The organism is Tabrizicola sp., assembly GCF_041919135.1.
Lineage (GTDB): Bacteria > Pseudomonadota > Alphaproteobacteria > Rhodobacterales > Rhodobacteraceae > Tabrizicola.
This window is the reverse complement of the sequence record NZ_JAYRUJ010000021.1, coordinates 1-52,928: the sequence shown is the minus strand read 5'-3', so window position 1 is coordinate 52,928 and position 52,928 is coordinate 1. Positions and strand designations below refer to the sequence as shown.

Here is a 52,928-nt window from a genome sequence, read left to right as displayed (position 1 = left end):
GGTCGCCATCGCCTTTGTCACGCCGAACCCCGCCTGCGCCGCGACCAGGCCGAAGCCCAAGCCATAGGCGAAGATGCTGGCCGCCAGCGGCACACCCTCGCGCGCGCCGCGCCGGAAGCCGTTCCAGGTGAAGAGCGCCCTGCCCATGCCGCCCCTTCCTCCATCGTCCGGCAGCGAAGGGTTAGAACCCGCCCCCCTGCCCGTCAACCTGCCGCCTCTTGCCGCGGGCCACCCATTCGGCTTAGTCCGGGCCTGCGAACGACAGGACCCCGCGTGCACAAGACCGCCGACATGATCCGGACGATCACGCAGGAGCTGCGGCTGAACGCGGCGGCCTTCATCGTGACCATCTATGGCGATGTCGTCGTGCCGCGCGGCGGCGTGTTGTGGACCGGCACGCTGATCGACCTTTGCGCCGGGGTCGGGATCAGCGAATCCCTCGTCCGCACCGCCGTCTCGCGTCTGGTCGCGGCCGCGCAACTGACCGGAGAGCGGATCGGGCGGCGCAGCTTCTACCGGCTGGAGACAGGCGCCGTCGCGACCTTCATGGAGGCGGCGGACCTGCTTTACGGCCCCGACCGGCCCTCGAAGGGTTGGCAGATCATCCATGATCCCGACCTGCGGATCGAGGATGCGCGGCGCTTGCGCATGGGGCATATGGGCGGGCCGGTGTTCATCCGCCCCGACCGGGGCCAGCCCCTGCCGCCCGGGGCGCTGGTCTTCCATGCCGAGACGGTGACCACCGCCGCGCCGCTGGCCGGGTTCTGGGACCTGAGCGCGCTTCGCGACGGGTATGACCGTTTCATGGCCCTGTTCGATACTCTGCAGCCTGCCCGCCTCTCCGACCATCAGGCGCTGGTGGCGCGTCTCCTCCTCGTCCATGCCTATCGCATGGTCCTCTTGCGCGACCCCCGCCTTCCGGCCGAGCACCTGCCGGCGGGCTGGAACGGCGCCGAGGCGCGCGCCCTGTTTCGCAAGCTTTATGGGGGCCTGACCCCCGGCGCGCACCGCCACATCGCCCTGTGCTGCGAGGGCGCCGATGGCCTGCTGCCGGCCGAAACCGAGGCCACCGCCCGCCGGCTGGCGCGTCTTCTCACTCCGGTCTGATCCTGCAAGCCATTGCGCGCGCGTCGTAATATCGCGGCGCACGAAAGCATTACAAGGATTCTAAAAAAATCGCTTTTCCTGTGATGCTTCCGGATGTATACGTTGACCGATCGGTCGGCGAATGAGGAATCGCCGGTCTCAGCAGAAAACAGGAGGAAGGATGCGCGACGCCTTCATTTGCGATGCGGTCAGGACGCCGGTGGGGCGTTATGGCGGTGCTCTGGCACAGGTGCGTGCCGACGATCTGGCCGCCGAGCCGCTGAAGGCGCTGATGGCGCGCAATCCCGATGTGGACTGGTCGGCGGTCGATGACCTGATCTACGGCTGTGCCAACCAGGCGGGCGAGGACAACCGCAACGTGGGCCGGATGGCCGTGCTGCTGGCCGGGATGCCGGTCGCGGTGCCGGCGACCACGGTGAACCGGCTTTGCGGCTCGGGCATGGATGCGGTGGGCATGGCGGCGCGGGCGATCAAGGCGGGCGACTGCGATTTCGTCATCGCGGGCGGGGTGGAGAGCATGAGCCGCGCCCCCTTCGTGATGCCGAAGGCCGACGCCGCCTTCTCGCGGTCGAATGCCGTCTATGACACGACGATCGGCTGGCGCTTCGTGAACCCAAAAATGAAGGCTGAGTTCGGCATCGATTCCATGCCGCAGACCGCCGACAACGTGGCCGCCGACTTCGGCATCAGCCGGGCGGATCAGGATGCCTTCGCGGCGCGGTCGCAGGCCCGCTGGGCGGCGGCGCAGGCGGCGGGGATCTTCCGCGACGAGATCGCGGCGGTGGTGATCCCGCAAAAGAAGGGCGAACCGCTGGTCGTCGATACCGACGAGCATCCGCGTCCGGGGACCACGGTGGAGCAGCTGGCCAAGCTGCGCGGCGTGAACGGGCCCGACCTGTCGGTAACCGCCGGCAATGCCTCGGGCGTGAACGACGGGGCGGCGGCGCTGGCGGTGCTGTCGGCCGAGGCGGCAAAGGCGCAGGGGCTGGTGCCCAGGGCGCGGATCGTCGCGATGGCGGCGGCGGGGGTAGAGCCGCGGATCATGGGAATCGGCCCGGCCCCGGCGGCGAAGAAGGTGCTGGCGCGCGCCGGTCTGACCATCGGCCAGATGGACGTGATCGAGCTGAACGAGGCCTTTGCCTCGCAGGCGCTGGCCACGCTGCGCGACCTGGGCCTGCCGGACGACGCGGCGCATGTGAATGCGAACGGCGGGGCCATCGCGATGGGTCATCCGCTGGGCATGTCGGGCGCGCGGCTGATCACCACCGCCATGTATCAGCTGCACCGCACCGGGGGCCGCTATGCCCTTTGCACCATGTGCATCGGCGTCGGCCAGGGCATCGCCATCATCATCGAGAAAGTCTGAGGGAGGAACCAGCCATGTATGCACAGATGGTCAAGGCCGAAGGCGCCAAGTCCCGCACGGAGATGACGGAACAGGAACGCGCCTTCCAGGACCGGATCGACCGGGGCGAGAAGATCGAGCCGAAGGAATGGATGCCGGAAGGCTATCGCAAGACGCTGATCCGCCAGATCGGCCAGCACGCCCATTCGGAAATCGTCGGCCAGCTGCCCGAGGGCAACTGGATCACCCGCGCCCCCACGCTGGAGCGCAAGGCGATCCTCTTGGCCAAGGTGCAGGACGAGGCGGGGCATGGGCTCTACCTCTACTCCGCCGCCGAGACGCTGGGGGTCAGCCGCGACGAACTGCTGGAACTGCTGCACAACGGCAAGATGAAGTATTCGTCGATCTTCAACTATCCGACGCTGAACTGGGCCGATATCGGCACCGTGGGCTGGCTGGTCGACGGCGCGGCGATCATGAACCAGGTGCAGCTGCAGAAGACCTCCTACGGTCCCTACAGCCGCGCGATGATCCGCATCTGCAAGGAAGAGTCGTTCCACCAGCGCCAGGGCTACGACATCCTGCTGAAGATGTGCCTGCAGGGCACGGCCGAGCAGAAGGAGATGGCGCAGGATGCGCTGAACCGCTTCTGGTATCCGGCGCTGATGATGTTCGGGCCGTCGGACAAGGACTCGGTCCATTCCGCGCAGTCGATGCAGTGGAAGATCAAGATCAACACCAATGACGAGCTGCGCCAGAAGTTCGTCGACCAGACCGTGCCGCAGGCGAAATACCTGGGCCTGACCATCCCCGACCCGAACCTGAAATGGAACGAGGAGAAGGGCGGCCACGATTTCAGCGAGCCGGATTGGGACGAGTTCTTCGACGTGATCGCCGGGAACGGCCCCTGCAACGCCGAACGGATGGAAGCCCGCGTCACCGCCTGGGAAGACGGCGCCTGGTTCCGCGACGGGCTGATGGCGCATGCGAAGAAGCAGGACGCCCGCCGCGCCGCCGCCCGCGTGGCGGCCGAGTAAGTCTTTCGGGCGGGCGCCAAGGCCCGTCCCCACCCCTTAGCCCGATCCGGGAGGAGAAACCGATGTCCAGCGAATGGCCCCTGTGGGAAGTCTTCATCCGTGGCCAGCACGGCCTGAACCACCGCCATGTCGGCAGCCTGCACGCGCCCGACGCCGAAATGGCGATCTGCAATGCGCGCGACGTCTACACCCGCCGCAATGAAGGCGTGTCGATCTGGGTGGTGAAGTCGAACGAGATCACCGCCTCGGCCCCGTCCGACAAGGGCCCGCTGTTCGAGCCGTCGAACTCCAAGGTCTATCGCCACCCGACCTTCTTCGACATCCCGACCGAAGTGGGGCACATGTGATGGCGACGGTCGATCAAGCCGCGCTGTTCGACTGGCTTTGCCGGTTGGGCGACAATTGCCTGGTGCTCGGGCACCGGGTGTCGGAGTGGTGCGGGCACTCGCCCGTGCTGGAGGAGGACATCGCGCTGGCCAACACCGCGCTGGACCTGATCGGGCAGACGCAGCTTTGGCTGGGACTGGCCGGCGAGGTCGAGGGCAAGGGCCGCGACGCGGACCGGCTCGCCTATCACCGCGATGCGGCGCAGTTCCGCAACGTGCTGCTGGTGGAGCGCCCGAACGGCGACTTCGGCCATACGCTGATGCGCCAGTTCCTGTTCGATGCCTGGCACATGGAAATGCTGCGCGCCTTGCAGAACTCCAGCGACCCGCGCGTGGCCGAGATCGCGGCCAAGGCGGCGAAGGAGGTGGCTTACCACCTGGAACGCTCGGCCGATCTGGTGATCCGTCTGGGCGACGGGACCGAGGAAAGCCGCGCCCGGATGCAGAAGGCGCTGAACACGCTCTGGCCCTATACGGGCGAGCTGTTCATGGCCGATGCCGTCGATCAGGCCGTGGTCGCGGCGGGGATCGCCCCCGATCCGGCCAGCCTGAAAGCCGCCTGGGACCGCAGCGTGGCCGAGGTGATGGCCGAGGCGACGCTGGCCCTGCCGGACGGCGCCTTCCAGCACAAGGGCGGCAAGACCGGCCGGCATACCGAGGCGCTGGGCTTCATCCTGGCCGACATGCAGTTCCTGCAACGCGCCTATCCGGGCGGCGTCTGGTAAGACCATGGGCAGCGCGGCGCTTCCCGATCTGCAGACGGTCCGGCACTGGCTTTCCCAGGTGCCGGACCCGGAAATCCCGGTGATCAGCCTGACCGACCTGGGCATCATCCGGGATGTGGCATGGCAGGGCGACACGCTGGTCGTCACGGTCACGCCGACCTATTCGGGCTGCCCCGCGACCAGCGTGATCAACCTCGACATCGAGGCGGCGCTGCGTGGCCACGGGATCGAGAAGCTGCGGCTGGAGCGCAAGCTGTCGCCGCCCTGGACGACCGACTGGATCAGCGCCGAGGGCCGCGAGAAGCTACGCGCCTATGGCATCGCCCCGCCGATGGACGGCACCGCCGCCGACGGGCGCCTTGCCGGCCGGGTCGCCCGGCTGGCGGGCACCTCAAACCTGGTGATCGCCTGCCCCCGCTGTGGCTCGACCGCGACGGCGAAGGTCAGCCAGTTCGGCTCGACCCCCTGCAAGGCAAGTTACCGCTGCACCGACTGCCTGGAACCCTTCGACTATTTCAAATGCATCTGAGGATGCGCCCGATGCTCAGACACTCCGGGAGGAACCCATGTCTCGCTTTCATCCGCTGAAGGTCACCGAGGTCCGCCGCGAAACCCGCGATGCGGTGGTGGTGACGCTGGCCCCGCGCGACGAGGACCGCGCGCTGTTCGATTTCACCCAGGGCCAGTACCTGACCTTCCGCCGCGCCTTCGACGGCGAGGAACTGCGCCGGTCCTATTCGATCTGCGCCGGCCGGCACGAGGGCGTGCTGCAGGTCGGGATCAAGCGCGTCGACGGCGGCACGTTCAGCACCTGGGCGAACGAGAACCTCGCGCCCGGCGACGAGATCGAGGCGATGCCGCCGATGGGCAAGTTCTTCACGCCCGTCGATGCCAGCGCCGAACGGCACTACCTCGGCTTCGCGGGCGGGTCCGGGATCACGCCGGTGCTGTCGATCATCAAGACCGTGCTGGCCGACGAGCCGAATTCCCGCTTCACGCTGGTCTATGCCAACCGGGCGGTGGGCACGATCATGTTCCGCGAAGACCTTGAAGACCTGAAGAACAGCTATCTCGGCCGTTTCTCGGTGATCCATGTGCTTGAGACCGAGGCGCAGGAGATCGACCTGTTCACCGGCCGGGTGGACGCCGACAAGATGAAGGCGCTGTTCTCTGGCTGGATCGACCCGAAGTCCGTCGACACCGCCTTCATCTGCGGGCCGGAGCCGATGATGCTGGCGATCGCCGCCTCCTTGCGCGACCACGGGCTGACCGACGCGCAGATCAAGTTCGAGCTTTTCGCCTCGGGCCAGCCGGGCCGCGCCAAGGCCAGGCCGGTCAGCAAGGCGGAACTCGGCACCGGCAACTCGACCGCCGCGACGGTGACCTTGGACGGCACCACCCGCAGCTTCCAGATGCCGCGCCAGGGCCAAAGCATCCTGGACGCCGCCATCGAGGCCGCGCTGGACGCGCCCTATTCCTGCAAGGCGGGCGTCTGCTCGACCTGCCGCTGCAAGGTGATCGAGGGCGAGGTCGAGATGCTGACCAACCACGCGCTCGAGGATTACGAGGTGCGGGCCGGTTACGTCCTGTCCTGCCAGAGCTTCCCGATGACCGACAAGGTCGTCGTCACCTATGACGAGTGAGGACCGGATGACCCAGACGATGAACATCGAGGACTACCTCGCGCAGGGCGGCGTCCTGACCTCTCCCGGCAACGTGCCGGCGCGCTATCGGGGCGAGTTGATGCGGCTGATGTCGTCCTTCGTGGACAGCGAGCTGGCGGCTTCCGCCGGGTTCGCGGCGTCGATCAACTTTGCGCCGGGGATCAAGGAACGGATCGCCGCCAGCCGGATCACGCTGGAGAAGGCCGACCATGCCGAGCGCGTGCTGGCCGTCATGGCCGATTTCGGCACCGACACCGCGCGCTATCAGCGCCAGCACGACTGGGCGGCGCGGCTGCCGCGAGAGGCCGACTTCGGCTCGACCCGGACCGGGGGCGACATGCGGCTGTCGGTGTTCCACTATCCGATCACCGGCTGGACCGATGCGGTGGTGATGAACGTGCTGATGGGCCTCGCCACCGGCGTCCAGATGACCGAGCTGACCCGCGTCTCCTATGCGCCGCTGGCCGAGGTCTTCCGCGAGATCGCCCCGCGCGAGGCGCGTCATGCCGCGCTGGGGATCGAGGGGCTGGACCGCCTGGTCGCGACCGAGGAGGGCAAGGCCGAGGCCAAGGCCGCCGTCGCCTATTGGCGCCCGCGCGTGGCCGTGACCTTCGGCATCGCCAACTCGGCCCGCTACGAGACCCAGGCCCGCTTCGGCCTGCGCCATGCCACCAACGAGACCCTGCACGCCCGCTGGGACGCGCTGGTCGCGGAAACTCTGGGCCCGATCGGCCTGAACTGACCTGACGGGGCGGGCGCAAGGCCCGTCCCGCGTATTGACCAAGGAATATGCCCATGACCATTTCGGCACGCCCCCCGCGCCGGTTGGAAAGCTTTGTCTCCGGCCGCTGGACCCCCGGCGCCAAGGACGGCCAGGCCCTCTGCGACGCCGCGACCGGAGAAGTCGTGGCGACCATCGACTCCACCGGCATCGACTTTGCCGGGGCACTGGCCTACGGGCGCGAGGTGGCGGGGTCGAAGCTGCGCGCCATGTCCTTCCATGACCGGGCCGGGATGCTGAAGGCGCTTGGCCTGAAGCTGATGGAGCTGAAGGAAGAGTTCTACGCCGAAAGCCTGCACACCGGCGCGACCCGCGCCGATGGCTGGATCGACATCGAGGGCGGGATCGGCACCATGCTGACCTTCGCCTCGAAGGCGCGGCGCGAATTGCCGAACACCCGCGTGCTGACCGATGGCGAGGTCGAGGTGCTGTCGAAGGACGGCAGCTTCGTCGCCCAGCACATCCTGACGCCGATCCAGGGCGTCGCCGTCCACATCAACGCCTTCAACTTCCCGGTCTGGGGGATGCTGGAGAAGATCGCCCCGACGCTGATCGCAGGCGTGCCCTGCATCGTGAAGCCCGCGTCGCAGACCGCCTACCTCACCGAACTGGTCGTGCGGAGGATCATCGAGACGGGGCTGCTGCCCGAGGGCGCATTGCAGCTGATCTCCGGCTCGGTCGGCGACCTGCTGGACCATGTGACCGGGCAGGACGCGGTGACCTTCACCGGCTCGGCCTGGACGGGGCGGAAGCTGAAGTCGCACAGGGCGGTGGTCGAGAATTCGGTGCGGTTCACGATGGAGGCGGACAGCCTGAACGCCTCCATCCTTGGTCCTGACGCCGGGCCGGGATCGGCGGAGTTCGATCTGTTCGTCAAGGAAGTCGCGCGCGAGATGACGGCAAAGGCCGGGCAGAAATGCACCGCGATCCGCCGGGTCTTCGTGCCGCGCGCCCATGTCCAGGCGGTGATCGCCGCGCTGGGGGAACGGCTGGAGAAGACGCCGCTGGGCTTGCCGGGCGACGAGGGCACGCGGATGGGCCCCTTGGCCAGTCACGACCAGCGCGACGAGGTGCGGGCGCGGATCCGTGACCTGCAGGCGGATGCCGAGATCGTGGCGGGTAACCCCGATCAGGTCCGCGTGGCCTCGGGTGATGCGGCGGCGGGGGCTTTCCTGAACCCGGTGCTGCTGTATTGCGACAAGCCCCTTGCGGCGGGCGCAGTGCATGATGTCGAGGCTTTCGGGCCGGTCTCCACCGTCATGCCCTATGACGACATCGAGGAAGCCGTGGCGCTGGCGGCGAAGGGCAAGGGCTCCTTGGTGTCCTCGGTCTTCACCGACGACCCGAAGGTGGCCGAGGCGGCGGTGCTGGGCCTGGCGCCGCATCACGGGCGGGTGCTGATCGGCAATCGGGCGACGGCGAAATCATCCACCGGGCACGGCTCTCCGCTGGCGCCGCTGGTGCATGGCGGCCCGGGCCGAGCCGGTGGCGGCGAGGAGATGGGCGGGATGCGCGGCGTGAAGCACTATATGCAGCGCAGCGCCGTGCAGGGCAGCCCGCGGCTTTTGTCGGCGGTCACCGGCCGCTGGATCGAAGGGGCAGAGGTGCAGCATGGGCAGCATCCGTTCCGCAAGTCGCTGGCCGAGTTGAGGATCGGCGACCAACTGGTCACGGCCGCCCGGCAGGTGACGCTGGAGGACGTGGAGCATTTCGCCCATTTCACCGGCGACACCTTCTATGCCCATATGGACGCTGCTGCGGCCAAGGCGAACCCGTTCTTCGACGACCGCGTGGCGCATGGCTATCTGATCGCGTCCTTTGCGGCGGGCCTCTTCGTCGATCCCGCACCGGGCCCGGTGCTGGCGAACTATGGCGTCGACAACCTGCGCTTCCTGACGCCGGTCTATTTCGGCGACACGTTGCAGGTTCGGCTGACCTGCAAGGAGATCAACCCCCGCGCCAATGCCGAACATGGCGAGGTGCGCTGGGATTGCCAGGTGACGAAACAGACCGGGGCGGTGGTGGCGCAATATGACGTGCTGACCATGGTGGCCAAGGTCTGGCCGCCGGTCGCGACGCAGGCGGCCGAGTGACAGCCTGGAGGTGGCGGTTCATCCGCCATCGCCGGGGTCCGTTGCCAGCTTGTCGGGCGCAGGCCAGACGCTCGCGCGGCCCCGGGGGGCATCAGACGCACCGCCAGCCAGCGTGCCCCCCGGCTGTGACGCAGGTCTGCCAACCGGGTCAGGGCAGCGGAAAGACCACACCGCATGACCGCATGAAACCTGCCCGTCATGTGGAGCATGGGATGAGCTTCGGCGCCGGGCATGCGACCTTCGCATGTTCCGACAGGCCGGCTCTCCCTACCTGACGGACTTGATCCCCTCCAGGATCAGCGTCGTCGCCACGTCGGCATAATCCTCGCGGCTGATGCGGCCGCCGTCCTTGAACCACATGTAGACCCAGTTCATCATGCCGAAAAGCGACATGGTCACCGGCATGAGGAGCGGCCGCTCCCTGGTGTTCAGGCCCGGATTCACCTGGTCAAGCACGGTCGAGAACCGGCGCACTATGCCGCGCTCCAGCGCCATGATCTCGGCCTTCTGCTCATCCGACAGCGCCGCCGTCGCGTTCAGCTGCACCTTGTGCTGGTTGTCCGCGCCCCGGTAGTTCTCCAGCACCGTGCCCACCAGCTTGCGCAGGCGCTGCTCGGGCGGGAGCGTGGGATCGTCGGCCTCCTCGATGGCCGCGTCCAGGCCCTCCAGATGGGTAATGATGATCGCGAAGATCAGCGCATCCTTGCTGGGATAGTAATGGTAGAGGAGCGCCTTCGACACCTGGGCGACGCTTGCGATCTGGGACATGGAGGCCTTCTCCATGCCCTGTTCCGCAAAGACCTGGGCCGCCTTGTCCAGAATGCCGCGCTGCTTTTCCTCGAAATCCGCTGCCCGTGTCCGAGCCATGATGTTCTTCCTGGTGCTGCCGATGAAAGGGGCATCGCTGCCCCTTCTAAAGCAAGCCTGTGTTTGTGTCACTGACCGGGCGGTCAGCCTTTCGGGCGATTGTCCACCACCCGCCTCGCCTTGCCCTCGGAACGGGCAATCGCATTCGGATCGGTCACGTTGATGCGCGTCGAGACGCCGACGATGGCCTTGATGTGATGCGCCAGTTCCTTTGCCGATTTCGCGCGGGCGTCTGCATCCACCATGTCGGCGCTGCATTCGACATGGACGGTCATGTTGTCCATCCGGCCTTCGCGGGCAAGCTCGATCTGGAAATGCGGGGCGAGGCCGCGGCACTTCAGGATCTGCTCCTCGATCTGGGTCGGGAAGACGTTGACGCCGCGCAGGATGATCATGTCGTCGCTGCGGCCGGTGATCTTCTCGATCCGCCGCATCGACCGCGCGGTGCCCGGCATAAGGCGGGTCAGGTCGCGGGTGCGATAGCGCACCATCGGCAGGCCTTCCTTGGTCAGCGTGGTGAAGACCAGCTCGCCCATCTCGCCGTCCGGCAGAACGTCGCCCGTCACCGGGTCGATGATCTCGGGGTAGAAATGGTCTTCCCAGATGTGCAGCCCGTCCTTGGTTTCCACACATTCCTGCGCGACGCCGGGGCCCATGACCTCCGACAACCCGTAGATGTCGACGGCATGCTTGTCGAAGGCCTCCTCGATCTCCTGCCGCATGGCGTTGGTCCAGGGTTCGGCCCCGAAGATCCCGACCTTCAGCGAGGACTGGCGCGGGTCCAGGCCCTGGCGGCGGAACTCGTCCAGGATCGACAGCATGTAGGAGGGTGTGACCATGATGATCTGCGGCTGGAAGTCCGAGATCAGCGAGACCTGGCGCTCGGTCTGCCCGCCCGAGATCGGGACGACCGTGCAGCCCAGCCGTTCCGCCCCGTAATGCGCGCCGAGACCGCCGGTGAACAGGCCGTAACCATAGGCGTTGTGCAGCATGTCGCCCGGACGCCCCCCCGCCGCGCGGATCGAGCGGGCGATCAGGTTGGCCCAGACGTCGATGTCGTTCGCGGTATAGCCCACGACCGTCGGCTTGCCCGTGGTGCCGGACGAGCCATGCACCCGCACCAGCTTGTTCCTCGGCACGGCGAACATCCCGAACGGGTAGGTTTCGCGCAGGTCCTGCTTGTGGGTGAAGGGGAACTTGGCGATGTCCTTCAGGGTCTTGAGTTCTTCGGGATGGACGTCATGCTCGATGAAGCGGTTGCGGTAGAAGGGCGAGTTTTCATAGGCGTGTTTCAGCGACCGCTTCATGCGGTGGAACTGCAGCGCCTCGATTTCATCGCGCGAAGCGATCTCGATCGGGTCCAGATCCTGCTTGCGGGGGGTAAGGTCTTCCATGGTTCCTCCCTTGGAATTGCGTAGCCCGGTCAGCCGTCGACCGGAAGATGGGTGCCCTTGACGGTGCGCGACAGGCCACGGAATTCGGCGACATGCACCCCGTCCTGATTGGTGACGCGGACGTCGTAGACGCCCGACCGGCCCTGGCGCGACACCTCGCGGCAGACGGCGGTCAGCCGGTCGCCCACGCGGCCGGGCGCGAGATAGGTGATCGAGGCATGTTGCCCGACCGTGCGCTGGTTGTAGCCGTTGCAGGCGAAGGCGAAGGCGCTGTCGGCGAGGGTGAAGATATAGCCGCCGTGGCAGGTGCCGTGGCCGTTCGACATCGCCTCGGTCACGGTCATCGCCAGGGTCGCCTCGCCGGGGGCGAGGCGCTCCATCACCATGCCGAGGCGCTGGCTGGCCGAATCGTCGTTCCACAGCGCCTGGGCCGAGGCTTCGGCAAGCTCTTGCGGGGTCATTTCCGAGACAGGTTTCATTTGCCGGTGAACCTTGCGGGGCGCTTTTCCAGGAAGGCGGCCACGCCCTCGGCATAGTCGGCGCTGCGGCCGGCCTGCTGCTGGAGGTCGCGTTCCATGTCGAGCTGTTCGTCAAGCGAGCTGGTCGCGGCGGCCTGGATCAGCCGCTTGGTCAGACCCAGGCCCAGCGTCGGCCCGGCGGCAAGCGATTCGGCCAGCTTCACCGCCTCGGCCATCAGCTCGGCATCCTCCACGGCCTTCCAGATCAGGCCCCAGTCGGCGGCCTTTTCGGCGGGCAGCGGCTCGGCCGTCAGGGCCAGCGCCTTGGCGCGGGGTTCGCCCAGGATGCGGGCCAGCGACCAGCTGCCGCCCGCGTCGGGGATCAGGCCGAGTTTCGCGAAGGCCTGGATGAACCGGGCGGACGTCGCCGCCAGCACGATGTCGCAGGCGAAGGCGATGTTCGCCCCCGCGCCCGCCGCCACGCCGTTCACGGCGCAGATCACCGGCTTTTCCAGCTGCCGAATCAGGCGGAGCGTCGGGTTGTAGAAGGTTCCCAGCGTCATCCCCAGGTCGGAGGCCGGGCCGTCCTTGCGCGGATCGCGGTCGCCGAGGTCTTGCCCCGCGCAGAAGGCGCGCCCCGCCCCGGTCAGCAGGACGGCGCGGACATCGCTGTCGTCATGCGCACGCTGGATCGCGGCGCGCAGGACCAGGTGCATCTCGTCGTTGAAGGAATTAAGCTTGTCAGGCCGGTTCAGCGTGAGGCGCAGGACGCCTGCTTCAAGGCTGGCAAGGACGGTTTCGGATGTGGTCATGATCTCTCCCCGTCCGCGCTCCCGGACGTCCTGAAAAAATTCTTGCATAAACCGACCGGCCGGTCAATGATAAACCTGTCGGGGAGGAGAGCCCCCGGCAGGAGGACATCATGTCGGACTTCTTCGACCTTCACCGGCCGACGCTCGAGGCGGCCGTCACGGCCCTTGCATGTCGCGAATACTGGACCCCGTATCCCGAGGTTCCCAGCGGCAAGATCTATGGCGAGACCGCCAAGGCCGAGGGCGAGGCCGGTTTCGCCGCGCTGATCGGTCAGGACTTCGACCTGCCCGATCACCCGGGGCAGTCCCGCGCCGGGGCCGAGGTATCGCCCTTTGGCCCGGCGCTTGCGATCCGCTATCCCGCCGCCACGCCTGATGACCTGATCGCCGCCGCCAGCGCCGCCGCCCCTGCCCTTGCCGCCGCCACGCCGGAAACCCGCGTCGGCGTCTGCCTCGAGGCGCTGGCCCGGCTGAACCGGCAAAGCTTCCTGATCGGCAATGCCACCATGCACACCACCGGGCAGGCCTTCGCCATGGCCTTCCAGGCCGGCGGCCCCCATGCGCAGGACCGGGGGCTGGAGGCCGTCGCCGCAGCCTGGGCCGAGATGACCCGCTTCGCCGCGACCGCCCGCTGGGAAAAGCCGCAGGGCAAGGCCGCGCCGATCGTGATGGAGAAGTCCTGGACCCTGCGCCCCGCCGGGATCGCGCTGACCATCGGCTGCAACACCTTCCCGACCTGGAATTCCTATCCCGGCCTTTTCGCCAGCCTCGCCACCGGCAACCCGGTGATCGTGAAGCCGCATCCCCGCGCCATCCTGCCGCTGGCGCTGACGGTGCGGACCTTGCGCGAGGTGCTTGCTGAAGCGGGCCTTCCCGCCGATGCCGTGCTGCTGGCGGTGGACGAGCCCGGCGCCGAGATCACCAAGGATCTTGCCACCCGGCCGGAGGTGAAGCTGATCGACTACACCGGCTCCTCCACCTTCGGCAGCTGGCTGCGGGACAACGCCCGCCAGGCCCAGCTGTTCACCGAGGAAACCGGGGTCAACAGCGTCGTCATCGCCGCGACCCGCGACCTTGAGGGCATGTGCGCGAACCTCGCCTTCGCCCTCTCGCTCTATTCGGGCCAGATGTGCACCTCGCCGCAGAACCTCTACATCCCGGCGGGCGGGATCGAGACCGACAAGGGTCACAAATCGTTCGATGAGGTATCTGCCGCCCTTGTCGCCGCCATCGACGGCCTCCTCTCCGACCCGGCCCGTGCCGCCGGCATCTGCGGCGCCATCGCCAACCCTGCGACGCAGGCCCGGGCCGAGGCCACCGCCGCCAAGGGCCGCGTCCTGCGCTATGGCGCCGCGAGGGGCGAAGCGGGGCCGCTTCTCCTCGCCGTCGACCCGTCGGACGCCACCGCGACCGAGGAATGTTTCGGCCCTGTCGCCTTCGTGATCGCCACCCCGGACGCCGAGGCCGCGATCCGGCAGGCGGCCACACTTGCTGCCGAAAAGGGCGCGATCACCGCCGCGCTCTACGACACCGAGGAGGAGCGCATCGCCCGCGCCGAGGCGGCCTTTGCGAACGCCGGCGTGAACCTGTCGATCAACCTGACCGGCAACATCTTCGTCAACCAGTCCGCCGCCTTTAGCGACTTTCACGTCACCGGGGCCAACCCGGCGGGCAACGCCAGCCTTACCGACACCGCCTTCGTCGCCACCCGCTTCCGCCGGGTGATGTCGCGCCGACTGGCGGCCTGAGCCAACCTAAACTCTCTGGGAGGAGACACAATGAAGACGTTCCTGACCACGACCGCCCTGGTCGCGCTGGCCTTTCCCGCGCTGGCCGAAATCAAGCTTGGCGCCTCGATCTCGGCGACCGGCCCCGCCGCCTTCCTCGGCGACCCCGAGTTGAAGACGCTGGAGATGCTGGTCGAAGACCTGAACGCCAAGGGCGGCATCAACGGCGAACAGATCACCCTCATCGCCTATGACGACAACGGCGACCCGAACAAGGCCCGCACCTTCGCCACCCGTCTGGTCGAGGATGACGAAGTGGTCGCCATCATCGGCGGCACCACCACCGGCACCACCATGTCGATCCTGGCCGTGGCCGAGGATGCCGAGATCCCCTTCATCTCGCTGGCCGGCGCCATCGACATCATCGACCCGGTGAAGCCCTATACCTTCAAGACCCCGCACACCGACCGCATGGCCTGCCAGAAGATCTTCGAGGACATGCAGAAGGCCGGGATCACGAAAATCGGCATGATTTCCGGCACCGACGGCTTCGGTGCCTCGATGCAGGCCCAGTGCAAGACCGTGGCCCCCGATTTCGGCATCGAGATCGTCGCCGACGAGACCTATGATCCGAAGGACGCGGACATGACCGCGCAGCTGACCAAGATCAAGGGCACCGAGGGTGTGCAGGCGATCCTGAACCCCGGCTTCGGCCAGGGCCCGTCGATCGTGACGCGGAACTACAAGCAGCTGGCGATCGAACTGCCGTTCTACCAGTCGCATGGCGTCGCCTCGGACGGGTTCATCGAACTGGCCGGAGCGGAAGCGGCCGAGGGCGTGCGCCTGCCGGGCACCGCGCTTCTGGTCGCCGGCCTTCTGGCGACGGACGATCCGCAGAAGCCGGTCGTCGATGCCTACAAGGCGATGTTCGAGGAAAACACCGGCACCCCGGTCGGCACCTTCGGCGGCTATGCCCATGACGCCTTCCTGATCATGACCGACGCCATCACCCGCGCCGGTTCGGCCGAGCCCGCCGCGATCCGCGACGCGATCGAGGCGACCACGGGCCTGGCCGGCACCACCGGCGTCTACAGCTTCACGCCCGAGGATCACCTGGGCCTCGACCTGACCGCCTTCCGCATGCTGGAAATCAAGGGCGGCAAGTGGACCCTGGTCCAGTAATCCACCCGCCGCGCCCCTGACCGGGGCGCGGCCACCCATTTCGGGCCATCGGGGGCTGGGACGCATGTCGGAACTTCTGCAATTCCTTCTGTCCGGGGTGACGGTCGGCGCGGTCTATGCGCTGGTCGCCCTGGGCTTCACCATCATCTACAACGCCTCCGACGTGGTGAACTTCGCGCAGGGCGAATTCGTCATGCTGGGCGGGATGATCACCGTCTTCACCTATGCCGCGGGCGCACCCCTGCCGCTGGCCGCGCTGGTCGCGATCCTGGCGACCGCCGCGCTGGGGGTGGCGATGAACAAGCTGGCGATCGAGCCCGCGCGCGGCGCGCCCGTGGTCTCGCTGGTCATCATCACCATCGGCGTGTCGATCTTCATCCGCGGGGCCGCGCAGCTGGTCTTCGACAAGCAGATCCACAGCTTTCCCGCCTTTTCCGGCGACGACCCGATCCGCATCCTGGGCGCGACGATCCTGCCGCAAAGCCTGTGGGTCATCGGCGGGGCCGTCGCGGTCTTCGTCGGGTTGTGGCTGTTCTTCACCCGCACGCTTCTGGGCCGCGCGGTGCTGGCGACCTCGAACAACCGGCTGGCCGCGCAGCTGGTGGGGATCAACACGACCTTCGTGATGACCCTCTCCTTCGCCCTTTCGGCCGGGATCGGCGCGCTGGCCGGGGTGCTGGTGACGCCGATCACCATGACCTCCTACGACGTGGGCCTGGCCTTCGCGCTGAAGGGCTTTGCCGCCGCCATGCTGGGCGGGATGGGCAACCCCAAGGGCGCGCTTGTCGGCGGCTTCCTTCTGGGCGTGCTGGAGGGGCTGACGGCCGGATACCTGTCCTCGCAATACAAGGATGCCGCCGCCTTCATCGTGATCCTGGCCGTCCTGTTCTTCCTGCCGCAGGGCCTGTTCGGCCGCAAATCGACCGACCGGGTGTGACCATGCGACTGACCCCGAAATCCGCCACCCTGCTGGCCCTTGTCGTCCTGATCGCGCTGTCGCCGGTCTTCTTCCCCTCGGGCTTCTACTACCGCATCGGCGCGCTGATCTTCGTCAATGCGCTGGCCGTCACCGGCATCGTGATCCTGACCGGCTGGGCCGGGCAGATCAGCCTTGGCCACGCCGGTTTTGCCGGGATCGGCGCCTATGCCTGCGCGCTGGCCCCGGTGCATTGGGGCATCCACCCCGCGCTGGCCGTCCTGCTGGGCGCGGCGGTATCGGCGGTGCTGGCCTGGCTCGTCGGCCGCCCGATCCTGCGGCTGAAGGGCTATTACCTTGCCGTCGCCTCGCTGGGCATGGGCATCTTGATCTCGATGGTCCTGAACAACGAACGCGAGTTGACGCGCGGTCCTGATGGCATCGACGTGCCCGAACTCGGGCTGCGTGCCCTGCTGAAGGACGCAGGGTTTGACCTGTCGAACGGCCAGTTCTGGTATTTCTTCTGCGGCATCGTCCTGATCCTGGGCGCCTGGCTGGCGCTGAACCTGCGCGACAGCGCCACGGGCCGGGCGCTGCGGGCGCTGCATGGATCGGAGGTCGCGGCCCGCACCGTGGGCATGGATGTGGCCCGGCTGAAGCTGCAGGCCTTCATGATCTCGGCCGTCTATGCCTCGGTCGCGGGCTCGCTGCTGGCCTTGCAGAACAAGTTCATCACGCCGGATGTCGCGGGCTTCATGCATTCGGTCGAGATGGTGACGATGGCGGTGCTGGGCGGCGTCGGCTCGGTCGCGGGCGCGATCTTCGGCGCGGCGGTGCTGACGCTGCTGCCGCAGGTGCTGACGGTCTTTGCCGAATACGAACAACTGGTGCTGGGTGCCGTGATGGTGCTGGTGATGATCTTCCTGCGCGAAGGGGTCGTGCCCTCGATCCTGCGCAAGATCCGGGGGAGAGGCGAATGACTCTGCTGTCGATCGAGGGGCTGGGCATCAGCTTCGGCGGGCTCAAGGCCGTCAATGACGTCTCCTTCACCGTGAAACCCGGCGAGATCGTCTCGGTCATCGGGCCCAACGGCGCGGGCAAGACCACGCTGTTCAACATGATCTCGGGCGTCTACCAGCCCGGCATGGGCAAGGTGGTCCTGAACGGCGAGGACGTGACCGCCATGTCCCCGCACCTGCTGGCCCGGCGCGGCATGTGCCGGACCTTCCAGAACCTTCAGGTCTTCCAGTCGATGACCGTGCTGGAGAACACCATCGCGGGCTACCACCTGCAGGAAAGCGGCCATGTGCTGTCGGACCTCCTGAACCTCCCCGCCTCGCGCCGCCGGGCGAAAGCGGCCGAGGCCGGGGCGCGGGAGTTGCTCAAGCGCGTCGGTCTGGAACGCGCGGCGGAACGGGAGGCGGGCAACCTCTCCTATGGCTCGCTGAAACGGCTGGAGATCGCCCGGGCGATGGCGCTGAAGCCCAGCGTCCTGCTGCTGGACGAACCCGCCGCGGGCTGCAACGCGGTGGAGACGGAGGAGATCGACCACCTGATCGCCGAGATCGCGGCCTCGGGCGTCGCGATCCTGCTGGTGGAACATGACATGAAGATGGTGATGCGGATTTCCAACCACATCGTCGTCCTGGACCATGGCGAGAAGATCGCCGAGGGCGACCCGGCCTCGGTCAGCCGGAACCCTGCCGTCATCGCTGCCTATCTGGGGGCCGAAAATGCTGCTGGTTGAAGGCCTGCGCGCCCGCTACGGGCGAATCGAGGTGCTGCACGGGATCGACCTGCGCGTCGACTCGGGCGAGATCGTCACCGTGATCGGGGCGAACGGGGCAGGCAAGACCACCCTTCTGCGCTGCCTGTCGGGGGTGCATCCCGTGGCAGGCGGCAGCGTCAGCTTCCGTGGCGAGGGCCTTGCCGGGGTGCCCGCCTGGCGTCGGGTCGGTCGCGGCCTGTCGCAATCGCCCGAAGGCCGCCAGATCTTCACCAACCTGACGGTAGAGGAAAACCTCCGCCTCGGGGCCTATCTCTATGCCGACGACCGGGTGGAAAAGGACATGGGCGATGCCTTCCAGATGTTCCCGATCCTGAAGGAAAAGCGCAACCTCGCCGCCGGGGGCCTGTCGGGAGGACAGCAGCAGATGCTGGCGATGGCCCGCGCCCTGATGGGGCGGCCGTCCTGCCTGCTTCTGGACGAACCCTCGATGGGCCTTGCCCCGATCATCGTCGCGCAGATCTTCGACGTGGTGAAGGGGCTGAAGGCGCTGGACGTCACCGTGCTTCTGGTGGAACAGAACGCCTATGGCGCGCTGAAGATCGCGGATCGGGGCTATGTGATGGAGACCGGGCGGATCACCATGGACGGGGCGGCTGCCGAGCTGATCGCCGACCCGCGCATCCGCGAAGCCTATCTGGGGATTTGAGATGAGTGTCACCATCGACCGCGACGGAGAAGTGGCCGTCGTCACCGTGGACAATCCGCCGGTGAACGCGCTTGGCCAGGCGCTGCGCCAGGGCCTCTGGGATGCGGTGGAAACACTGGACTCCGACCCGTCGGTCCGCGCCGTGGTGCTGATCTGCGCCGGCCGAACCTTCATCGCCGGGGCCGACGTGACCGAGTTCGGCAAGCCCCCGGTCCCGCCGCATCTGCCCGATCTGGTGGACCGGCTGGAACAGGCGACGAAGCCCTGGGTCGCCGCGATCCACGGCTCGGCCCTTGGCGGCGGGTTCGAGGTCGCGATGGGCTGCCGCTTCCGGGTGGCGCTGGACAGCGCCTCTGTCGGCCTGCCCGAAGTGACGCTGGGTATCGTTCCCGGCGCGTCCGGCACCGTCCGCACCCCGCGCCTTGCTGGCGTCGAGGCGGCGGTCGAACTGGTCACCACCGGCCGCCCGGTCAAGGCGGCGAAGGCCCTGTCGATGGGCCTTGTGGATGCCATCGTCAGCGGCGACCTGCGCGCCGAGGCCGTGGCCTTCGCTCGCAAGACCTTGGTCCAACCCCTGCCGCAGCCGATCTCCGCCCGCCCCGTCACCTCGCCCGACGGCGCATGGTGGGACGACCAGCGCAAGGCCATCGCCAGGCGCGCCAGGGGCGAAATCGCCCCCCTCCGCGCGCTGGACTGCCTGCGCATGGCCGCCGAGAAACCCTTTGCCGAGGCGATGGCCCACGAACGCGCGACCTTCCTTGAACTGCGCGCCTCGGATCAGGCCGCCGCGCTGCGCCACATCTTCTTTGCCGAACGCGCCGCGCCGAAGCCCGCGCATCTGGAGGCCAAGCCCCGCGAAATCCACTCCACCGCCGTGATCGGCGGCGGCACCATGGGCGCGGGCATCGCCGCCGCGCTGCGTGAGGCGGGCCTGCCCGTCGTCCTGATCGAACGCGATGCCGAGGCGGTGGAACGCGGCCTTGCCAACCTCCGCTCCATCTTCGACGGCGCGGTGAAGCGCGGCAAGCTGACCGAAGCGCAGGCCCGGACCCGCATGGAGGGCGTGACCGCCGGCAGCGACTACGCCCTCCTCGCCGACACCGACTTGGTGATCGAAGCCGTCTTCGAAGACCTTTCCGTCAAGCGCGCCGTCTTTGCGCGACTGGGCCAGACCTGCCGCGCGGACGCGATCCTTGCGACCAACACCTCCTACCTCGACCCCCGGCTCATCGCCGAGGGCCTGCCCAACCCCGACCGTTTCATCGGCCTGCACTTCTTCAGCCCGGCCAACGTGATGAAACTCCTGGAGATCGTGCCGACCCCGACGACCGCGCCTGGGACGCTGGCGACCGGCTTCGCCCTCGCGCGGCAACTGGGCAAGATCCCGGTCCAGGCCGGAATCTGCGACGGCTTCATCGGCAACCGCATCCTGAAACGCTACCGCGCCGAGGCGGAAACGCTGGTCCGCGACGGCACCCCGATCGCCGCCATCGACGCGGCCATGCGCGCGTACGGTTTCGCCATGGGTCCGTTCGAGGCGCAGGATCTGGGCGGCCTCGACATTGCCTACCTCCAGCGCGAAGGTGCGCGGGCGGCGGGACAGGACGTGCCGGAAACCTTGGGCGACATCCTGGTCCGCGCGGGCCGCAAGGGGCAAAAGACCGGCGGCGGCTGGTATGGCTATGCGCCGGGCGACCGGACGCCAAAGCCCTCGGACACGACCGCCGGCCTGCTGGCGGGCCGGATCGCCGCAGGCCCGACCCTGACGGCGGAGGAGATCGCCAGCCGCCTTACCAGCGCCATGGCGGCTGAAGGCAAGGCGATCCTCGCCGAAGGCATCGCGCTGAAGCCCTCGGACATCGACCTGGTGGAAGTGCACGGCTATGGCTACCCGCGCTGGCGCGGCGGGCCGATGTTCGCGGCGGGGGGCTGAGGTCAGCCCTTCGTCTCGACCCGGCCCCCGGCCGCGACCCAGCCGGTGAAGCCCTCGGGAATGTGGCTGGCGGCAAAGCCCATGTCCTGCAACGTCGCCACCGCCAGCGCCGACCGCCAGCCCGAGGCACAGTGGAACACGAACCGCTTCTCCTCGGCGAAGACCGGCTTGAAATAGGGGCTCTCCGGGTCGACCCAGAACTCCAGCATCCCGCGCGGACAATGGAAACTGCCGGGGATGAAGCCCGACCTCTCCCGTTCCCGCACGTCGCGCAGGTCGACGAAGACCACATCCGGCCTTCCCAGCAACGCCACCGCCTCGGCCGCCGGGATCTCCTCGATCCGGGCACGGGCGGCGGCGACCATCGCGGCCGAGGACAACGCCAGCGCCATCAGATCGCCGCCTTGCGCATCTCGTCCAGATAGATCTCGCGCAGCCGGACCGCCACCGGGCCGGGCTTGCCCGTCCCCACCGGCTTGCCGTCCACCTCGACCACCGGCATCACGAAGATCGATGCGGCGGTCGAAAAGGCCTCGTCCGCGCCCTGGGCCTCTTCGGGCGTGAAGGGCCGCTCCTCGATCTCGTATTGCGCCTCGGCCGCGAACCGCAGCACGGCGGCGCGGGTGATCCCGTGCAGGATGTCGTTGCCAAGCGCCCGGGTGATGATCCGGTTGCCCTTGACGATATAGGCGTTGTTCGAGGTGCCCTCGGTCACCCGCCCCGCCTCATCCGTCAGCCAGCTGTCATCGACGCCGGCCTTCTTCGCCGCCATCTTGCCCAGCGAGGGATAGAGAAGCTGCACCGTCTTGATGTCCACCCGGCTCCAGCGCAGGTCGGGGATGGTAATGACCCGGAACCCGGTCTTCGCCGCCGGCGCATCCGCGAGGTTCGGGATGTTCTGGGTGAATGCCACCACCGTTCCCGGAACCGAGGCATCGGGGAAGACAAAGCTGCGGTCGCCCGGATTGCCGCGCGTGACCTGCAGATAGATCATCCCCTGCTCGATCCCGTTCCGCGCCACCAGCTCGCGGTGCATCGCCAGAAGCTCGTCCTCCGAGATCGGGCAGGTCATCTCCAGCTCGTCCAGCGATCGCGCCAGGCGCTTGGCGTGGCCGTCGAAGTCGATCAGCTTGCCCTCCAGCACCGAGGTCACCTCATAGACCCCGTCGGCCATCAGGAACCCGCGGTCGAAGATCGAGACCCTGGCTTCGGTCTCGGGCAGGTAGTCTCCGTTCACATAGACGGTGCGGGTCATCTCATCCTCCTGATTTTCAGCAGGTAGACACTCCCAATTTTACCAGACGTCAAGATATCCGGCACTACGGTCAAGAGACACGGCCCACCCTGCGGGTTGCATAGATTTGCCACAAACGGTGGCTTGACTGGTGTGATGACAGGATAAGCGAGGTTCAATTGAACAGCAGAAGAATCAAGATCGTAGTGCTGGCCACAGCAGGTGCTCTTTCCCTTTCGGCATGCGTCTCAAACGATTTCTATGTGCGGCAGGGTGTCACTTATGATCGGTACGAAAGAGACGGGGTCGCCTGTGCGACGCAGGCCACCCAAGCGGTTCCGACAAATACTCAGGTCTCTTGGGCTCCCTATGTGGGAATTTACTCAGTCGACACGAACAGTCCCCTGAGGGATAAGAACATGGAAATCTGCATGCGTGATCGCGGCTACCAGCGCATCGCGATTTCGTATTGCGAAGGGGACTCGGCGGCGGCAGCTACCAAGGCGGCCAAGCAGCCTGCTGACCGGAATCGGCAAATGCGCATCACTTCGCAATCCTGCTATGTCCTTGCCCCTGATGGCTCTCCGTTCCTCTACACGCCGTAAAGTCTGAGGGTCATTCGGTCATCCCCAGAGGTTGGCATCGGGCGGGTGGGCCCCTGCTTCGTCATAGCGCAGGGGGTGCGGCCGGTCTTCGGCCAGAAGCAGGGGTCCGTCAAGGTCCGTCCAGTCGGCCCCCTGCGCCAGAAGCACCGCCGGTGCCATCGCCAGCGAGGATCCGACCATGCAGCCGACCATGAGGCCAAACCCCATCGCCCGCGCGGCGTCGCGGGTCCGCAGGCCCTCGGTCAGCCCGCCGGTCTTGTCCAGCTTCAGGTTCACCACGTCATACCTGCCCTTCAGCCCCGGCAGAGAGGCGCGGTCATGGCAGGACTCATCGGCGCAGACCGGGACCGGGCGGGCGATCTCGGCCAGCATCTCGTCCTGCCCGGCGGGCAGCGGCTGTTCCACCAGCGCCACGCCAAGGCGCAGGAGGTGGGGGGCAAGTTCGGCATAGACCTCGGAGGTCCAGCCCTCGTTCGCGTCGACAATGATGGTGGACCGGGGCGCCCCGGCCCGCACCGCTTCCAGCCTTGGCATGTCGTCCGGAGTGCCAAGCTTGATCTTCAGGATCGGCCGGTGGGCATGGACCGCCGCAGCGGTCCGCATCGCATCGGGCGCGGCAAGCGAAAGGGTATAGGCCGTCGTCACCGGACCCGGCGCGGGCAGGCCGGCCAATTGCCAGACCCGGCATCCCTTCTGCCGGGCTTCCAGATCCCACAAGGCGCAGTCCACCGCATTGCGCGCCGCGCCGGGCGGCAGGGCGGATTGCAGCTCCTCACGCGTGATGCCCTCGGGCAGGCTTTCGATCTGCGCCCGGACGCTGTCGGTCGTCTCGCCGTAACGGGCATAGGGCACGCATTCGCCCCGGCCGACCTTCCCGTCCCGGTCGATGCGCAGGGTCAGCACCCGCGCCTCGGTCTTCGACCCGCGGCTGATGGTGAAGGCTTGCGCCAGGCGGAAACTGTCTTCCAGGACGGTGATCATCCCCCGTTCATCGCCGTCCGCGCTCTGGATCGCAAGCCCGGATCGCATGGCGCCCGGTGCTGCGGGTGCGAAATGAGGCTTGAAGATCGCAGCGCAAGATTATATCGCCAAGGCAATCAAAAGCGAAACTTGATTGCCGAAGGGTCAACCCCATGAGCTTCCGTCTGCAACCCCCCGCCCCCGCCCGTCCCAACCGCTGCCAGCTTTTCGGCCCCGGCTCGCGTCCCGAACTGTTCGCGAAGATGGCGGCCTCGGCGGCGGATGTGATCAACCTCGACCTCGAGGATTCGGTCGCCCCTGCCGACAAGCCGCAGGCGCGGGCGAACATCATCCGGGCGGTCTCGGAGGTGGACTGGGGCAACAAGACGCTATCCGTGCGGATCAACGGCCTCGACACACCCTATTGGTATCGCGACGTGGTGGACCTCCTGGAACAGGCGGGCGAGCGGCTGGACCAGATCATGATCCCCAAGGTCGGCTGCGCGGCGGATGTCTATGCGGTCGATGCCCTTGTCACCGCCTGCGAGGCGGCGGCAGGGCGGAAGAAGCGGATCAGCCTGGAGGTGATCATCGAGACCGCCGCCGGGATCGCGCATGTCGAGGAGATCGCGGCCTCCAGCCCCCGGTTGCAGGCGATGAGCCTCGGCGCGGCGGATTTCGCGGCGAGCATGGGGATGCAGACCACCGGCATCGGCGGGACGCAGGAGAATTACTACATGCACCGCGAGGGGCAGAAATACTGGTCCGATCCCTGGCACTGGGCGCAGGCGGCGATCGTGGCGGCCTGCCGGACGCATGGGGTCCTGCCGGTGGACGGGCCCTTCGGCGACTTCTCGGACGAGGAGGGTTTCCGGGCCCAGGCGCGGCGCTCGGCGACGCTGGGGATGGTCGGGAAATGGGCGATCCATCCCAAGCAGGTGGCGCTGGCGAACGAGGTCTTCACCCCGTCGGATGCGGCGGTGACCGAGGCGCGCGAGATCCTCGCGGCGATGGAGGCGGCGAAGGCCGCGGGCCAGGGCGCGGCGGTCTACAAGGGGCGGCTGGTCGACATCGCCAGCATGCGGCAGGCCGAGGTGATCGTGCGGCAGGCCGACATCATCGCGGGGAATCGTTGACAGGCTGTCCGGGAAAGGGGCAGCGTTCCCATCGGCCGCCCGAAGCCGGGCGGACCGCCAAGAATACCTGAGCCGCGCATCAGGGGTGGGGAGACCCCGCGCGGCGAATGGGAGGATGCACGCCCCGTGGCCCGGCCACGGGGCGCTGCTGTTTCCGGGGAGTGTCCACGGTGGACAGGAATCCGGCGCCTACGAAATCAGTGACTTGCCCGGCAGCATTAACACTCTGGCAAGGTTTGGCCCGATGAGGTGCCCGGCGCGACATGACCCCGCGTGCCGAAAGGCGGGCCGCTGATCTGCCCATGCGCAGCCGGATCAGCCGAGGGCCAGACGGAGATGCTCCGGGGTCAGCACCGAGTGCTGGCTCATGAAATCCGCCAGCTCGGCATAAAGCAAGCGGTTGCGCAGGGCGAAGGCGATGGCGGGCTCGATCTCGGACTTTCGCAGGCAGACCGGAATCGGAAGGCCGGTCCAGTCCACGAAAGCCTCGATCTTGTGGCTGTTAGACGGCGTGGTGACGAAGGGGCAGCCGGCAAGCGCCGCCGCATAGACGCCATGGTGCTGGGCGGTGAGATACAGTTCGGCCCCGCGCAGGGTGGCGACGATGTCCTCGAAGGGAAGGCGGCGCAGGCCGAGTTTCTGGCCAGGAAGGCCGACGAAGGGATCGGGGATCAGCCCATGCGGATGCGCCCCGCCGACCAGCCGGCCGTCAAGCAGGGGGCGGGCCTTGCCCTGCGCCAGAAAGGCGGGATCGGCGGCGGAGTCGAGCAGGACAAGCGGCTCTCCCCCGAAACGGCGGGCGAAGGCAGCGCTGCGCGGCTCTCGCGTGGCAAGAAGCTTCAGGCCGGACAGGATGTTCGGGACGGGGCAGTCGTATTGCTGGAAAAGCGCGTTGACCAGCAGGACGCGCTTTCCCTCGCGCCGGGCGCGCGCGACCAGGTCCAGCAGGAACAGGGCGCGGGGGCCGGAATGGTGGATCGTGCCCTCGCCGTTGATCAGCAGCACCTCGGCCGCGGCGAAGGCTTCCGCGTCGATGTCGCGCGTTCCGGTGACATGGCGGCCGGTGATCGTCAGCCCCGCCCCGGCGATGGCGGCGTGAAGCGAGCGCATCACGGCCTTGCAGCCGGCGTGCTGGACCTCGGACGTGTCATTGGCAAGAAAGAGGGTCACGATAGGTCCAAAGCTGGGGCGTGGCGCAAGGCTAGACAGGGCGGACGGGGCGACGCAAGGCCGATGGCGGGTCCGACGGTTGCCTTTGCACCGCCCTTTGGCCATATAGGCAGCGCCGGAAGATGGAGCGCGCGATGAACTACCTTGAATTCGAGAAGCCCCTGTCCGAACTCGAAGGCAAGGCCGAGGAATTGCGCGCGCTGGCCAGGACCGGCGGCGGCGTGGACCTGACCAAGGAGGCCGAGGCGCTGGACCGCAAGGCGGAAGCGGCCCTGCGCGACCTGTATAAAAGCCTGTCGCCCTGGCAGAAGTGCCAGGTGGCGCGGCATCCCGACCGGCCGCATTGCAAGGACTATGTCGAGGGGTTGTTCACCGAATTCACCTCGCTGGCGGGCGACCGGGCCTTTGCCGATGATCATGCGGTGATGGGCGGGATCGCGCGCTTCCAGGACCAGCCGGTGGTGGTGATCGGGCACGAGAAGGGCAACGACACCAAGTCGCGGATCGAGCGCAACTTCGGCATGGCGCGGCCCGAAGGCTATCGCAAGGCGATCCGGCTGATGGACCTGGCGGATCGGTTCCGCCTGCCGGTGATCACGCTGGTCGACACGCCCGGCGCTTATCCCGGCAAGGGCGCCGAGGAGCGCGGCCAGGCCGAGGCGATCGCCCGCAGCACGGAGAAGTGCCTGGCGATCGGCGTGCCGCTGATCAGCGTGGTGATCGGCGAGGGCGGCAGCGGCGGGGCGGTGGCCTTCGCCACGGCGAACCGGGTGGCGATGCTGGAGCATTCGGTCTATTCGGTGATCTCGCCCGAGGGCTGCGCCTCGATCCTGTGGAAGGATGCCGAGAAGATGCGCGAGGCGGCCGAGGCCCTGCGGCTGACGGCGCAGGATCTGCAGAAGCTGGGGATCATCGACCGGATCGTGAAGGAGCCGATGGGCGGTGCGCAGCGCGCGCCGAAGGAGACGATCGAAGCCGTGGGCAAGGCGATCGAGGCGATGCTGAAGGAACTGTCGGGCAAGAAACCCGAGGCGCTGGTCAAGGACCGGCGGCAGAAGTTCCTGGACATGGGGGCGAAGGGGCTGGCCGCCTGAACCGGCGCGCCCTGGTCTCGCCGGCCCCGGCCGCGACGCTGGAGGGGTTCGGTGGCGGGGTGCCGGCGGCCGTGGCGATCCGGCGCGTCGGTGTCGCGCCTGTTGCTGGCCCCGAAGGGTTTCACACCCTCCGGACCTTGCGTGGAGTGTTTCCGGAAGGGCAAGCGAAAGCTTGACTCAGGTTTTCGGCTTCTTGGGTTTCGGGGCGGGCAGGTCGGCGGCAATGCCCCGGAGAGCCGCAATGACCGGATCGGGATCATCCAGCGCGTCCGTGACGAGGAGATGAAGCTTCGCCCCGGGATAGGGATGGCCGGTGGCGTGGCCGGGCAGAGCCGCCTTCGCGCCGGGGGTCGGCTTGAGGTAGAGCAGGTCATCGCAGACCAGGGCGACCACCTTGCCGTCAAGATAAAGCGCGTATTCGCCGAACATCTTTCGCGCGGCCAGGGGCAGCGGCGCCAGCGCGTCGAGGAGATGCGCGATGGTGTCGGCCCGGGTTCCCATCAGGCCTTGAACCCCGCCTCTTGCATCAGCCGGTTGGAGTTGTCTTCGACCTCGGCCTCCAGCCGGCGCATGAACTCGGCCACGCGCAGGCCGGGGGAAATCGGCTCCAGGAACTCGACCACGGCGGTGCCGGGTTTGCGCAGGATGCCGCGCTTGGGCCAGAAGAGCCCGACATTGGCCGCGACCGGGTGGCAGGGCTGGCCGAGCTGGTCGTAGAGAAGGCCGGTGCCGACCTTGTAGGGCTTCACGTCGCCGGGCGCGACGCGGGTGCCTTGGGGGTAGATGATCAACTGGCCGGGCTCGGCCGTGCCCTTTGCCACGTCGGATTTCATCCGGGCGATGGCCGCCCCGCGCTTGCCGCGATCGACCGGCACGCAGCCGATGCGCAGCGCATACTGGCCGAGGAAGGGCGTATACATCAGCTCGCGCTTCATGATGAACTTGGCGGCGGGGACGGCGTTGAAGATCAGGATGATGTCGAGAAAGCTCTGATGTTTGGCCGCGATGATGCATTCGCCGGTCGGCGGGGTGCCCCGGACCTCGGATTTCAGGCCGGTGAGCAGGCGCAGCGAGAAGATCGTCCAGCGGCAGAAGGTCTTGCAGGCGACGCGCGCGCCATGGCGCGAGACCAGGGCCCAGGGGGCGAAGGCCACGGCGATCAGGGCCATGGCAAGATACATCTGCACGATGAAGACCAGCGACAGCAGCCAGCGGATCGGGGTCATGTCAGCTCTCTCAGTTTCTGGAAGGCGGCGCGGCGGGTGGCGAGGAAGGCGACGAGCGCGGCAAGCGGCGGCAGGGCCAGGGGCCAGAGCCAGCCGGTGCCGGCAAAGCCGAGGCCGGTGAGGAAGCCCCCGGCGGCGTCGGTGGCCGGCAGGGCCGCGACCCCGGCCATGCCGGCGGCGGCCCCGACTGCGGCCCCGCCCAGGGCGCGCAGGGTGAAGCGGCGCACGAAGGCGCGGGCGATGTAGCTGTCCTTGGCGCCGACGAGGCGCAGGACGCGGATCACCCCGGCATTGGTCGCCAGCGCCGCACGGGCGGCGAGCGTGATCATCGCGGCCATCGCCGCGCCGATCAGGGCGATGGAGAGGACACCCAGCAGGCGCAGGCGGCCCGCGGCCTCGGCCAGGGGGCGGCGCCAGCGGGTGTGGTCGTCGAGCGTGGCGCCGGGGGCCTCGGCCGCAAGACGCTGGCGCAGGCCCTGGGCGTCATAGCCGGGATCGGCCTCGACCAGTTCGACCAGGCGGGGGATCGGCAGGGCCTCGACGGGAAGGTCGGGGCCGAACCAGGGTTCGAGAAGCGCGCGGGTCTCGGCCTCGTCCAGGGCGCGGAAGCTGGCCACGCCCGGGGTGGTGGCGAGGACGGCGAGGATCGCGTCGATCTGGATCTGCACCTGCTCCACCGGCGCGGAGAGACGGATGGTGGCGGTCCGGGCCAGCGCCTCGGACCAGCGGTCGGCCAGGCGGTCGGAGGCGAGGGAAAGCGCAAGGGCGAAGACGCAGAGGAAGGTCATCGCGCCGGCGGTGAAGGTGGTCAGCCAGCCCGTGGGGCCCGAGGGCGGCACGACCTGCAGCGCGCGGGTTGCCGGGCTGGCGGGTTTCGCCCTGGGAAGCCTCACAGGTCGGCCCCCGCGAGTTGCACCCGGTGCCCGGCGATACGCAGGACGCGGGCCTGGATCTGCGCCTTGGCCTGGCGGATCAGGTTCAGGTCGTGGGTGGCGACAAGGATCGTCTTGCCCATCTTGTTCAGCTCGACCAGCAGGGTAAGGATGCGCAGGGACATCTCCCAGTCCACGTTGCCGGTGGGTTCGTCCGCCAGGATCACGTCGGGATCGACGATCACCGCGCGGGCCAGCGCCGCGCGTTGCCGTTCGCCGCCGGACAGTTGCGGCGGCAGCGCGTCGGCCAGATGCTTCAGCCCGACCCAGGACAGGAGATCGTCCATGTCCTGCGGATCGCTTTCGCGGTCGGAGACGGTGAACGGAAGCGCCATGTTGGCGGCGATCGACATATGGTCGAGGAACTTGCAGTCCTGATGCACGATGCCGATGCGGCGGCGGGTCCGCGCCACATCGTCGCGCGTGAGGCTGGCAAGCTCGCGGTCGAACAGGGTGACGCGGCCGGAGGTGGGCTTCAGCTCGGCATAGGCGAGCTTCAGGAAGGTCGATTTCCCCGCGCCTGAGGGGCCGGTCAGGAAATGGAACGAGCCCGGGGCAAGGCGCAGCGAGACCCCGGTCAGAAGCTCGCCGCCGCCATAGCTGTAGGCCACGTTTTCGAAGGCGATCACGACGGGTTCCCTGGCTTTGGCGGCTGGCCGCGCGGTTTGACTGCGCTTTCCATCGCACAGGCGGCAAGGATTGTAAAAGGGCGCGAGACAAACCCTTGGAACCACAGGAATTAAGGGATAGAAACCTTGGAGCGGTAGCCGAAACTGGCGTTGAGGGAACAGGATGCGGTTGGTTTGCCCGAAATGTGAGGCGAAATACGAGGTCCCGGACGACGCCATTCCGGAAGGCGGCCGCGATGTGCAATGCGCCAATTGCAATCACGCCTGGTTCCAGATGCGTCCCGTTGCGGCCGGACCGACCCCGGTCCTGACGCCGGTGACAGAGGTGGCGAAGGCGGCCCCCGTCGCCCAGATACCGGAGCCCGAACCGGAACCCGAACCGGAGGCCGAACCCGAGATCACGCCCGAGGACCTGCCGGAAGACCTGCCCGAGGAGGCGCCGGAGGAACTGCCCGGCGCGGTCCCCGTCGAGATTCCGGTCGATCTGCCCGAGGATGCGCCCGAGGACCTGCCGCAGGAGCCCGAGATCGCGCCCGAGCCGGGGATCGACGCCGCCTCCGCGGCTGGGCCCGAGGTCGGCCCTGCGCCAGAGGTCGAGGCCGCACCCGCTTACAAGGTGGATGACTCGGTGCTGGCGATCCTGCGTGAGGAGGCCGAGCGCGAGGTGAAGGCGCGGCGGGCCGAGACCAATATCTCCGAGCCGCCGCCCGCGCTTGGCGCTGCCGTGGCCGCGGCCGTCGCGCCGGTGGTGGCCCCGGTAGTCGCGCCGGTCGCGGAAGAAGCCCGGCCCGCGGCCCGGCGCGACCTTCTGCCGGATGTCGAGGAAATCAACTCCTCGCTGCGGCCATCCGAGCATGAGCAGGACCACACCCCGGCCGACCTGCCCCCCCCCGAGACCGGCGGCGGGTTCCGCAGCGGCTTTCTGATGGTGATGGCGGTGGCGATGGTCGGGGCGGCGGTCTACCTTGCGGCCCCTGCCCTGTCGCGGCTGGTCCCGGCACTGGCCGAGCCTCTGGACAGCTATGTCGCGCTGATCAACGGGCTGCGGCTGCAACTGGACGGGGTGATGCGCCAGGCCACGGTGGCGCTGAACGGCGGCTGAGCCCGGCAAATCGGCTTGCCCCAGACCGGGCGGGCCTTTATCCCTTGCGGCAAGCTCATTCCGTGGGGAAACCGTCATGTCCAACCAGCGTTTCGACAAGTCGAAGCTTCCCAGCCGCCATGTCACCGAAGGCCCGGCGCGCGCCCCGCATCGCAGCTATTTCTATGCGATGGGGATCACCGAGGAAGAGATCCACCAGCCCTGGGTGGGCGTCGCGACCTGCTGGAACGAGGCGGCCCCCTGCAACATCGCGCTGAACCGCCAGGCGCAGATCGTGAAGCAGGGCGTGAAGAAGGGCGGCGGCACCCCGCGCGAGTTCACGACGATCACCGTGACCGACGGCATCGCCATGGGGCACGAGGGGATGCGGTCGTCGCTCGCCTCGCGCGACGCCATCGCGGATACGGTCGAACTGACGATGCGCGGGCATTGCTATGACGCGATCGTCGGGCTGGCCGGGTGCGACAAGAGCCTGCCGGGGATGATGATGGCGATGGTGCGGCTGAACGTGCCGAGCGTCTTCATCTACGGCGGGTCGATCCTGCCCGGTCGCTATCAGGGCAAGGACATCACCGTGCAGGACATGTTCGAGGCGGTGGGCAAGCAGCAGGCGGGCACGCTGTCGGAAGCCGAGCTGGAGATCATGGAGAAGGTCGCCTGCCCGTCCTCGGGGGCCTGCGGGGCGCAGTATACCGCGAACACCATGGCCTGCGTGTCCGAGGCCATCGGACTGGCGCTGCTGAATTCGTCCAGCGCGCCTGCGCCCTATGAGTCCCGCGACCAGTATGGCGAGGCGTCGGGCGTGGCGGTGATGAACCTGATCGAGAAGAACATCCGCGCGCGGGACATCGTGACGCGCAAGGCGCTGGAAAACGCGGCGCGGGTGGTGGGCTGCACGGGTGGCAGCACCAATGCGGCGCTGCACCTGCCCGCGCTGGCGAACGAGGCCGGGATCGACTTCGACCTGTTCGACGTGGCCGCGATCATGAAGGACACGCCCTATTTCGTCGACCTTCGTCCAGGCGGGAAATACGTCGCCAAGGACCTGCATGAGGTGGGCGGCGTGGCCGTGGTGATGAAGGAACTGGCGAAGGCCGGGCTTTTGCACCTCGACTGTATCACCGCCAGCGGCAGGACGCTGGGCGAGAGCCTGGACGAGATCCGGGGCGAGGCGGACGGGACGGTGATCTATCACATCGGCTCGCCCATCACCAAGACCGGGGGCGTCGTGTCGCTGCGCGGCAACCTCGCGCCGGACGGGGCGATCGTGAAGGTCGCGGGGATGACCGAGGCGGAGCAGGTGTTCTCTGGCCCGGCCCGCGTCTTCGAATGCGAGGAGGACGCCTTCGAGGCGGTGAAGAAGCGGGAATACAAGGAGGGCGAGGTCATCGTCATCCGCAACGAGGGCCCGGCGGGGGGCCCCGGCATGCGCGAGATGCTGGCGACCACGGCGGCCCTGTCGGGTCAGGGCATGGGCAAGAAGGTGGCGCTGATCACCGACGGGCGGTTCAGCGGCGCGACGCGCGGCTTCTGCGTCGGCCACGTCGGGCCGGAAGCGGCGCATGGCGGGCCGATTGCGCTTTTGAAGAACGGCGACGTGATCACGCTGAACGCGGTGACCGGCGAATTGTCGGTCGCGCTGTCGGATGACGAACTGGCGAAGCGCCGCGCCGAATGGAAAGGGCCGCGCAAGACGCAATACACCTCGGGCGCGGTGCACAAGTTCGCGAAACTGGTCGGCGGCGCGCGCTGGGGGGCGGTGACGCATCCCGGTGCGAAGGAAGAAAGCCACGTCTACATGGACCAGTGACGCTTCATGGCGGGACGGGTGGCCCAGGCGCTTGACCGCTGGATCCTGCGCCGGGTGCAGGGGCGCTGGACGCGGGCCAACGCCGATGCGCCGGAGCTTGACCTCTTCGAGCTGCGCGCGCTGCGGGCCGAGGCGAGGGCCATGCGCCGCCAGATCGACCGGCTGCTGCATGCCGCCGACGCCCGCCTGTCGCGGCCGCTGGCCGACGGGCGGGAATGGCCGCTGGGAACCGACTGGACCTGGCGGCCGGATGGCTGGCGCGGGCCGCTGCCCGATCCGGGCGAGGTGATCGCCGGGCCGGCGAGCCAGCTCAGCGAGGACCTTGGCCTTTACCACGACTGCCCGCTGTCCGAGATCGCCTTCCGCCAGCTGCGGAACACGGAAAGCCATGCGCCTTTTGGCCTTGCGCTGGAGGTTTTCGGCTTTCGCGGCAGCTTCCTGTCGCTCTCGCTCGGCCTGCCCGAAAGCGCCGCGACCGGCCTGGGCCCGCGCCATGTTCTGCGGCTGGATGCGGCGATCGAGGCCGACCGGCCGTTGCGCGCCTTTGCGCGGCTGAACCTCAGGCATTCGGCCGGGCTGGCGCAGCAGACCTGCGACCTGACGCGGGGCGGGGAGGCCGAGTTCGACCTGGCCTATGCCGGGCTTGGCGAGGCGCGGATCGAGCGGGCCTGGCTGGACCTGATCTTCAACGATGCGGCGATGACCCGCATTCTCTTGCGCGACGCGGTGCTCAGCCGCCGCCCGCGCGCCGGATTGTGAGCATGTGATGGCCGGACCGACCCTGTCCCAGACCCGGATCGCCAATGGAACCTGGGAGGGCCTCCTGACCGGCGCGGGCGCGGCGCCCCGGGTCGAGGCGCTGCATGACGGCACCGCCTTGCCGGGGGTGGAGGTCGTGGCGCTGCCGGAGGGTCACGCGGTCCGGGTGCCGCTGCCGGGCGCCATCCTGTCCGAGGGGGTGCAGGTGGTGCTGTTGCGGCTGGACGGCGAGGTGCTGTCGCGGATCACCCTGATCGCCGGGCTGCCGCCGGACGAGGACCTGCGGGCAGAGGTCGGCCTGTTGCGGGCGGAACTGGACCTCTTGAAGCGGGCCTTCCGGCGGCATTGCGCGGAAACCTCGGACCAGGGGCGCTAGAGTCTTCGAAAGCTTCTGCAAAGTCCCGCGAAGGAATTTGGCCGCGCCTCAGCCCCAGGTCGGGTGGAACTTGCCGGCCGGGGACAGGGTGAAGATCTCGCAGCCGGTGGCGGTGACGCCCACCGAATGCTCGAACTGCGCCGAAAGCGAACGGTCGCGGGTCACGGCGGTCCAGTCGTCGGCAAGCACCTTGGTCTCGGGCCGGCCAAGGTTCACCATCGGCTCGATGGTGAAGAACATGCCCTCTTCCAGCACCGGACCCGACCCCGCGCGGCCGTAGTGCAGCACGTTCGGCGGCGCGTGGAACACCCGGCCAAGGCCATGGCCGCAGAAATCGCGCACTACCGACATGCGCTGCGCCTCGACGTAGGACTGGATCGCATGGCCGATGTCGCCAAAGGTATTGCCCGGCTTGACGGCGGCGATGCCGCGCATCAGGCCCTCATGCGTGACCTCGATCAGCCGCTCGGCCTTGCGCGGCAACTGGCCGGCCACATACATCCGGCTGGTGTCGCCATACCAGCCATCCACGATCACCGTCACGTCGACGTTCAGGATATCGCCGTCCAGCAACACCTTCGGCCCCGGAATCCCGTGGCAGACGACATGGTTCACGCTGATGCAGGAGGCGTGCTTGTAGCCCTTGTAGCCGATTGTGGCCGAGATCACGCCGCGACGGCGGGTCTCCTCGGTGATGAAATCATCGATCACGCCGGTCGTGGTGCCAGGCACGACCAGGGGGGCGACTGCGTCCAGGATCTCGGCCGCGACACGCCCGGCGGTGCGCATGCCCGCGAAATCCGCGTCTTCATAGATGCGGATGCCATCCCTGGTGATACGCGCGCGCTGTTCGTCCAATCTCGGTCTCCTTGTCCCCTACATAAGAGCCTTGCGCGGAATTGGCCAGAGGCGGGGTTTGAAAGCCTGCCGCGCTTGGCTATACCGAAACCAGCCAAGGGAGCGAGCGATGACCAACCCCACCGCGGCGATTCTGGTGATCGGGGACGAGATCCTGTCCGGCCGCACCCGCGATTCGAACCTGCATTATCTGGCCGGAGAATTGACCCGCGCCGGCATCACCCTGCGCGAGGCGCGGATCGTGGCCGATGTCCATGCCGAGATCGTCGCCGCCGTGCGCGCGTTGTCGGGCCGCCATGACCACCTGTTCACCAGCGGGGGGATCGGCCCGACCCATGACGACATCACCGCCGATGCGGTGGCCGAGGCGATGGGGGCGAAGATCGGGCATCGGGCGGATGCGATGGCGCTCTTGCAGGCGCATTACGACCGTTCCGGCCTGCCCTTCAACGAGGCGCGGCAACGCATGGCGCGGATCCCGGAGGGCGCCGGCCTGATCGACAACCCCGTCTCGATCGCGCCGGGCTTTTCCATCGGCAATGTGCATGTGATGGCGGGCGTGCCGAACATCTTTCAGGCGATGGTCGCCAGCGTCCTGCCCCGGCTGACGGGGGGTCCGCCGCTTCTGTCGCAGAACCTGCGGGTGGACCGGGGCGAGGGCGAGGTTGCCGAGGCCTTCGGCGCGCTGGCGGCCGAGTTTCCGGACCTTTCGATGGGTTCCTATCCCTTCATCCAGAACGGCGCCTACGGCACCAACCTGGTGATCCGGGGCACCGATCCGGGACGGCTGGACGAGGCGATGGTCCGCCTGACGCGGCTGTTCGCATGACGCCCGAGGACCTGGCGGCGGTGATGGAGGCGACCTGGCCTGCGGCGCGGGTCTGGCGCGAGGGGCCGTTCCTGTGCCGCGATGGCGCGGGGGGCGGCAAGCGCGTCTCGGCGGCAAGTTCCGCGGGCGACTGGACCGAGGCGGACCTTGACGCGCTGGACCAGGGGCTGGTGCTGGTCCGCGAGGGCGAGACCGCGCTGGACCGGGCGTTGGCGGCACGGGGCTGGCGCGTGGTCGATCCGGTGGTGGCCTATGCCGCACCCGTGGCGGAGTTGAGGGCCGACCTGCCGCCCCTGTCCACCTTCCCGCACTGGGCGCCGCTGGAGATCGTCAGGACGATCTGGGCCGAGGGCGGGATCGGGCCCGAACGCGTCGCGGTGATGGAGCGCGCCGCGGGCAAGCATACCGCGATCCTGGCCCGGCACGCCGATCGCCCCGCCGGGGCCGCCTTCGTCGCGCTGCACGGGAAGGAGGCGATGCTCCATGCGCTCGAGGTGCGCGAGAGCCTGCGGCGGAGCGGCGTGGGCGCGAACCTTCTGCGCGCGGCGGCGAACTGGGCGGCGGCCGAGGGCGCGACGCGACTTTCCTTGGTGGTGACAGAGCGGAACACCGCCGCCCGGGCGCTCTACGCTCGTCTCGGGTTGCGGAATGTGGGACAGTATCACTACCGGATGAAGTGATCGCGGAAAGCGGCGCGGGCAGTGCAGAACGTCTTCAAGGCTGTGGTTTCCCTGTTGCTGGCAGCCCTGCCAGGGCTTGCGCATGGGCTGACACTGGACCTTCCGGGCAAGATCCTGGGCGAGGAGGGCCGCAGCGAGGCGAGGGGCAGCCATGCCCTGCCGCTGGCCCCCTTCGACGGGCGGTCGGTGCCCTCGCGGCAGGTGGACGGGGCGGTGGACCAGCGGGCCTGGGAACTGGAGGCGGGCGAGCAGACGACGCTGGCGGTGATCGAGTTCCTGCGCGCGCAGATCGTCGCGGCGGGCTTCAAGGTGGTCTTCGACTGCGAGACCCGCGCCTGCGGCGGCTTCGATTTCCGCTTCGGCACCGATGTGATGCCCGAGCCCGACATGCATGTCGATCTGGGCGATTTCCGCTTTCTTTCGGCCGAAAAGGGCGAGGAGGCGGTCTCGGTCCTGGTCAGCCGCTCGGCCGCGTCGATCTATGTGCAGGTGACGCGGGTCCGGCCCGCAGACCCGACCGCCGCCCCGGTGTCGGCAAGCGTCGATCTGGAGGGGCAGGAACCGCCGGCCTTGCCCGTTGCGCCAACCGGCGAGATCGGCGCCATGCTGGATGCAGAGGGCGCGGCGGTGCTGGAGGATCTGGTCTTTGCCAGCGGCTCGTCCGCGCTGGCCGAGGGGGACTATCCCTCGCTGGCGGCGCTGGCGGCCTGGCTGGAGGCGAACCCGGACGGGACACTGGCGCTGGTCGGCCATACCGATGCCTCGGGCAGCCTGGCAGCGAATATCGCGCTGTCGGAACGCCGGGCCGAGGCGGTGGCGCAGGTGCTGGAGGATCGCTATGGCGCCGATCCGGACCGCGTCGCGGCCGAGGGCGCGGGTTTCCTGGCCCCGCGCGCGACGAATCAGACGGAAGAGGGCCGCCAGAAGAACCGGCGGGTCGAGGCCGTGGTGACCTCGACCCGCTGAGGATCGGAACAGGGACTGCCCCGCGCCCTGGTCACCAGTTGTCGGGACCCTTTTCCTGATAGCGCTTGGCGAGGAAATCGATGAAGGCGCGCACCTTCGGCTGGGTGAAGCGGCCTGGCGGATAGACGGCGTAGATGCCGAGCGTTTCGACCGGCAGGCCGGGAATCGCCTCCTCGACCAGGCCCTGACGCATGGCGTCGGCGTAAAGGAAGCTGGGCAGGTAGGCGATGCCCAGGCCCGAAATCGCGGCGTTCAGCAGGCTTTGCCCGTCATTCACCGTCAGCCAGCCGATCGAGCGGACCTGGCGCTTTTCGCCCGAGGGCGCGGTGATCTTCCAGACGTTGCCGTTGGCCTGGTTGGAATAGTGCAGAAGCTTGTGGTCGTTCAGGTCGTCGATCTTCTGCGGGCGGCCGAATTTCTGGAAATAGGACGGCGCGCCGATCATCCGCTTGGTCGTCTCGGTCAGCTTGCGGGCGCGGAGGCTGGAATCCTCAAGGTCGCCGACACGGATCGCCATGTCGAAGCCTTCGCTGATCAGTTCGACATAACGGTTGTTCAGCACCATGTTCACGGTGATCTCGGGATATTCCAGCAGGAAATCCCCCAGGATCGGCGACAGCAGGTTGACGCCAAAATCGGTGGCGACCGACACCCGCAAGAGGCCCGAGGGCGCGGATTGCATCGAGGTCACCAGCGCGTCGGCCTCGCCCGCGTCGTTCAGCACGCGGCGAGCGCGGTCGTAATAGGCAAGGCCGATCTCGGTTGGGCTGACACGGCGGGTGGTGCGGTTCAAGAGGCGGGCGCCCAACCGCGCCTCAAGCGCGGAGACATGCTTGGAAACAGCGGATTTGGAAATCCCCATCTTCTTCGCCGCGTCGGTGAAGCCGCCTTGGTCCACGACAGTGGCGAAGGCCTCCATCTCGGTCAGTCGATCCATTTCGTCCTCTTCGGGAACTTCACGCCGTGCCTTCCATCTTTCCCGGCCAAATCGGGCAGGATGGCGGCATTCAAGCGACCGATCCGGGGTATTCTGGGGGATCGTTCATGGCGTCGAAACGGAATCGGGGATGGCGGTTGCGCGGCGGTTTGCCACTTCCATCAGCAGGTATGGGCGGCAGAAGGCCCATCATGCGGCATCGGCGGGAAAATGTTCTCAGATCACCCCGGAAATGCGGGGTTTCGCCAAGCGTCCCGCGCAATCTCACGCGGCATCTGGAATATCCTTCCCGGATTGCGCAGGTTCTGCCCGCTGGTGGCATGAACGCCATCCGCCTCATGGACCAAGAAGGAGATTCCCATGACCCGCATCGCTATGTTCCTTGCACCTCTGGCCCTGGCCACGGCCGCCGTCGCCCAGACCGCGACCCTGCCCGAGGTGACGGACACCGATGGCAACGGCACCTGGTCGCTGGTGGAGTTGCAGGCGGTCTGGACCGACCTGACCGAGGAAGGTTTTGCCGGCATCGACACGAATACCGATGGCCAGGTCGACGCGACCGAGCTGCAGACGGCGCTGGACAATGGCGTGATCGCCGCGCCGGCGACCGGCAACTAAAGCCGGGCGGCCAGGCGCGCGGCCTGATCGATCGCGCGCTTGGCATCCAGTTCGGCCGCCACATCCGCCCCGCCGATCAGATGGTGGGGGATGCCTGCCCGGGTCAGGGCCTCGGACAGGGTTCGATCCGGCAGCTGACCCGCGCAAAGGACGACGGCATCGACCGCGAGAAGCTCGGGCCTCTCGCGGTCGGCTCCATGTGAAAGCCAGAGGCCCTGCGGCGTGATCCGGTCATAGTTCACCCCGCCCTGCATCCTGACCCGCTTCATCGCCAGGGTGGCGCGGTGGATCCAGCCGGTGGTCTTGCCAAGATGGCGGCCGGGCTTTTCGGGTTTGCGTTGCAGAAGATGCACCTCGCGCGCCGGGGGCTCCGGCGCAGGTCCTTGCGGCGCCAGGCCGCCCCTGTCCTCCCATGGCGCGGTGACGCCCCATTCCCGGCGCCAGAGCGCGGGGTCCTCGGTCGGGCTGGCGCCGGTATGGACCAGCGTCTCGGCCACGTCGAAGCCGATCCCGCCCGCCCCGATGATGGCCACCCGGCGGCCCGGATCGGCGCCTTGCAGCACGTCGATATAGGACAGGACCCGCGCGCCCGGTTCCACCGCGATCCCTGGATCGCGCGGGGTGACGCCGGTCGCGATCACCACCTCGTCGAAGTCGCGAAGATCGGCGGGTGTGGCGGCATGGCCGAGGCGCAGGGTGATGCCGGGGGCCTGCAGGCGGGCGGCGAACCAGTCCACCAAGCCGCGGAACTCCTCCTTCCCCGGCACGAGTTTCGCCAGGTTGAGCTGGCCGCCGACCTGCGCGGCCTTGTCGAACAGCGTGACCTGGTGGCCCCGCTCTGCCGCGACCATGGCGGCGGTCATTCCGGCGGGGCCGGCGCCCACCACGGCGATGCGCCTTGGCGCGGGGGTGGGGGCATAGGCCAGCTCGGCCTCATGGCAGGCGCGGGGGTTCACGAGGCAGGAGGTGAGCTTGCCCGAGAAGGTATGGTCGAGACAGGCCTGGTTGCAGGCGATGCAGGGCGCGATCCCGGTCGCGCGGCCGGTGGCGGCCTTCAGGACGAATTCCGGATCGGCGAGCCAGGGGCGGGCCATCGAAACCATGTCGGCGACACCCGAGGCCAGCAGATTCTCGGCCACGTCCGGGGTGTTGATCCGGTTCGAGGTGATGACGGGGATGCCGACCTCGGGCCGCAGGCGGGCGGTGAGATGGGCAAAGCCCGCGCGGGGGACCGAGGTGGCGATGGTCGGCACCCGCGCCTCGTGCCAGCCGATGCCGGTGTTCAGGATGCTCGCCCCCGCCGCCTCGATCGCGCGGGCGAGCTGGACGATCTCCTCCCAGCTGGAGCCGCCGGGGATCAGGTCGATCAGCGAGATGCGATAGACCAGGATCGCGCCCGGCCCGATGGCCTGCCGCACGCGCGAGACGACCTCGACCGGCAGGCGCATCCGGTTGGCGTAGGGGCCGCCCCAGCGGTCGCTGCGGCGGTTGGTGTGGGTGACGAGGAACTGGTTGAGGAAATAGCCCTCGGAGCCCATGACCTCGACCCCGTCATAGCCGGCCTGGATGGCGCGGGCGGCGGCGGTAGCGATGTCGGCGATCTGCTTCTCGATCCCGGCTTCGTCCAGTTCGCGCGGGGGGAAGGGCGAGATCGGCGATTTCACGGCCGAGGGCGCGACGCAATCGGGGGAATAGGCATAGCGCCCGGCATGGAGGATCTGCATGACGATATGGCCGCCCTCGGCATGGACGGCATCGGTCACCCCGGCGTGGTTGGCGATGTCGCGATCGGTGAACAGGCCCGCCGCGCCGGGAAAGACGCCGCCCTCGGCATTCGGGGCCATGCCGCCGGTGACGATCAGCCCGGCCCCGCCCCTGGCGCGGGCGGCATAGAAGGCGGCGACGCGGGACCAGTCGCCGGTTTCCTCCAGCCCGGTGTGCATCGAGCCCATCAGGCTGCGGTTGCGCAAGGTATGGGCGCCAAGCGTGATCGGGGCGAGGAGATGGGGATAGCTGGTCATGGTTCCCTCTTTTGCCGGCAGAATGGCCCGGCGCGCGCGGCCTGTCACCCGCTACGCGGCGTCACAGCTCCAGCAGTGCGGGCAGGTCGGCCATGCGGCGGAACAAGGGCACGCCCAGCCCGGCAAGGCCGAGGGCGGGCGGGGTGTCGGTTCCGTGCGGGGCGAAGCCGAGGCAGGGGATCCCGGCCGCGAGCGCCGCGCGGGCACCGGAGGGGCTGTCCTCGATCACCACGCAGGCGGCGGGATCGGCCCCGCAGGCGGCGGCGGCGGCAAGGTAGACATCGGGCGCGGGCTTCGGCCGGCCGAGGGCCTGACCGGACAGAACGGCGCGAAAGCGCGGAAGCAGCCCGTGCTGGCCAAGGCTGATCCCCATCTTCCCGGGGGTCCCGTTCGAACCGACGGCATAGGGAATCCCGGCCGCGTCCAGCCGGTCGAAGACATCAAGCACGCCGGGGACCAGCGCCGTCCCTTCGGCAAGCATCGCATACATCCGGTCGTAGAACCGGGCGACCCAATCCCCGGGCAGCACCGCCCCGGCGGCGCGGGCGCGCTGCGCCACGGTCTCGATCGTGCCGCCGATATAGTCGGTCTCAAGCTGGCGCCGGGTAAGCGGCAGGCCGTGGCTGGCAAGGTCGGCGATCAGAAGGTCGAAGGTCGGCCCCTCGGTGTCGGTGATCACCCCGTCGCAATCGAAAAGGACGGCCGAGGGGCGGGTCATGCGGGGGCCTTGAGCAGGGTGACGATGGTATCGCCATACTTGCGCTGGTCGACAAGGGCAAAGCCTTCCGGCGGCACGGGGGGGTGGCTTTCCTCCCAGACGATCAGCGCCCCCGGCGCCAGCCAGCCCTGCGCCCGGGCCGAGGCGAGCGCGGCCTCGCCCAGCGCCTTGCCATAGGGGGGGTCGAGAAAGACCAGCGGGAAGGGCGCGGCAGGGTTCGGCGGCAGGCGGGCGGCGTTCTGGCGCAGGACGCGGGTTTCGCCCTCGGCCTGCATCTTCCCGATGTTGGCCTTCAGCAGCGCCAGCGCCTTCGCGCCGTCATCGACGAACACGGCCCCGGCCGCGCCGCGGCTGATCGCCTCCAGCCCGAGCGCGCCGGTCCCGGCGAAGAGGTCCAGCACCCGCGCCCCGTGCAGCGGATAGGCTTGGGCGTTGATCACCAGGTTGAAGATCGCCTCGCGCACCCGGTCCGAGGTGGGGCGGAGATGGGCGGCGGCATCGCCCTCGCCCACATCGGCCAGCTTCAGGCCCCGGCGCGCGCCGCCGATGATCCTCATGCCTTGAGCAGCGCCTTGAGATCGGGGGTCGAGGTCACCGCCTCGGCCGTGGGGGACTTGCCGGCCTCGATCAGGCGCTTGCCGACCATATAGGCGCGGCTGTCGTTCATCGCATCCACGGCAAGCAGGCGGTCGCCCTCGTAATACCAGAAGCTGACGGCATCCCCCTCGCCCTTGCGGGTGACGATGCGGTCATAGCCGGTGTTCAGCCCGGCGATCTGGAGCTTCAGGTCGAACTGGTCGGACCAGAACCAGGGCTTCGCCTCATAGGGCTGGCCGGCGCCCAGAATGTTGGCGGCCACCGCCTCGGCCATGTCGATGGCATTGCCGACCGATTCCAGCCGCAGCCGCCCGCCGCCATGCGGGAACGAGGCGCAATCGCCCGCCGCCCAGATCGCCGGGTCGGAGGTCCGGCCAAAGGCATCGGTGGCGATGCCGTTGTCGATGGCAAGGCCCGCATTCTCGGCCAGGTGGGTGTTCGGCGTGATGCCGACGCCCACGATCACGAAATCGGCCGGCAGGATGCGGCCGTCCTTCAGGATCGCCCCGGTAACGCGGTCGTCGCCCTCCAGCCGGTCAAGGCCGGTTTCCTCCAGCACGGTGACGCCGTGGGACTGGTGCAGCGCGCGGACATGGGCCGAGGTCTCGGGCGCCGCGACGCGTTGCAGGATGCGGGGGGCCATCTCCAGCACGGTGACGTTCAGGCCAAGCTTCGCCGCGACCGCCGCCGCCTCCAGCCCGATATAGCCGCCGCCGACGATGATGACGCGGCGGCCGGGCTGGAACTCGGCGCGCATCGCATCGACATCGGCCAGCGTCCGCACCGCGAACACGCCCTCCAGCGCGCCGCCCAGCGCCGGGGAAAGGCGGCGCGGAGACGAGCCGGTGGTCAGGGCGAGCTGGTCGTATTCCAGCGCCTCGCCACCGACGGTCACGGTCTTCCCCAGGGTGTCGATGCCGGTGACGGCCTGGCCCAGCCGCAGGGTCACGTTGTTCTCGGCCCAGAATTCGGGCGAACGCAGCCAGAGCCGGTCCTCCTCCATCTCGCCCAGCAGATAGGCCTTGGAGAGCGGCGGGCGCTGGTAGGGCGGCGCGGGTTCGTCCCCCAGCATCACGATCTCCCCCGCATGGCCCAGCGCGCGCAGCCTGGCCGCCAATGCCGCGCCCGCCTGCCCTGCCCCGACGATCACCACCCGCATGCCCGCATCCCTCTGGAAACCCTTGCGCCAGAGCCTATAACCCATGGCGCAACCTGCGCAACGCAGCCTGGCGACGAGGAATGACGAAAATGACTTTGACGATCGGGGCGAAACTGCCCGAGGCGACCCTTCTGCGCATGGGCGAGGCCGGAGCCGAGCCGGTGCGCCTGCCCGAGGTGCTGAAGGGCCGCAAGGTGGTGATCTTCGGCCTGCCGGGCGCGTTCACCGGCACCTGCTCGACCGCGCATGTCCCCAGCTTCATCCGCACCGCCGGCAAGCTGGCCGAGAAGGGCGTGGACGAGATCATCTGCGTCTCGGTCAACGATCCCTTCGTGATGAAGGCCTGGGGCGAGGCGACGGGGGCCGATGCCGCCGGGATCTCGATGGTGGCGGATGCGGATTCCAGTTTCACCAGGGCGATCGGCATGACCCTGGACCTGCCGCATCTGGGCCTTCTGTCCCGCTCGAAACGCTATTCGCTGCTGGCCGAGGATGGCGTGGTCACGCAGTTCAACCCCGAAACCGGACCGGGCTGCGAGATTTCGGCGGGCGAGCATCTGCTGTCGCAGCTTTGAGCCCTTCGCAGGGTGGGCAATCTGCCCACCTTGCCCTCACGCCTTGCGCGCGTGGATCTCGCACAGGCAGGTCACCGGCTCGCCATGGTCGCGCTGGATTTCGGCGCCCGGCGCTAAGCGGTCCATCGCCTTGGCAAGATCGAGGTCAAGGCGCGAAAGCCCCTGGCAGTCATGCGTGGTCAGGGTCACGTCGACCACGTTGTAGACATTGCTCCATTCCGGGTGGTGGTTCAGCTTCTCGGCCACCAGGGCCGCGCGGGACATGAAGCCCCAGGCTTCGGAAAAGTTGCGGAACTTCCAGATCTTGCGGATCGCGTCGCGGCCGGGCACGGCCGCCCAGCCGGTCTCGGCCAGGGGCGGCAACAGGGTCTTGCGGTCCGCTTCGGGCAGAAGCTGGGTCATGGCTGGTTCTCCCGGATCAGGGCATTGTCGAGGGCCTCGGCCGACTGGCGGGCGGGACGGTCCCTGATCCGCGCCCAATAGGCCTGCAACGTGGCATTGACCGGAATGCCGCCATTCTGCATTCCCCAGCCGATCTGGCTGCCGACATAGACATCGGCGGCAGTGAAGCGGCCGTCGGCCACAAAGTCATGCGCGGCCAGATGCCCGGTCAGCGCGCCCAGGACATCGGCCAGGTCGCCATAGCCCGCCCGGCGCTTCTCCTGCGGGCCCGAGGGCTGCCATCCGAAAGAGGCGTTGACCGCCGCCTGCTCCAGCGGTCCGGCGGCGAAGAACATCCAGCGGAAGAAGGCGGCCTTGTCCTCGGCCATCAGCCCGGCCTCGGGGAAGGTCATCGCCAGATAGGTGCAGATCGCCGCCACCTCGGTCACGACCTTGCCGTCATGGACGATCGCGGGAACCTTGCCCATCGGATTGAGCGCCAGATAATCCGGCGCCTTCATCGTGGTGTAGTATTCCAGGACCTGGGTCCGGTAGGGCTGGCCCAACTCCTCGAGCATCCAGCGGGCAATGCGGCCGCGCGACATCGGATTGGTGTAGAAGGTCAGCATCGGCAGGTCCCCCCATGGGGAAGGCTACTCCCGATCCGGGCCCCGACGGAAGGGGCCATAGCTGGTCAGCACCTCGATCTCCTCGTCGGTTGCGCGGCGTTCCGCCTGCAGGTAACGGTCCACCGCCGTCCGGAAGGCGGGCTCGGCGATCCAGTGCAGGGAATGGGTCTGGACCGGCAGATAGCCGCGGGCAAGCTTGTGCTCGCCCTGGGCCCCGGCCTCGACCCGTTGCAGGCCCTGGGCAATGGCCCAGTCGATGGCCCGGTAATAGCAGAGTTCGAAATGCAGGCAGGGATGGTCCTGGATGCAGCCCCAGTAGCGGCCGTAAAGCGCATCGCGGCCGATGAAGTTCAGCGCGCCCGCGACGGGACGGCCTTCGTCGAAGGCGAGGACCAGCAGGATGTCCTTGCGCATGGTCTGGTGGAACAGGTCGAAGGCCTGCCGGGTCAGGTAGGGGCGGCCCCATTTGCGGCTGCCGGTGTCCTGGTAGAAGGCCCAGAACGCCGCCCAATGCGCGGGCTCGATTTCGTCTCCGGTCAGGCTGCGGATCGTCAGGCCCGAGGCCAGCGCCGTTTCGCGCTCTTTCCGGATCATCTTGCGCTTGCGGCTGGAGAGGTCGGACAGGAAGTCGGCAAAGCTGCCGTAGCCCCGGTTCTGCCAGTGGAACTGCTGGGTGACGCGGTGGAGCGTGCCCTCGACCCCCGCCAGCGCCCCGGCCTCTCCGGCGGTGCAGAAGGTGGCGTGGAGCGAGGAAAGCCGGTTCTGCGCGGCGATGCCGATGGCGGCCCGCCAGAGGGTTTCGCGACACGGGTCCGGGCCAAGGAAGCGGCGGCCGGTGACGGGGGTGAAGGGAACGGCGACCTGCAGCTTGGGGTAGTAGCGCCCCCCTGCCCTTTCCAGAGCCTCGGCCCAGCCATGGTCGAAGATGTATTCGCCCTGGCTGTGCGTCTTGACGTAAAGCGGCGTGACGGCCAGGAGGCGCCCGCCCTCGCGCAGGGCCAGGGGCCGGGCTTGCCAGCCGGTGCCGGGGCCGGTCGAGCCCGAGGCCTCCAGCGCAGAGAGGAAGCGATGGGTGGTGAAAGGGTCGACGGGGCGGCCCGGCTCGGGCGCGGCCAGGGCGTCCCAGTCCGAGGCGGCAATCTCGGACAGGCTGGCGTGAAGGGTCAGATCGGCCATGCGGGATTCCCCAGGCGGAACCCCCGGGGGTGTTGCACCCCCGCACCCCCGCCGGTCATTTCGACCAATGTGGAACTGGCCGCCGCCGGGGCAAGGTCAAGCCGGAAGCTGCGCCGCATAGCCTTCGAAGGTCACGTTCTGCGCAACCACCCGCGCCTGCGCCTCGGCCTCGGGCGAGCGGATGGTCCAGCACAGGATCGCCGCGCCCCGCGCCTTCAGTTCGGCCACGCGGGGGCGGGCAAGGTCGGCGGCCTCGTGGCTTATGAAGCTGGCGAGAGTCGGGTCGTAATCCGGGATCGCGCGCAGCCGGTCGCAGGTGGCGGGGGGCAGCGGGGCCCAGTCCTCGGGGTCATAGGCCGAGGTGGTGATCCCGCGCGGCAGCTGCGGCGCAAGGCGGGCCATTTGGGCGATGGAATGGGGGTTGAAGGACATCACCGCCACATCGCCGCCATAGCCGGTCAGCGCCCGGGCCGTCGCCGCCTCCAGCCGGCCGTCGGTCGGGCCCATGGCAAGGGTCTGGTCCTTGAGTTCGATCAGCAGCGGCACGCGGCCGTCGATCAGGGCCAGGACCTCGGCCAGGGTCGGGATCGTGTCGGTCGCATCCTTCAGGCGGATGCGACCCAGTTCCGCGGCGCTGCGGGCGTTCACCGGGCCGGTCTCGCCGGTCAGGCGATCCAGTTCCTCGTCATGGAAGACCATGGCCACGCCATCGCGCGAAAGTTGCAGGTCCACCTCGATCGCATATCCCGCCGCCACCGCCGCGCGGATCGCGGCGGGCGAATTCTCGATCCTTCCCGCCGCGCGGTCGTGCAGGGCGCGATGCGCGATCGGCAGGCGCAGGAAGCTTTCCGGCAGCGGGACCCGGCTCATTTCAGGGCGAAGATCGCCTCGATCTCGACCGCGACGCCGAGGGGCAGCGAGGCGGCCGAGACGGCCGAACGGGCATGGCGGCCGGCATCGCCCAGCACCGCGACCATGAAGTCGGAGGCGCCGTTGATCACCTTGGGCTGGTCGGTGAAATCGGCGGTCGAGTTCACGAAGCCCACCAGCTTGACCGCGCGGTCCAGCCGGTCCCAGTCACCGCCCACGGCCTTTTTCAGCTGCGCCAGAAGCGAGATCGCGCAGCGTTTCGCCGCCTCGGCCCCCTGTTCGACGGCCATGTCCGCACCCAGCCGCCCCTTGATCAGGCCCTGCTCGCCCTGGCTGATCTGGCCCGAGATATGGACCAGGTTCCCGACCTGCACGAAGGGCACATAATTCGCCGCCGGGGCAGGCGCGTCGGGCAGGGTCACGCCCAGTTCGGCAAGGCGTTTCTCGATCGGGTGCATGGGATCCTCCGCAAGTGGTCGGGGCGGAGCCTAGCGGCTGGCCGGAGGAGGGGCAAGGCCGGGCCGGTGCCGTTTCAGGCACTTGCAACGCATCCGAAGGGGGATAGTGGTGGCGAGGGAGGGACTCGAACCCTCGACCTTGCGATTATGAGTCGCACGCTCTAACCAGCTGAGCTACCTAGCCACTGCGGCGCGGATTAAGGGTGCGGCGGGGCGAGGTCAAGGGTGAATCTGGGCGGGTTCGCCTTCCGGTCCCTTATGCTGCATTCCGCATGTCATGGATGGGTCCGATTTCCGCGAAAGGCAGGTTCTGGCAGATCCGGGCGTGGCCGGAATGCCCGGCCGTGCCATCGTCCTTCGGGAGGCGCTGCGCGGCGGCGACCGGGGGCGCCGAAGTTCGGCCTGGGAACCCATTCGCCGGGATCGCCCGACTGCGACCGGGGCGCCGACACCCTGTTCGCCGAGGTCCGCCCTGCCGAGCCCGGCTAGCGGGCGACGCGGGGGCGGCCCGAGGCGGTGGCAGAGACCCTTGCCTCGATGAACATGGTGCGGCCCTCGATCTCGACGTCCTTCACCTCGCGGTCGATGACAAGGCGCAGGTCCACCGCCCCGGCCTCACGCGCGCGCTGCGAAGCCTCGGCCACCAGCTCGGCCTCCAGCGCCTCGAGCGCGGCCTCGGGGGTGGAGAAGTTCTGCAGCCCGGAAGCGAGATGGGTGACATAGCGCCCCTCGGCCGGCGAGGAAATGGTGCCGGTCGCGCGCTGGCTGACCTGGCCCGCGACGGCGCCGATGGCATTGGCGACCCCGGCATGGTCGGGCAGGATCATCGGGCAGCCCAGCCGCTCGCCCACCGCGCCGTAATAGGACGGGGCCGAGGCGCCGAGGCCGATCACCGGCACGCCAAGCCGCAGGCCGATCTCGACGATGCCGCGATGCTGGTCCATCCCGGCGTGGGTCAGGCCGTGGCGGGCCAGTCCGACGGGGGGCTCGGCGGCAAAGCGGGGATCCTCGGCGAAGGCGGCCTCCAGAAGGCAGTCGACGGTCTGCCGCGTCAGCTGGTCCACGATCGCCTGCGACAGGACCTCGGGCCCGCCGGCGAAACGCTCGCCCGCGCCGGTGCGGCGCCGGGCCAGCAGGCGCAGCGCCTTTTCCGCCGCCGCCCCGTCCCAGCCCTCCTGCCGCCCCAGCATGTGGCTGGCGTCCGAAGGCGTGACGCCCGAGATCATCACCAGGCCGCGCGCCACCAGCCGCTCCAGCGCCGCCACCTCCAGCCGCGAGGTCAGGGCAGAGGCCATCGGCATCGGCCGGGTGATCCGGTCCAGCACCGCGATGTCGCGGGCGTTCAGCCCGCCGCGCTGGCCCGTCATCGGCACGACGAAGCGGCCGTCCATCTCGCCCGCGGATTCGGTCGAGAGCCAGCGATCCAGCGCCGCATGGACCATCGGCCCATGCTCCACCGCCAGCAGCGAGACCGGCATCAGCCGCCGGGGGCCAAGGTGCAAGCCGCCCGCCAGGCCCTCGGTGACCAGATGCACCTCGCTGTCGCCGCCAAGGCCCGTGGTGCGCATCGCCACCGCCTCGACCATGGTGCGGAAGCCGCCGACGCGCGCGCCCTCGGGGTCGATCTCGGGCAGGCCGCCGCGCAGCAGCGCCACGTCGGTCGTGGTGCCGCCGATGTCACTGACCAGCGCATCCGAAGCCCCGGTCAGCCAGCGCGCGCCGACGATGCTGGCGGCCGGGCCGGAGAGAATGGTCTCGATCGGGCGCTCGCGCACCATGGCGGCGCTGATCAGCGCGCCGTCGCCGCGCACCACCATCAGCGGCGCGTCGATCCCGACCCGGGCCAGGTGACGCTCGCAGGCGGCGACAAGGCGGTCGATCATGCCGATCAGACGGGCGTTCAGCACGGCGGTCAGCGCGCGCTTGGGGCCGTTCAGATTGGCGGAAAGCTCGTGGCTGCAGGTCACCGGACTGCCGGTCACGCGGCGGACCAGATCCCGGGCGGCGATCTCGTGCCCGGGGTTGCGGGTGGCGAAGCTGGAGGCGATCGCATAGCCCGAGACCTGATCGGCGAGGGTGCGCAGCCCCTCCTCCAGCGCGGCGAGGTCAAGGGGCGCGGCCTCGGCCCCGGCATGGGTATGGCCGCCGGAGAGGGCGATCACCGGGTCGCCCTTCAGCGCCTCGGACAGGCCGCCGCGCGACAGGTCGCTGTCGCCAAAGCCGATGAAGACCAGCGCGACGCGGGCGCCCTGCCCTTCCACCAGCGCATTGGTGGCCAGCGTGGTGGAGAGCGAAACCAGCGCCACCTCGCCTGCCGCGACCCCGGCGGCCGCAAGGGCCGCATCGACCGCCTCGCCGATGCCGATGGCCAGGTCTTGCCGGCTGGTCAGCGCCTTGGCCTTGCCCAGGACCTGGTTCGCCACGTCATCCAGGATCACCGCATCGGTATAGGTGCCCCCGGTATCGACACCCAGAAAGATCGCCATGCCAGTCCCTGCCTGCCTGCCTGCCCTTTCCCGCCAGCTAAGCCAGCTTTCCCCCCCTGTCATCCCCGGAAGCGACACGCACAGTCGGTCGAGCGGCGCGCAGGCGGCGGCGATGGGCCGGCGGCAGGCCCAGCATGGCGCGATACTTGGCCACGGTGCGCCGGGCGAGCGGGGCCCCGCCCTCGGCCAGGGCCAGGGCCAGGGCCTCGTCGGTCAGGGGCGCGGCGGGGTCCTCCGCGGCCACCAGCCGGGCCAGCCGGTCGCGCAGCGCCCCGGCCGCAGGGCCGCCGTCGCGCGCCGCCCGGGTGAACAGCGCGCGCAGCCACCAGGTGCCGCGCGGCGTATCCACGGCGGTTCCGGCAACCACCCGGCTGACGGTGCTTTCATGCAGGCCCAAGGCCTCGGCCACCTCGGCCATGGTCATCGGCAGCAGCGCGCCGGGCCCCAGTTCCAGCGCGGGATGCTGCCGCGCCAGGATCTCTTGCGCGACGCTGAGCAGCGTGGCGTTCCGCCCCTCGACCAGCCGGATCAGCGCCCGCGCCTCGGCCCGGCCGCCACCACGGCCGGGGGCGACGGCAAGCGTCGGCAGGGCCGAGCGGTTCAGCTGCACCACCCAGACCCCCTCGCGCTTTTCGGCGACCAGATCCGGCTCGCGCAGCGGCGCGGCAAGGGGCTGGAAACCGGCGCCCGGCTTCGGGTCATAGCGGCGCAGGCGACCGATGCGCAGGCGGATCGCATCGGCGTCGACACCGGAGTCGCGGGCGATCCGGTCGATCTCGCCCCGCGCCACCAGGTCGAGCCGGTCGAGAACGGCCGCCATCGGCGGATCCAGCTCGCCCGCGTCCTCGGCCTGCAGGCGCAGGCATTCCGACAGGTTCCGGGCGAATAGCCCGGTCGGCTCGGCCCGTGCCTGCAGGCGGGCGAGGAGGCTCTCGACCTCGGCCAGAGAGGCCCCGGCGTGCCGGGCAATGGCGGAAAGCGGCGGGCCAAGCCAACCCGAAGGCTCCAGCCCCTCGACCAGGGCCTCGGCGATGCGGGCCTCCCGCGGCGGGAGGCGCAGCGTATCGACCAGCGCAAGCGCGTGCGAGACCAGGCTGGGTGCCGGGGCAGCGGTTTCGGGAAACTCTCCGGCCGGGGCGAAAGCCGCGCGCCAGCGGGGAAGCCAGTCGGCAGGCGGCGGGCGCGACAGGAGCAGTTGCGGGTTTTCCGCCGCCTGTTCCTCGAGATAGCGGCTCAGGCCAGCGGCATCGGCGCGCAACAGGCGGATCGAGGCGGCAAGCTTTGTCGTCAGCGTCAGCCGCTGCGTCTGCTGCACCGAGATGCGGCTTCTGGACTTCATGGCCGGATCGTTTCACGAGGTCACGCGACTGGCAAGCCGGGCGCCGGAAATCGAACGATTTCCGGGTCGGAATTCTTCTTCAGAATTCCGGCGCCCCGCCGCGAGGTCAGGCGAAGATCCCCCGCGGCGCCAGCCATGGTGTCCGCGCGCGCCTGCCGCAGAACGGCCCGGGCCTTTCGCCCCCCGCCAGACGTCGGTGACCGGCCACTCATCCGCCTTTCGTTCCGGCCATGCCATACCGGCCCGCATGGGTCGAGCCGGAACCAGCGGTTGCAATGACAACTGCGTGAGGGGGTGTAACGCCCGCTTCCGGGCCGGATCGCCGTCCCTATAGTGGCCTGCGACAAAACCGCACGGGAGCCCGACGAATGAAACTCGCCAAAGCCTTCGCCATCGCCACCATCCTTGCCGCCGGCACCGCCCAGGCCGAGGCCGAACGCACCGATCCGAACGCCATCGCCCGCGAGGAGCTGATGGAAACGGTCGGCAAGAACACCGGCATCCTGGGCGACATGGCCAAGGGCAAGACAGCCTTCGACGCCGCCCAGGCCGAGGCTGCCAAGGCCGCCCTGGTCGAAGCCGCGGGCAAGGTCGAGGCCACCTTCGCCGAGCCGGGCGCGACCGATCCGGTCTCGGAAGCCAAGCCCGAGATCTGGACCAACTGGGAGGATTTCCTGGTCAAGGCCAAGACGTTGGGCGAGGCGGCGGGCGCGATGGATGTCGCCTCGGCCGAAAGCATCGGCGCGGGGATGGGCAAGCTTGGCGGCGCCTGCAAGGACTGCCACACCACCTATCGCGTGATGAAGGAATAAGTCCCGTCACGGAAGCACGGGCCCCGGTCTTCCGACCGGGGCCTTTTCATGCGATCAGCCGCAGACGACCTTTTCGATCACGTCACGTCGGTCCAGCCAGAAGTTCAGGCGGTCGGCGCGAAAGTCCATCGTGACCGCCATCCCGTGTTCGATCACCCGCACGTCCTGGCTGAAGCGCATCCCGTCCAGAAGCACACCGGGCTTGCCGACGAGATACTGGAATTCGGACGCGCCGCAGGCATCCACCGGGTCATAGGGCGGCGGCATCGGCTCGACGCAGGCGGCCAGCAGCAGCGGGGCGCAGAGCAGCAGGGGCAGGCCATGTTTCATCTTTCGCTCCATAGTCCTGGGGTGCATCGGGAATACCTGATTGCTTTACGCCCGAGTTTGGCACAGGTTCCGGAAAATCTTTAAGGAGGGCAAACCCCATGCGCACCCGTGCCGCCGTTGCAGTCGCCGCCGGACAACCCCTGCAGGTGATGGAGGTCAACCTTGACGACCCCAGGGAAGGCGAGGTCCTGATCGAGATCAAGGCCACCGGCATCTGCCACACCGACGAATTCACCCGCTCGGGCGCGGACCCGGAGGGGATCTTCCCCTCGATCCTCGGCCATGAGGGCGCGGGCGTGGTGGTGAAATGCGGGCCCGGCGTCAAGTCGCTGAAACCCGGCGACCATGTGATCCCGCTTTATACCCCCGAATGCCGCGAATGCCCGTCCTGCCTCAGCCGCAAGACCAACCTCTGCACCGCGATCCGCGACACCCAAGGCAAGGGGCTGATGCCGGACGGGACCACCCGGTTCTCCATGCTCGACGGGACGCCGATCCATCACTACATGGGCTGCTCGACCTTCGCCAACCACACGGTGCTGCCCGAGATCGCGCTGGCCAAGGTCCGCGACGACGCGCCCTTCGACAAGATCT

57 protein-coding genes, 1 tRNA gene and 1 pseudogene (1 of these 59 running past the window's edge) are annotated in these 52,928 nt (G+C 68.6%); 31 read left to right on the top strand and 28 right to left on the bottom strand.

Going from position 1 to position 52,928, the window contains the following annotated elements:
* A protein-coding gene (locus tag ACE3UA_RS14620) for an AzlC family ABC transporter permease (protein WP_374646364.1) crosses the window boundary here: on the bottom strand, positions 1-147 show its start. The gene continues 552 nt to the left of window position 1, outside the view; the window shows 147 of its 699 coding nt (coding positions 1-147); the start codon lies at positions 145-147; its stop codon lies off the left edge, out of view.
* Between the two features lie 126 nt (positions 148-273).
* Here ACE3UA_RS14620 and ACE3UA_RS14615 point away from each other — a divergent pair, with 126 nt between their 5' ends.
* The 9 genes from ACE3UA_RS14615 (at position 274) to paaZ (ending at position 9,138) form a co-directional block, all read left to right on the top strand.
* Positions 274-1,107, top strand: a complete 834-nt coding sequence (locus tag ACE3UA_RS14615) for a PaaX family transcriptional regulator C-terminal domain-containing protein (protein ID WP_374646362.1) — start codon at positions 274-276, stop codon at positions 1,105-1,107.
* Between the two features lie 160 nt (positions 1,108-1,267).
* Positions 1,268-2,473 (top strand): 3-oxoadipyl-CoA thiolase, encoded by a 1,206-nt coding sequence (gene pcaF, locus ACE3UA_RS14610; protein WP_374646360.1) that lies wholly within the window; start codon positions 1,268-1,270, stop codon positions 2,471-2,473.
* Between the two features lie 14 nt (positions 2,474-2,487).
* Positions 2,488-3,489, top strand: a complete 1,002-nt coding sequence (gene paaA / locus ACE3UA_RS14605; RefSeq protein ID WP_374646358.1) for a 1,2-phenylacetyl-CoA epoxidase subunit PaaA — start codon at positions 2,488-2,490, stop codon at positions 3,487-3,489.
* Between the two features lie 62 nt (positions 3,490-3,551).
* Positions 3,552-3,836: a 1,2-phenylacetyl-CoA epoxidase subunit PaaB gene (gene paaB / locus ACE3UA_RS14600; RefSeq protein WP_374646356.1), complete on the top strand. Its 285-nt coding sequence runs from the start codon at positions 3,552-3,554 to the stop codon at positions 3,834-3,836.
* Complete coding sequence (paaC, locus tag ACE3UA_RS14595) at positions 3,836-4,600, top strand: 1,2-phenylacetyl-CoA epoxidase subunit PaaC (protein WP_374646354.1); 765 nt, start codon at positions 3,836-3,838, stop codon at positions 4,598-4,600. The genes paaB and paaC overlap by 1 nt, the downstream gene beginning before the upstream one ends.
* 4 nt (positions 4,601-4,604) lie before the next feature.
* Positions 4,605-5,129: a 1,2-phenylacetyl-CoA epoxidase subunit PaaD gene (paaD, locus tag ACE3UA_RS14590; protein ID WP_374646352.1), complete on the top strand. Its 525-nt coding sequence runs from the start codon at positions 4,605-4,607 to the stop codon at positions 5,127-5,129.
* 37 nt (positions 5,130-5,166) lie between these two features.
* Positions 5,167-6,243 (top strand): 1,2-phenylacetyl-CoA epoxidase subunit PaaE, encoded by a 1,077-nt coding sequence (gene paaE, locus ACE3UA_RS14585; RefSeq protein WP_374646350.1) that lies wholly within the window; start codon positions 5,167-5,169, stop codon positions 6,241-6,243.
* Between the two features lie 7 nt (positions 6,244-6,250).
* Positions 6,251-7,006: a Phenylacetic acid catabolic protein gene (locus ACE3UA_RS14580; RefSeq protein ID WP_374646348.1), complete on the top strand. Its 756-nt coding sequence runs from the start codon at positions 6,251-6,253 to the stop codon at positions 7,004-7,006.
* A gap of 53 nt (positions 7,007-7,059) precedes the next feature.
* Positions 7,060-9,138, top strand: a complete 2,079-nt coding sequence (gene paaZ / locus ACE3UA_RS14575) for a phenylacetic acid degradation bifunctional protein PaaZ (RefSeq protein WP_374646346.1) — start codon at positions 7,060-7,062, stop codon at positions 9,136-9,138.
* A 267-nt stretch (positions 9,139-9,405) separates the two neighbouring features.
* Here paaZ and ACE3UA_RS14570 read toward each other — a convergent pair whose 3' ends face one another.
* The 4 genes from ACE3UA_RS14570 to paaG all read right to left on the bottom strand — a co-directional run bounded on the left by ACE3UA_RS14570 (position 9,406) and on the right by paaG (position 12,669).
* Entirely contained in the window at positions 9,406-10,005 is a 600-nt protein-coding gene (locus ACE3UA_RS14570; RefSeq protein ID WP_374646344.1) for a TetR/AcrR family transcriptional regulator, read from the bottom strand.
* Positions 10,006-10,088: 83 nt separating this feature from the next.
* Positions 10,089-11,399, bottom strand: coding sequence for a phenylacetate--CoA ligase PaaK (gene paaK, locus ACE3UA_RS14565; RefSeq protein WP_374646342.1), 1,311 nt, complete (start codon positions 11,397-11,399; stop codon positions 10,089-10,091).
* Between the two features lie 29 nt (positions 11,400-11,428).
* Positions 11,429-11,860: a hydroxyphenylacetyl-CoA thioesterase PaaI gene (gene paaI, locus ACE3UA_RS14560; protein WP_374646387.1), complete on the bottom strand. Its 432-nt coding sequence runs from the start codon at positions 11,858-11,860 to the stop codon at positions 11,429-11,431.
* A gap of 14 nt (positions 11,861-11,874) precedes the next feature.
* Positions 11,875-12,669: a 2-(1,2-epoxy-1,2-dihydrophenyl)acetyl-CoA isomerase PaaG gene (gene paaG / locus ACE3UA_RS14555; RefSeq protein ID WP_374646340.1), complete on the bottom strand. Its 795-nt coding sequence runs from the start codon at positions 12,667-12,669 to the stop codon at positions 11,875-11,877.
* Positions 12,670-12,779: 110 nt separating this feature from the next.
* On the opposite strand from paaG, the gene paaN reads away from it, so the two are divergent.
* The 7 genes from paaN (at position 12,780) to ACE3UA_RS14520 (ending at position 20,862) form a co-directional block, all read left to right on the top strand.
* Complete coding sequence (paaN, locus tag ACE3UA_RS14550; RefSeq protein WP_374646338.1) at positions 12,780-14,417, top strand: phenylacetic acid degradation protein PaaN; 1,638 nt, start codon at positions 12,780-12,782, stop codon at positions 14,415-14,417.
* A 30-nt stretch (positions 14,418-14,447) separates the two neighbouring features.
* The gene (locus ACE3UA_RS14545) at positions 14,448-15,578 is read left to right on the top strand and encodes an ABC transporter substrate-binding protein (RefSeq protein WP_374646336.1); all 1,131 of its coding nucleotides are present in this window, start codon (positions 14,448-14,450) and stop codon (positions 15,576-15,578) included.
* Between the two features lie 64 nt (positions 15,579-15,642).
* Positions 15,643-16,515 (top strand): branched-chain amino acid ABC transporter permease, encoded by an 873-nt coding sequence (locus tag ACE3UA_RS14540; RefSeq protein WP_374646334.1) that lies wholly within the window; start codon positions 15,643-15,645, stop codon positions 16,513-16,515.
* A 2-nt stretch (positions 16,516-16,517) separates the two neighbouring features.
* On the top strand, positions 16,518-17,474 hold the full coding sequence (locus ACE3UA_RS14535) for a branched-chain amino acid ABC transporter permease (RefSeq protein ID WP_374646332.1): 957 nt from the start codon (positions 16,518-16,520) through the stop codon (positions 17,472-17,474).
* Positions 17,471-18,241, top strand: coding sequence for an ABC transporter ATP-binding protein (locus ACE3UA_RS14530; RefSeq protein ID WP_374646330.1), 771 nt, complete (start codon positions 17,471-17,473; stop codon positions 18,239-18,241). The genes ACE3UA_RS14535 and ACE3UA_RS14530 overlap by 4 nt, the downstream gene beginning before the upstream one ends.
* Positions 18,228-18,929, top strand: coding sequence for an ABC transporter ATP-binding protein (locus ACE3UA_RS14525; RefSeq protein WP_374646328.1), 702 nt, complete (start codon positions 18,228-18,230; stop codon positions 18,927-18,929). Before ACE3UA_RS14530 ends, ACE3UA_RS14525 begins: the two co-directional genes overlap by 14 nt.
* A gap of 1 nt (position 18,930) precedes the next feature.
* Positions 18,931-20,862 (top strand): 3-hydroxyacyl-CoA dehydrogenase NAD-binding domain-containing protein, encoded by a 1,932-nt coding sequence (locus tag ACE3UA_RS14520; RefSeq protein ID WP_374646326.1) that lies wholly within the window; start codon positions 18,931-18,933, stop codon positions 20,860-20,862.
* Between the two features lie 2 nt (positions 20,863-20,864).
* Here the strand turns inward: ACE3UA_RS14520 and ACE3UA_RS14515 are convergent, their stop codons facing one another.
* Positions 20,865-21,254, bottom strand: a complete 390-nt coding sequence (locus ACE3UA_RS14515) for a rhodanese-like domain-containing protein (RefSeq protein ID WP_374646324.1) — start codon at positions 21,252-21,254, stop codon at positions 20,865-20,867.
* Positions 21,254-22,117 (bottom strand): D-amino-acid transaminase, encoded by an 864-nt coding sequence (locus ACE3UA_RS14510; protein ID WP_374646322.1) that lies wholly within the window; start codon positions 22,115-22,117, stop codon positions 21,254-21,256. The genes ACE3UA_RS14515 and ACE3UA_RS14510 overlap by 1 nt, the downstream gene beginning before the upstream one ends.
* Before the next feature lie 398 nt (positions 22,118-22,515).
* Here ACE3UA_RS14510 and ACE3UA_RS14505 point away from each other — a divergent pair, with 398 nt between their 5' ends.
* Entirely contained in the window at positions 22,516-22,701 is a 186-nt protein-coding gene (locus tag ACE3UA_RS14505; RefSeq protein ID WP_374646320.1) for a hypothetical protein, read from the top strand.
* A gap of 18 nt (positions 22,702-22,719) precedes the next feature.
* Here ACE3UA_RS14505 and dgcA read toward each other — a convergent pair whose 3' ends face one another.
* Complete coding sequence (gene dgcA, locus ACE3UA_RS14500; RefSeq protein ID WP_374646385.1) at positions 22,720-23,682, bottom strand: N-acetyl-D-Glu racemase DgcA; 963 nt, start codon at positions 23,680-23,682, stop codon at positions 22,720-22,722.
* Between the two features lie 152 nt (positions 23,683-23,834).
* Between dgcA and ACE3UA_RS14495 the strand changes: the two genes are divergently transcribed.
* Positions 23,835-24,797, top strand: a complete 963-nt coding sequence (locus tag ACE3UA_RS14495; RefSeq protein WP_374646318.1) for an L-malyl-CoA/beta-methylmalyl-CoA lyase — start codon at positions 23,835-23,837, stop codon at positions 24,795-24,797.
* Positions 24,798-25,112: 315 nt separating this feature from the next.
* On the opposite strand, the gene ACE3UA_RS14490 is transcribed toward ACE3UA_RS14495, so the two are convergent.
* Positions 25,113-25,967, bottom strand: coding sequence for a hypothetical protein (locus tag ACE3UA_RS14490; RefSeq protein WP_374646316.1), 855 nt, complete (start codon positions 25,965-25,967; stop codon positions 25,113-25,115).
* A 134-nt stretch (positions 25,968-26,101) separates the two neighbouring features.
* Between ACE3UA_RS14490 and ACE3UA_RS14485 the strand changes: the two genes are divergently transcribed.
* Positions 26,102-27,061, top strand: coding sequence for an acetyl-CoA carboxylase carboxyltransferase subunit alpha (locus ACE3UA_RS14485; RefSeq protein WP_374646314.1), 960 nt, complete (start codon positions 26,102-26,104; stop codon positions 27,059-27,061).
* A 177-nt stretch (positions 27,062-27,238) separates the two neighbouring features.
* On the opposite strand, the gene ACE3UA_RS14480 is transcribed toward ACE3UA_RS14485, so the two are convergent.
* The 4 genes from ACE3UA_RS14480 to ACE3UA_RS14465 are packed head-to-tail and all read right to left on the bottom strand — an operon-like array spanning position 27,239 to position 29,848.
* On the bottom strand, positions 27,239-27,562 hold the full coding sequence (locus ACE3UA_RS14480) for a TfoX/Sxy family protein (protein ID WP_374646312.1): 324 nt from the start codon (positions 27,560-27,562) through the stop codon (positions 27,239-27,241).
* Complete coding sequence (locus ACE3UA_RS14475; RefSeq protein WP_374646310.1) at positions 27,562-28,287, bottom strand: lysophospholipid acyltransferase family protein; 726 nt, start codon at positions 28,285-28,287, stop codon at positions 27,562-27,564. Before ACE3UA_RS14475 ends, ACE3UA_RS14480 begins: the two co-directional genes overlap by 1 nt.
* The gene (locus ACE3UA_RS14470; RefSeq protein ID WP_374646308.1) at positions 28,284-29,180 is read right to left on the bottom strand and encodes a cell division protein FtsX; all 897 of its coding nucleotides are present in this window, start codon (positions 29,178-29,180) and stop codon (positions 28,284-28,286) included. Before ACE3UA_RS14470 ends, ACE3UA_RS14475 begins: the two co-directional genes overlap by 4 nt.
* Positions 29,177-29,848: a cell division ATP-binding protein FtsE gene (locus tag ACE3UA_RS14465; RefSeq protein WP_374646306.1), complete on the bottom strand. Its 672-nt coding sequence runs from the start codon at positions 29,846-29,848 to the stop codon at positions 29,177-29,179. Before ACE3UA_RS14465 ends, ACE3UA_RS14470 begins: the two co-directional genes overlap by 4 nt.
* Positions 29,849-30,011: 163 nt before the next feature.
* On the opposite strand from ACE3UA_RS14465, the pseudogene ACE3UA_RS14460 reads away from it, so the two are divergent.
* From ACE3UA_RS14460 to ACE3UA_RS14440, 5 genes and pseudogenes are all read left to right on the top strand, one after another.
* Positions 30,012-30,107: pseudogene (locus ACE3UA_RS14460) on the top strand (zinc-ribbon domain-containing protein); the annotation flags it as partial.
* 15 nt (positions 30,108-30,122) lie between these two features.
* Positions 30,123-30,950 carry a hypothetical protein gene (locus ACE3UA_RS14455; protein WP_374646389.1) on the top strand — a complete coding sequence of 276 codons (828 nt, stop codon included), beginning with the start codon at positions 30,123-30,125 and terminating at the stop codon, positions 30,948-30,950.
* A gap of 76 nt (positions 30,951-31,026) precedes the next feature.
* Positions 31,027-32,760: a dihydroxy-acid dehydratase gene (gene ilvD, locus ACE3UA_RS14450; RefSeq protein ID WP_374646304.1), complete on the top strand. Its 1,734-nt coding sequence runs from the start codon at positions 31,027-31,029 to the stop codon at positions 32,758-32,760.
* A 6-nt stretch (positions 32,761-32,766) separates the two neighbouring features.
* Positions 32,767-33,519, top strand: a complete 753-nt coding sequence (locus tag ACE3UA_RS14445) for a DUF6478 family protein (protein ID WP_374646302.1) — start codon at positions 32,767-32,769, stop codon at positions 33,517-33,519.
* Positions 33,520-33,526: 7 nt separating this feature from the next.
* Complete coding sequence (locus ACE3UA_RS14440) at positions 33,527-33,895, top strand: hypothetical protein (protein ID WP_374646300.1); 369 nt, start codon at positions 33,527-33,529, stop codon at positions 33,893-33,895.
* A 48-nt stretch (positions 33,896-33,943) separates the two neighbouring features.
* Here the strand turns inward: ACE3UA_RS14440 and map are convergent, their stop codons facing one another.
* The gene (gene map / locus ACE3UA_RS14435) at positions 33,944-34,753 is read right to left on the bottom strand and encodes a type I methionyl aminopeptidase (RefSeq protein WP_374646298.1); all 810 of its coding nucleotides are present in this window, start codon (positions 34,751-34,753) and stop codon (positions 33,944-33,946) included.
* 109 nt (positions 34,754-34,862) lie between these two features.
* On the opposite strand from map, the gene ACE3UA_RS14430 reads away from it, so the two are divergent.
* From ACE3UA_RS14430 to ACE3UA_RS14420, 3 genes are read left to right on the top strand one after another with little or no spacing between them, the layout of a single operon-like run.
* A complete protein-coding gene (locus ACE3UA_RS14430; RefSeq protein ID WP_374646296.1) occupies positions 34,863-35,582 on the top strand; it encodes a competence/damage-inducible protein A in 720 nt (239 codons plus the stop codon).
* Positions 35,579-36,262 (top strand): GNAT family N-acetyltransferase, encoded by a 684-nt coding sequence (locus ACE3UA_RS14425; protein WP_374646295.1) that lies wholly within the window; start codon positions 35,579-35,581, stop codon positions 36,260-36,262. Before ACE3UA_RS14430 ends, ACE3UA_RS14425 begins: the two co-directional genes overlap by 4 nt.
* Before the next feature lie 54 nt (positions 36,263-36,316).
* Entirely contained in the window at positions 36,317-37,228 is a 912-nt protein-coding gene (locus ACE3UA_RS14420) for an OmpA family protein (protein WP_374646293.1), read from the top strand.
* 31 nt (positions 37,229-37,259) lie between these two features.
* On the opposite strand, the gene ACE3UA_RS14415 is transcribed toward ACE3UA_RS14420, so the two are convergent.
* On the bottom strand, positions 37,260-38,165 hold the full coding sequence (locus ACE3UA_RS14415) for a LysR family transcriptional regulator (protein WP_197642469.1): 906 nt from the start codon (positions 38,163-38,165) through the stop codon (positions 37,260-37,262).
* 360 nt (positions 38,166-38,525) lie between these two features.
* On the opposite strand from ACE3UA_RS14415, the gene ACE3UA_RS14410 reads away from it, so the two are divergent.
* Complete coding sequence (locus tag ACE3UA_RS14410) at positions 38,526-38,783, top strand: EF-hand domain-containing protein (protein WP_197642467.1); 258 nt, start codon at positions 38,526-38,528, stop codon at positions 38,781-38,783.
* Here the strand turns inward: ACE3UA_RS14410 and ACE3UA_RS14405 are convergent.
* The 4 genes from ACE3UA_RS14405 to ACE3UA_RS14390 form a co-directional block, all read right to left on the bottom strand.
* Entirely contained in the window at positions 38,780-40,804 is a 2,025-nt protein-coding gene (locus ACE3UA_RS14405; RefSeq protein ID WP_374646290.1) for an FAD-dependent oxidoreductase, read from the bottom strand. The two genes, ACE3UA_RS14410 and ACE3UA_RS14405, sit on opposite strands and share 4 nt — an antisense overlap.
* A gap of 61 nt (positions 40,805-40,865) precedes the next feature.
* On the bottom strand, positions 40,866-41,522 hold the full coding sequence (locus ACE3UA_RS14400) for an HAD family hydrolase (RefSeq protein ID WP_374646288.1): 657 nt from the start codon (positions 41,520-41,522) through the stop codon (positions 40,866-40,868).
* A complete protein-coding gene (gene rsmD, locus ACE3UA_RS14395) occupies positions 41,519-42,079 on the bottom strand; it encodes a 16S rRNA (guanine(966)-N(2))-methyltransferase RsmD (RefSeq protein ID WP_374646286.1) in 561 nt (186 codons plus the stop codon). The genes ACE3UA_RS14400 and rsmD overlap by 4 nt, the downstream gene beginning before the upstream one ends.
* Positions 42,076-43,323 (bottom strand): NAD(P)/FAD-dependent oxidoreductase, encoded by a 1,248-nt coding sequence (locus ACE3UA_RS14390; RefSeq protein WP_374646284.1) that lies wholly within the window; start codon positions 43,321-43,323, stop codon positions 42,076-42,078. The genes rsmD and ACE3UA_RS14390 overlap by 4 nt, the downstream gene beginning before the upstream one ends.
* A gap of 44 nt (positions 43,324-43,367) precedes the next feature.
* Between ACE3UA_RS14390 and ACE3UA_RS14385 the strand changes: the two genes are divergently transcribed.
* The gene (locus tag ACE3UA_RS14385) at positions 43,368-43,853 is read left to right on the top strand and encodes a peroxiredoxin (RefSeq protein WP_374646282.1); all 486 of its coding nucleotides are present in this window, start codon (positions 43,368-43,370) and stop codon (positions 43,851-43,853) included.
* Between the two features lie 36 nt (positions 43,854-43,889).
* Here ACE3UA_RS14385 and ACE3UA_RS14380 read toward each other — a convergent pair whose 3' ends face one another.
* From ACE3UA_RS14380 to ACE3UA_RS14345, 8 genes are all read right to left on the bottom strand, one after another.
* Entirely contained in the window at positions 43,890-44,255 is a 366-nt protein-coding gene (locus ACE3UA_RS14380) for a 4a-hydroxytetrahydrobiopterin dehydratase (protein ID WP_374646280.1), read from the bottom strand.
* On the bottom strand, positions 44,252-44,863 hold the full coding sequence (locus ACE3UA_RS14375) for a glutathione S-transferase family protein (protein ID WP_374646278.1): 612 nt from the start codon (positions 44,861-44,863) through the stop codon (positions 44,252-44,254). The genes ACE3UA_RS14380 and ACE3UA_RS14375 overlap by 4 nt, the downstream gene beginning before the upstream one ends.
* Before the next feature lie 24 nt (positions 44,864-44,887).
* On the bottom strand, positions 44,888-46,039 hold the full coding sequence (locus ACE3UA_RS14370) for a GNAT family N-acetyltransferase (protein ID WP_374646276.1): 1,152 nt from the start codon (positions 46,037-46,039) through the stop codon (positions 44,888-44,890).
* A gap of 96 nt (positions 46,040-46,135) precedes the next feature.
* A complete protein-coding gene (locus ACE3UA_RS14365) occupies positions 46,136-46,909 on the bottom strand; it encodes a glycerophosphodiester phosphodiesterase family protein (protein WP_374646274.1) in 774 nt (257 codons plus the stop codon).
* Positions 46,906-47,367 carry a RidA family protein gene (locus ACE3UA_RS14360; RefSeq protein ID WP_374646272.1) on the bottom strand — a complete coding sequence of 154 codons (462 nt, stop codon included), beginning with the start codon at positions 47,365-47,367 and terminating at the stop codon, positions 46,906-46,908. Before ACE3UA_RS14360 ends, ACE3UA_RS14365 begins: the two co-directional genes overlap by 4 nt.
* A gap of 107 nt (positions 47,368-47,474) precedes the next feature.
* A tRNA-Met gene (locus tag ACE3UA_RS14355) sits at positions 47,475-47,551 on the bottom strand.
* A gap of 301 nt (positions 47,552-47,852) precedes the next feature.
* Positions 47,853-49,853 (bottom strand): hydantoinase/oxoprolinase N-terminal domain-containing protein, encoded by a 2,001-nt coding sequence (locus ACE3UA_RS14350; protein WP_374646270.1) that lies wholly within the window; start codon positions 49,851-49,853, stop codon positions 47,853-47,855.
* Positions 49,854-49,890: 37 nt separating this feature from the next.
* Positions 49,891-51,192 (bottom strand): RNA polymerase sigma-54 factor, encoded by a 1,302-nt coding sequence (locus ACE3UA_RS14345; RefSeq protein WP_374646268.1) that lies wholly within the window; start codon positions 51,190-51,192, stop codon positions 49,891-49,893.
* Between the two features lie 368 nt (positions 51,193-51,560).
* Here ACE3UA_RS14345 and ACE3UA_RS14340 point away from each other — a divergent pair, with 368 nt between their 5' ends.
* On the top strand, positions 51,561-52,004 hold the full coding sequence (locus ACE3UA_RS14340) for a cytochrome c (RefSeq protein WP_374646266.1): 444 nt from the start codon (positions 51,561-51,563) through the stop codon (positions 52,002-52,004).
* Positions 52,005-52,058: 54 nt separating this feature from the next.
* Here the strand turns inward: ACE3UA_RS14340 and ACE3UA_RS14335 are convergent, their stop codons facing one another.
* Positions 52,059-52,334, bottom strand: a complete 276-nt coding sequence (locus ACE3UA_RS14335; protein WP_374646264.1) for an I78 family peptidase inhibitor — start codon at positions 52,332-52,334, stop codon at positions 52,059-52,061.
* Positions 52,335-52,432: 98 nt separating this feature from the next.
* Here ACE3UA_RS14335 and ACE3UA_RS14330 point away from each other — a divergent pair.
* A partial coding sequence (locus ACE3UA_RS14330; protein WP_374646262.1) for an alcohol dehydrogenase catalytic domain-containing protein occupies positions 52,433-52,928 on the top strand: 496 nt, incomplete at its 3' end.

What these genes read in the sequence shown, in the direction of transcription:
- ACE3UA_RS14405 (WP_374646290.1), bottom strand. Translation starts at nt 40,804, where the DNA reads ATGACCAGCTATCCCCATCTCCTCGCCCCGATCACGCTTGGCGCCCAT.
- ACE3UA_RS14410 (WP_197642467.1), top strand. Translation starts at nt 38,526, where the DNA reads ATGACCCGCATCGCTATGTTCCTTGCACCTCTGGCCCTGGCCACGGCC.
- ACE3UA_RS14525 (WP_374646328.1), top strand. Translation starts at nt 18,228, where the DNA reads ATGCTGCTGGTTGAAGGCCTGCGCGCCCGCTACGGGCGAATCGAGGTG.
- ACE3UA_RS14535 (WP_374646332.1), top strand. Translation starts at nt 16,518, where the DNA reads ATGCGACTGACCCCGAAATCCGCCACCCTGCTGGCCCTTGTCGTCCTG.
- ACE3UA_RS14415 (WP_197642469.1), bottom strand. Translation starts at nt 38,165, where the DNA reads ATGGATCGACTGACCGAGATGGAGGCCTTCGCCACTGTCGTGGACCAA.
- ACE3UA_RS14540 (WP_374646334.1), top strand. Translation starts at nt 15,643, where the DNA reads ATGTCGGAACTTCTGCAATTCCTTCTGTCCGGGGTGACGGTCGGCGCG.
- ACE3UA_RS14475 (WP_374646310.1), bottom strand. Translation starts at nt 28,287, where the DNA reads ATGACCCCGATCCGCTGGCTGCTGTCGCTGGTCTTCATCGTGCAGATG.
- ACE3UA_RS14445 (WP_374646302.1), top strand. Translation starts at nt 32,767, where the DNA reads ATGGCGGGACGGGTGGCCCAGGCGCTTGACCGCTGGATCCTGCGCCGG.
- ACE3UA_RS14400 (WP_374646288.1), bottom strand. Translation starts at nt 41,522, where the DNA reads ATGACCCGCCCCTCGGCCGTCCTTTTCGATTGCGACGGGGTGATCACC.
- ACE3UA_RS14495 (WP_374646318.1), top strand. Translation starts at nt 23,835, where the DNA reads ATGAGCTTCCGTCTGCAACCCCCCGCCCCCGCCCGTCCCAACCGCTGC.
- ACE3UA_RS14485 (WP_374646314.1), top strand. Translation starts at nt 26,102, where the DNA reads ATGAACTACCTTGAATTCGAGAAGCCCCTGTCCGAACTCGAAGGCAAG.
- paaG (WP_374646340.1), bottom strand. Translation starts at nt 12,669, where the DNA reads ATGACCACATCCGAAACCGTCCTTGCCAGCCTTGAAGCAGGCGTCCTG.
- ACE3UA_RS14440 (WP_374646300.1), top strand. Translation starts at nt 33,527, where the DNA reads ATGGCCGGACCGACCCTGTCCCAGACCCGGATCGCCAATGGAACCTGG.
- ACE3UA_RS14570 (WP_374646344.1), bottom strand. Translation starts at nt 10,005, where the DNA reads ATGGCTCGGACACGGGCAGCGGATTTCGAGGAAAAGCAGCGCGGCATT.
- ACE3UA_RS14370 (WP_374646276.1), bottom strand. Translation starts at nt 46,039, where the DNA reads ATGGCCGATCTGACCCTTCACGCCAGCCTGTCCGAGATTGCCGCCTCG.
- ACE3UA_RS14380 (WP_374646280.1), bottom strand. Translation starts at nt 44,255, where the DNA reads ATGACCCAGCTTCTGCCCGAAGCGGACCGCAAGACCCTGTTGCCGCCC.
- ACE3UA_RS14505 (WP_374646320.1), top strand. Translation starts at nt 22,516, where the DNA reads ATGGAAATCTGCATGCGTGATCGCGGCTACCAGCGCATCGCGATTTCG.
- ACE3UA_RS14385 (WP_374646282.1), top strand. Translation starts at nt 43,368, where the DNA reads ATGACTTTGACGATCGGGGCGAAACTGCCCGAGGCGACCCTTCTGCGC.
- paaI (WP_374646387.1), bottom strand. Translation starts at nt 11,860, where the DNA reads ATGACCCCGCAAGAGCTTGCCGAAGCCTCGGCCCAGGCGCTGTGGAAC.
- paaD (WP_374646352.1), top strand. Translation starts at nt 4,605, where the DNA reads ATGGGCAGCGCGGCGCTTCCCGATCTGCAGACGGTCCGGCACTGGCTT.
- ACE3UA_RS14545 (WP_374646336.1), top strand. Translation starts at nt 14,448, where the DNA reads ATGAAGACGTTCCTGACCACGACCGCCCTGGTCGCGCTGGCCTTTCCC.
- ACE3UA_RS14360 (WP_374646272.1), bottom strand. Translation starts at nt 47,367, where the DNA reads ATGCACCCGATCGAGAAACGCCTTGCCGAACTGGGCGTGACCCTGCCC.
- ACE3UA_RS14335 (WP_374646264.1), bottom strand. Translation starts at nt 52,334, where the DNA reads ATGAAACATGGCCTGCCCCTGCTGCTCTGCGCCCCGCTGCTGCTGGCC.
- rsmD (WP_374646286.1), bottom strand. Translation starts at nt 42,079, where the DNA reads ATGAGGATCATCGGCGGCGCGCGCCGGGGCCTGAAGCTGGCCGATGTG.
- paaK (WP_374646342.1), bottom strand. Translation starts at nt 11,399, where the DNA reads ATGGAAGACCTTACCCCCCGCAAGCAGGATCTGGACCCGATCGAGATC.
- paaC (WP_374646354.1), top strand. Translation starts at nt 3,836, where the DNA reads ATGGCGACGGTCGATCAAGCCGCGCTGTTCGACTGGCTTTGCCGGTTG.
- paaE (WP_374646350.1), top strand. Translation starts at nt 5,167, where the DNA reads ATGTCTCGCTTTCATCCGCTGAAGGTCACCGAGGTCCGCCGCGAAACC.
- ACE3UA_RS14375 (WP_374646278.1), bottom strand. Translation starts at nt 44,863, where the DNA reads ATGCTGACCTTCTACACCAATCCGATGTCGCGCGGCCGCATTGCCCGC.
- ACE3UA_RS14425 (WP_374646295.1), top strand. Translation starts at nt 35,579, where the DNA reads ATGACGCCCGAGGACCTGGCGGCGGTGATGGAGGCGACCTGGCCTGCG.
- ACE3UA_RS14520 (WP_374646326.1), top strand. Translation starts at nt 18,931, where the DNA reads ATGAGTGTCACCATCGACCGCGACGGAGAAGTGGCCGTCGTCACCGTG.
- paaB (WP_374646356.1), top strand. Translation starts at nt 3,552, where the DNA reads ATGTCCAGCGAATGGCCCCTGTGGGAAGTCTTCATCCGTGGCCAGCAC.
- dgcA (WP_374646385.1), bottom strand. Translation starts at nt 23,682, where the DNA reads ATGATCACCGTCCTGGAAGACAGTTTCCGCCTGGCGCAAGCCTTCACC.
- ACE3UA_RS14390 (WP_374646284.1), bottom strand. Translation starts at nt 43,323, where the DNA reads ATGGGTTATAGGCTCTGGCGCAAGGGTTTCCAGAGGGATGCGGGCATG.
- ACE3UA_RS14510 (WP_374646322.1), bottom strand. Translation starts at nt 22,117, where the DNA reads ATGACCCGCACCGTCTATGTGAACGGAGACTACCTGCCCGAGACCGAA.
- ACE3UA_RS14455 (WP_374646389.1), top strand. Translation starts at nt 30,123, where the DNA reads ATGCGTCCCGTTGCGGCCGGACCGACCCCGGTCCTGACGCCGGTGACA.
- paaA (WP_374646358.1), top strand. Translation starts at nt 2,488, where the DNA reads ATGTATGCACAGATGGTCAAGGCCGAAGGCGCCAAGTCCCGCACGGAG.
- paaZ (WP_374646346.1), top strand. Translation starts at nt 7,060, where the DNA reads ATGACCATTTCGGCACGCCCCCCGCGCCGGTTGGAAAGCTTTGTCTCC.
- paaN (WP_374646338.1), top strand. Translation starts at nt 12,780, where the DNA reads ATGTCGGACTTCTTCGACCTTCACCGGCCGACGCTCGAGGCGGCCGTC.
- ACE3UA_RS14580 (WP_374646348.1), top strand. Translation starts at nt 6,251, where the DNA reads ATGACCCAGACGATGAACATCGAGGACTACCTCGCGCAGGGCGGCGTC.
- ACE3UA_RS14515 (WP_374646324.1), bottom strand. Translation starts at nt 21,254, where the DNA reads ATGGCGCTGGCGTTGTCCTCGGCCGCGATGGTCGCCGCCGCCCGTGCC.
- ACE3UA_RS14480 (WP_374646312.1), bottom strand. Translation starts at nt 27,562, where the DNA reads ATGGGAACCCGGGCCGACACCATCGCGCATCTCCTCGACGCGCTGGCG.
- ACE3UA_RS14530 (WP_374646330.1), top strand. Translation starts at nt 17,471, where the DNA reads ATGACTCTGCTGTCGATCGAGGGGCTGGGCATCAGCTTCGGCGGGCTC.
- ACE3UA_RS14340 (WP_374646266.1), top strand. Translation starts at nt 51,561, where the DNA reads ATGAAACTCGCCAAAGCCTTCGCCATCGCCACCATCCTTGCCGCCGGC.
- ACE3UA_RS14430 (WP_374646296.1), top strand. Translation starts at nt 34,863, where the DNA reads ATGACCAACCCCACCGCGGCGATTCTGGTGATCGGGGACGAGATCCTG.
- pcaF (WP_374646360.1), top strand. Translation starts at nt 1,268, where the DNA reads ATGCGCGACGCCTTCATTTGCGATGCGGTCAGGACGCCGGTGGGGCGT.
- ACE3UA_RS14345 (WP_374646268.1), bottom strand. Translation starts at nt 51,192, where the DNA reads ATGAAGTCCAGAAGCCGCATCTCGGTGCAGCAGACGCAGCGGCTGACG.
- ilvD (WP_374646304.1), top strand. Translation starts at nt 31,027, where the DNA reads ATGTCCAACCAGCGTTTCGACAAGTCGAAGCTTCCCAGCCGCCATGTC.
- ACE3UA_RS14365 (WP_374646274.1), bottom strand. Translation starts at nt 46,909, where the DNA reads ATGAGCCGGGTCCCGCTGCCGGAAAGCTTCCTGCGCCTGCCGATCGCG.
- ACE3UA_RS14350 (WP_374646270.1), bottom strand. Translation starts at nt 49,853, where the DNA reads ATGGCGATCTTTCTGGGTGTCGATACCGGGGGCACCTATACCGATGCG.